Source organism: Microbacterium oxydans (genome assembly GCF_026559675.1).
GTDB lineage: Bacteria > Actinomycetota > Actinomycetes > Actinomycetales > Microbacteriaceae > Microbacterium > Microbacterium oxydans_D.
Window position 1 is genome coordinate 1,074,752 of sequence record NZ_CP092891.1, and the last position, 56,603, is coordinate 1,131,354.

51 protein-coding genes and 1 riboswitch (2 of these 52 running past the window's edge) are annotated in these 56,603 nt (G+C 70.9%); of the genes, 23 read left to right on the forward strand and 28 right to left on the reverse strand.

Annotated features, from left to right (window positions below; genetic code table 11):
* The 4 genes from MME74_RS05130 to nagB all read left to right on the forward strand — a co-directional run.
* On the forward strand, positions 1-3,064 hold the 3' portion of the coding sequence (locus MME74_RS05130; RefSeq protein ID WP_267417643.1) for a family 20 glycosylhydrolase. It extends 233 nt beyond the left edge of the window; the window shows 3,064 of its 3,297 coding nt (coding positions 234-3,297); its start codon lies beyond the left edge, outside the window; the stop codon is at positions 3,062-3,064.
* Between the two features lie 79 nt (positions 3,065-3,143).
* Positions 3,144-4,331: an ROK family transcriptional regulator gene (locus MME74_RS05135; RefSeq protein WP_267417644.1), complete on the forward strand. Its 1,188-nt coding sequence runs from the start codon at positions 3,144-3,146 to the stop codon at positions 4,329-4,331.
* 46 nt (positions 4,332-4,377) lie between these two features.
* The gene (locus tag MME74_RS05140) at positions 4,378-5,343 is read left to right on the forward strand and encodes an ROK family protein (RefSeq protein ID WP_267417645.1); all 966 of its coding nucleotides are present in this window, start codon (positions 4,378-4,380) and stop codon (positions 5,341-5,343) included.
* Positions 5,336-6,115 (forward strand): glucosamine-6-phosphate deaminase, encoded by a 780-nt coding sequence (nagB, locus tag MME74_RS05145; RefSeq protein ID WP_267417646.1) that lies wholly within the window; start codon positions 5,336-5,338, stop codon positions 6,113-6,115. Before MME74_RS05140 ends, nagB begins: the two co-directional genes overlap by 8 nt.
* Positions 6,116-6,131: 16 nt before the next feature.
* On the opposite strand, the gene MME74_RS05150 is transcribed toward nagB, so the two are convergent.
* The 6 genes from MME74_RS05150 to MME74_RS05175 all read right to left on the reverse strand — a co-directional run bounded on the left by MME74_RS05150 (position 6,132) and on the right by MME74_RS05175 (position 13,816).
* Entirely contained in the window at positions 6,132-6,539 is a 408-nt protein-coding gene (locus MME74_RS05150; RefSeq protein ID WP_267417647.1) for an NUDIX hydrolase, read from the reverse strand.
* Positions 6,532-7,896, reverse strand: coding sequence for an FAD-binding oxidoreductase (locus MME74_RS05155; protein ID WP_267417648.1), 1,365 nt, complete (start codon positions 7,894-7,896; stop codon positions 6,532-6,534). The genes MME74_RS05150 and MME74_RS05155 overlap by 8 nt, the downstream gene beginning before the upstream one ends.
* 38 nt (positions 7,897-7,934) lie before the next feature.
* Positions 7,935-8,306, reverse strand: a complete 372-nt coding sequence (locus tag MME74_RS05160) for a YrdB family protein (RefSeq protein WP_267417649.1) — start codon at positions 8,304-8,306, stop codon at positions 7,935-7,937.
* A 9-nt stretch (positions 8,307-8,315) separates the two neighbouring features.
* Positions 8,316-10,439 (reverse strand): sigma-70 family RNA polymerase sigma factor, encoded by a 2,124-nt coding sequence (locus tag MME74_RS05165; protein WP_267417650.1) that lies wholly within the window; start codon positions 10,437-10,439, stop codon positions 8,316-8,318.
* A gap of 696 nt (positions 10,440-11,135) precedes the next feature.
* A complete protein-coding gene (nagA, locus tag MME74_RS05170; protein ID WP_267417651.1) occupies positions 11,136-12,308 on the reverse strand; it encodes an N-acetylglucosamine-6-phosphate deacetylase in 1,173 nt (390 codons plus the stop codon).
* Complete coding sequence (locus MME74_RS05175) at positions 12,305-13,816, reverse strand: family 20 glycosylhydrolase (protein WP_267417652.1); 1,512 nt, start codon at positions 13,814-13,816, stop codon at positions 12,305-12,307. Before MME74_RS05175 ends, nagA begins: the two co-directional genes overlap by 4 nt.
* A gap of 169 nt (positions 13,817-13,985) precedes the next feature.
* On the opposite strand from MME74_RS05175, the gene MME74_RS05180 reads away from it, so the two are divergent.
* From MME74_RS05180 to MME74_RS05190, 3 genes are all read left to right on the forward strand, one after another.
* Positions 13,986-14,630, forward strand: coding sequence for a hypothetical protein (locus MME74_RS05180; RefSeq protein WP_267417653.1), 645 nt, complete (start codon positions 13,986-13,988; stop codon positions 14,628-14,630).
* 36 nt (positions 14,631-14,666) lie between these two features.
* Positions 14,667-14,751, forward strand: a riboswitch (ZMP/ZTP riboswitch).
* Between the two features lie 39 nt (positions 14,752-14,790).
* Positions 14,791-16,065: a serine hydroxymethyltransferase gene (gene glyA / locus MME74_RS05185; protein ID WP_267417654.1), complete on the forward strand. Its 1,275-nt coding sequence runs from the start codon at positions 14,791-14,793 to the stop codon at positions 16,063-16,065.
* 125 nt (positions 16,066-16,190) lie between these two features.
* The gene (locus MME74_RS05190) at positions 16,191-17,069 is read left to right on the forward strand and encodes a bifunctional methylenetetrahydrofolate dehydrogenase/methenyltetrahydrofolate cyclohydrolase (protein ID WP_267417655.1); all 879 of its coding nucleotides are present in this window, start codon (positions 16,191-16,193) and stop codon (positions 17,067-17,069) included.
* A gap of 169 nt (positions 17,070-17,238) precedes the next feature.
* Here MME74_RS05190 and MME74_RS05195 read toward each other — a convergent pair whose 3' ends face one another.
* A complete protein-coding gene (locus MME74_RS05195) occupies positions 17,239-17,796 on the reverse strand; it encodes a hypothetical protein (RefSeq protein ID WP_267417656.1) in 558 nt (185 codons plus the stop codon).
* A 128-nt stretch (positions 17,797-17,924) separates the two neighbouring features.
* Between MME74_RS05195 and MME74_RS05200 the strand changes: the two genes are divergently transcribed.
* From MME74_RS05200 to MME74_RS05225, 6 genes are all read left to right on the forward strand, one after another.
* Entirely contained in the window at positions 17,925-18,689 is a 765-nt protein-coding gene (locus tag MME74_RS05200) for a helix-turn-helix domain-containing protein (protein WP_267417657.1), read from the forward strand.
* 84 nt (positions 18,690-18,773) lie between these two features.
* The gene (locus MME74_RS05205; RefSeq protein WP_267417658.1) at positions 18,774-19,763 is read left to right on the forward strand and encodes an ABC transporter substrate-binding protein; all 990 of its coding nucleotides are present in this window, start codon (positions 18,774-18,776) and stop codon (positions 19,761-19,763) included.
* A complete protein-coding gene (locus MME74_RS05210; RefSeq protein WP_267417659.1) occupies positions 19,760-20,800 on the forward strand; it encodes a FecCD family ABC transporter permease in 1,041 nt (346 codons plus the stop codon). Before MME74_RS05205 ends, MME74_RS05210 begins: the two co-directional genes overlap by 4 nt.
* Positions 20,797-21,822 (forward strand): FecCD family ABC transporter permease, encoded by a 1,026-nt coding sequence (locus MME74_RS05215; RefSeq protein WP_267417660.1) that lies wholly within the window; start codon positions 20,797-20,799, stop codon positions 21,820-21,822. The genes MME74_RS05210 and MME74_RS05215 overlap by 4 nt, the downstream gene beginning before the upstream one ends.
* The gene (locus MME74_RS05220) at positions 21,822-22,643 is read left to right on the forward strand and encodes a siderophore-interacting protein (RefSeq protein WP_267417661.1); all 822 of its coding nucleotides are present in this window, start codon (positions 21,822-21,824) and stop codon (positions 22,641-22,643) included. Before MME74_RS05215 ends, MME74_RS05220 begins: the two co-directional genes overlap by 1 nt.
* Positions 22,640-23,428: an ABC transporter ATP-binding protein gene (locus tag MME74_RS05225; protein ID WP_267417662.1), complete on the forward strand. Its 789-nt coding sequence runs from the start codon at positions 22,640-22,642 to the stop codon at positions 23,426-23,428. Before MME74_RS05220 ends, MME74_RS05225 begins: the two co-directional genes overlap by 4 nt.
* Positions 23,429-23,445: 17 nt before the next feature.
* Here the strand turns inward: MME74_RS05225 and MME74_RS05230 are convergent, their stop codons facing one another.
* The 8 genes from MME74_RS05230 to MME74_RS05265 all read right to left on the reverse strand — a co-directional run bounded on the left by MME74_RS05230 (position 23,446) and on the right by MME74_RS05265 (position 32,002).
* On the reverse strand, positions 23,446-24,534 hold the full coding sequence (locus tag MME74_RS05230) for an N-formylglutamate amidohydrolase (RefSeq protein WP_267417664.1): 1,089 nt from the start codon (positions 24,532-24,534) through the stop codon (positions 23,446-23,448).
* 31 nt (positions 24,535-24,565) lie between these two features.
* Positions 24,566-25,288, reverse strand: coding sequence for a DUF6882 domain-containing protein (locus tag MME74_RS05235; RefSeq protein ID WP_267417665.1), 723 nt, complete (start codon positions 25,286-25,288; stop codon positions 24,566-24,568).
* Between the two features lie 128 nt (positions 25,289-25,416).
* Positions 25,417-26,217, reverse strand: a complete 801-nt coding sequence (locus tag MME74_RS05240) for an HpcH/HpaI aldolase family protein (RefSeq protein ID WP_267417666.1) — start codon at positions 26,215-26,217, stop codon at positions 25,417-25,419.
* Positions 26,202-26,987 carry a fumarylacetoacetate hydrolase family protein gene (locus MME74_RS05245; RefSeq protein WP_267417668.1) on the reverse strand — a complete coding sequence of 262 codons (786 nt, stop codon included), beginning with the start codon at positions 26,985-26,987 and terminating at the stop codon, positions 26,202-26,204. The genes MME74_RS05240 and MME74_RS05245 overlap by 16 nt, the downstream gene beginning before the upstream one ends.
* A 70-nt stretch (positions 26,988-27,057) precedes the next feature.
* Complete coding sequence (gene hpaD / locus MME74_RS05250) at positions 27,058-28,194, reverse strand: 3,4-dihydroxyphenylacetate 2,3-dioxygenase (protein ID WP_267417669.1); 1,137 nt, start codon at positions 28,192-28,194, stop codon at positions 27,058-27,060.
* A gap of 102 nt (positions 28,195-28,296) precedes the next feature.
* Positions 28,297-29,793, reverse strand: coding sequence for a 5-carboxymethyl-2-hydroxymuconate semialdehyde dehydrogenase (gene hpaE, locus MME74_RS05255; protein WP_267417670.1), 1,497 nt, complete (start codon positions 29,791-29,793; stop codon positions 28,297-28,299).
* Positions 29,790-30,488: a GntR family transcriptional regulator gene (locus MME74_RS05260; protein ID WP_267417671.1), complete on the reverse strand. Its 699-nt coding sequence runs from the start codon at positions 30,486-30,488 to the stop codon at positions 29,790-29,792. Before MME74_RS05260 ends, hpaE begins: the two co-directional genes overlap by 4 nt.
* A complete protein-coding gene (locus MME74_RS05265; protein ID WP_267417672.1) occupies positions 30,485-32,002 on the reverse strand; it encodes a fumarylacetoacetate hydrolase family protein in 1,518 nt (505 codons plus the stop codon). The genes MME74_RS05260 and MME74_RS05265 overlap by 4 nt, the downstream gene beginning before the upstream one ends.
* 153 nt (positions 32,003-32,155) lie before the next feature.
* Here MME74_RS05265 and MME74_RS05270 point away from each other — a divergent pair, with 153 nt between their 5' ends.
* On the forward strand, positions 32,156-33,535 hold the full coding sequence (locus tag MME74_RS05270) for an MFS transporter (RefSeq protein ID WP_267417673.1): 1,380 nt from the start codon (positions 32,156-32,158) through the stop codon (positions 33,533-33,535).
* Between the two features lie 133 nt (positions 33,536-33,668).
* Here MME74_RS05270 and MME74_RS05275 read toward each other — a convergent pair whose 3' ends face one another.
* A complete protein-coding gene (locus tag MME74_RS05275; protein WP_267417674.1) occupies positions 33,669-34,379 on the reverse strand; it encodes an IclR family transcriptional regulator in 711 nt (236 codons plus the stop codon).
* Positions 34,380-34,526: 147 nt separating this feature from the next.
* Between MME74_RS05275 and MME74_RS05280 the strand changes: the two genes are divergently transcribed.
* The 6 genes from MME74_RS05280 (at position 34,527) to MME74_RS05305 (ending at position 40,846) form a co-directional block, all read left to right on the forward strand.
* Positions 34,527-36,398 (forward strand): FAD-dependent monooxygenase, encoded by a 1,872-nt coding sequence (locus MME74_RS05280; RefSeq protein WP_267417675.1) that lies wholly within the window; start codon positions 34,527-34,529, stop codon positions 36,396-36,398.
* Between the two features lie 83 nt (positions 36,399-36,481).
* Entirely contained in the window at positions 36,482-37,456 is a 975-nt protein-coding gene (locus MME74_RS05285; RefSeq protein ID WP_267417676.1) for an ABC transporter ATP-binding protein, read from the forward strand.
* 1 nt (position 37,457) lies between these two features.
* A complete protein-coding gene (locus MME74_RS05290) occupies positions 37,458-38,213 on the forward strand; it encodes an ABC transporter permease (protein ID WP_267417677.1) in 756 nt (251 codons plus the stop codon).
* A gap of 28 nt (positions 38,214-38,241) precedes the next feature.
* Positions 38,242-39,462, forward strand: coding sequence for a sensor histidine kinase (locus MME74_RS05295; protein WP_267417678.1), 1,221 nt, complete (start codon positions 38,242-38,244; stop codon positions 39,460-39,462).
* Positions 39,459-40,088: a response regulator transcription factor gene (locus MME74_RS05300; RefSeq protein WP_267417679.1), complete on the forward strand. Its 630-nt coding sequence runs from the start codon at positions 39,459-39,461 to the stop codon at positions 40,086-40,088. The genes MME74_RS05295 and MME74_RS05300 overlap by 4 nt, the downstream gene beginning before the upstream one ends.
* A 380-nt stretch (positions 40,089-40,468) precedes the next feature.
* The gene (locus MME74_RS05305; RefSeq protein WP_267417680.1) at positions 40,469-40,846 is read left to right on the forward strand and encodes a VOC family protein; all 378 of its coding nucleotides are present in this window, start codon (positions 40,469-40,471) and stop codon (positions 40,844-40,846) included.
* A 167-nt stretch (positions 40,847-41,013) separates the two neighbouring features.
* On the opposite strand, the gene MME74_RS05310 is transcribed toward MME74_RS05305, so the two are convergent.
* The 3 genes from MME74_RS05310 to MME74_RS05320 all read right to left on the reverse strand — a co-directional run bounded on the left by MME74_RS05310 (position 41,014) and on the right by MME74_RS05320 (position 45,171).
* Complete coding sequence (locus tag MME74_RS05310) at positions 41,014-41,451, reverse strand: VOC family protein (protein ID WP_267417681.1); 438 nt, start codon at positions 41,449-41,451, stop codon at positions 41,014-41,016.
* A 21-nt stretch (positions 41,452-41,472) separates the two neighbouring features.
* Entirely contained in the window at positions 41,473-42,762 is a 1,290-nt protein-coding gene (locus tag MME74_RS05315; RefSeq protein WP_267417682.1) for an HNH endonuclease signature motif containing protein, read from the reverse strand.
* Between the two features lie 759 nt (positions 42,763-43,521).
* Positions 43,522-45,171: a thiamine pyrophosphate-binding protein gene (locus MME74_RS05320; RefSeq protein WP_267417683.1), complete on the reverse strand. Its 1,650-nt coding sequence runs from the start codon at positions 45,169-45,171 to the stop codon at positions 43,522-43,524.
* 162 nt (positions 45,172-45,333) lie between these two features.
* Between MME74_RS05320 and MME74_RS05325 the strand changes: the two genes are divergently transcribed.
* A complete protein-coding gene (locus MME74_RS05325) occupies positions 45,334-45,843 on the forward strand; it encodes a phosphoribosyltransferase (protein WP_267417684.1) in 510 nt (169 codons plus the stop codon).
* A 12-nt stretch (positions 45,844-45,855) separates the two neighbouring features.
* Here MME74_RS05325 and MME74_RS05330 read toward each other — a convergent pair whose 3' ends face one another.
* From MME74_RS05330 to MME74_RS05365, 8 genes are all read right to left on the reverse strand, one after another.
* Positions 45,856-47,379 (reverse strand): ATP-dependent DNA ligase, encoded by a 1,524-nt coding sequence (locus MME74_RS05330; RefSeq protein ID WP_267417685.1) that lies wholly within the window; start codon positions 47,377-47,379, stop codon positions 45,856-45,858.
* A 150-nt stretch (positions 47,380-47,529) separates the two neighbouring features.
* Entirely contained in the window at positions 47,530-48,300 is a 771-nt protein-coding gene (locus MME74_RS05335; RefSeq protein WP_267417686.1) for an enoyl-CoA hydratase/isomerase family protein, read from the reverse strand.
* Positions 48,301-48,313: 13 nt separating this feature from the next.
* On the reverse strand, positions 48,314-49,477 hold the full coding sequence (gene paaE, locus MME74_RS05340) for a 1,2-phenylacetyl-CoA epoxidase subunit PaaE (RefSeq protein ID WP_267417687.1): 1,164 nt from the start codon (positions 49,475-49,477) through the stop codon (positions 48,314-48,316).
* A 1-nt stretch (position 49,478) separates the two neighbouring features.
* Positions 49,479-49,979 (reverse strand): 1,2-phenylacetyl-CoA epoxidase subunit PaaD, encoded by a 501-nt coding sequence (gene paaD / locus MME74_RS05345; RefSeq protein ID WP_267417688.1) that lies wholly within the window; start codon positions 49,977-49,979, stop codon positions 49,479-49,481.
* Positions 49,973-50,809, reverse strand: coding sequence for a 1,2-phenylacetyl-CoA epoxidase subunit PaaC (paaC, locus tag MME74_RS05350; RefSeq protein WP_267417689.1), 837 nt, complete (start codon positions 50,807-50,809; stop codon positions 49,973-49,975). Before paaC ends, paaD begins: the two co-directional genes overlap by 7 nt.
* On the reverse strand, positions 50,806-51,111 hold the full coding sequence (gene paaB, locus MME74_RS05355; RefSeq protein WP_029262355.1) for a 1,2-phenylacetyl-CoA epoxidase subunit PaaB: 306 nt from the start codon (positions 51,109-51,111) through the stop codon (positions 50,806-50,808). The genes paaC and paaB overlap by 4 nt, the downstream gene beginning before the upstream one ends.
* Positions 51,111-52,106: a 1,2-phenylacetyl-CoA epoxidase subunit PaaA gene (gene paaA / locus MME74_RS05360; protein WP_267417690.1), complete on the reverse strand. Its 996-nt coding sequence runs from the start codon at positions 52,104-52,106 to the stop codon at positions 51,111-51,113. Before paaA ends, paaB begins: the two co-directional genes overlap by 1 nt.
* An 85-nt stretch (positions 52,107-52,191) precedes the next feature.
* Complete coding sequence (locus MME74_RS05365) at positions 52,192-52,611, reverse strand: pilus assembly protein CpaE (protein WP_267417691.1); 420 nt, start codon at positions 52,609-52,611, stop codon at positions 52,192-52,194.
* Between the two features lie 93 nt (positions 52,612-52,704).
* Here MME74_RS05365 and MME74_RS05370 point away from each other — a divergent pair, with 93 nt between their 5' ends.
* Positions 52,705-54,828, forward strand: a complete 2,124-nt coding sequence (locus MME74_RS05370) for a RecQ family ATP-dependent DNA helicase (RefSeq protein ID WP_267417692.1) — start codon at positions 52,705-52,707, stop codon at positions 54,826-54,828.
* Positions 54,829-54,835: 7 nt separating this feature from the next.
* On the opposite strand, the gene MME74_RS05375 is transcribed toward MME74_RS05370, so the two are convergent.
* A complete protein-coding gene (locus MME74_RS05375; RefSeq protein ID WP_267417693.1) occupies positions 54,836-55,702 on the reverse strand; it encodes an IclR family transcriptional regulator in 867 nt (288 codons plus the stop codon).
* Between the two features lie 71 nt (positions 55,703-55,773).
* On the opposite strand from MME74_RS05375, the gene dhaK reads away from it, so the two are divergent.
* A protein-coding gene (gene dhaK / locus MME74_RS05380) for a dihydroxyacetone kinase subunit DhaK (protein ID WP_267417694.1) crosses the window boundary here: on the forward strand, positions 55,774-56,603 show its 5' portion. The gene runs 163 nt beyond the window's last position; 830 of the gene's 993 nt are visible here — the first part of the coding sequence; its start codon is at positions 55,774-55,776; the stop codon falls past the right edge of the window.

The following is a 56,603-nucleotide window of genomic DNA, read 5'->3' on the forward strand; positions in this document are numbered from 1 at the left end:
CGCGCACAGCGACTTGGCCGTCCTGACCGGAGCCGCCCACGACGCCAAGATCCGGCAGGGCGTCACGACCGAGGTGCTCGGGCAGGACGGTCTCGGCTATGCGCCGCTCGACGACGCCACGGCCGCCGTCATCCCCGCCCAGATCGCCGGCTGGAACGGGCTGCCGCCCGTCGCACCGTGGCGGACCATGGACGACCTGCTCGCGGCGATCGACGAGGCGGCGGTCACGAACGCCGCCGTCCTGGTCCCGCAGGGGAACCTCCGGATGATCGTCGTCGGACACGAGAACCGTCCCGCGACGTCGGACGAGATCGCCGCGATGGCCGAGATGCTCGGGGCCGCGCTGGACGCGGGCGCCTTCGGGATGTCGAGCGGCCTCACCTACACGCCGGGGATGTATGCCGACGTCGCCGAGCTGGAGGCCCTGTGCCGTGTCGTCGCCGAGCGCGGCGGCTACTGGGCTCCGCACACCCGCAGCTACGGCGGGGGAGCGCTCGACGCCTACCGGGAGGCGCTGGACATCGGCCGCCGCACCGGCTGCCCCGTGCACCTCACCCACGCGACCATGAACTTCACCCCGAACCGGGGGCGCGCGGATGAGCTCCTCGCGCTGATCGACGAGGCGATCGCCGACGGCGTCGACGTCACGCTGGACACGTACCCGTATCTGCCGGGTGCGACCACGCTCGCCGCCCTGCTCCCGAGCCGGCTGGCCGCGACGGGCGACCTGCTGCGGACGCTCTCCGCGCTCGACGCCGACGGCCGCGAGGCCGTGCGCGTGGAGCTCGAGGAGATCGGCTGCGACGGCTTCCACGGGGAGAGGGCCGACTGGACCCAGATCCAGATCTCCGGCACCGCGAATCCCGCCCTCGCGGACCTCGTCGGCCGCACGGTCGCGGAGATCGCCGCGGACACGGGTCGCCGGGCCGTCGACGTCGTGCTCGACACGGTGATCGCGGACGGCGGGGCCACCGGCATCCTCATGCACATCGGCGACGAGGACAACGTGCGCGCCATCATGCGCCACCCCCAGCACGCGGGCGGAAGCGACGGGATCCTGATCGGCGCCCGTCCGCACCCGCGGGGTCGCGGCACGTTCCCGCGCTACCTGGGTCACTACGTGCGCGAACTCGGCATCCTCACCCTGGAGGAGGCCGTGCGCCATCTGGCCGGCACGCCCGCGCGGCGTCTGGGACTCGACCGTGGTGACGCGCCGCGCGGCATCATCCGTGCGGGAGCCGTCGCCGACCTGGTGCTGTTCGACCCGGATCTGATCGCCGCCGGAGCGACGTTCGACGATCCTCTCGCCACCCCGCAGGGCATCGTCGAGGTGCTGGTGAGCGGTGTCGCCGTGCTCACCGACGGCGAGCCGACCGGCGCCACGCCCGGGCGGGCTCTGCGGATGCCGCCTCCGGCGCACCGGTCGACCGTGCCGCGCATCGAGGCCCGCATCGACCCCCTGGCACCCGGGTTCCGCTGGTCCGGAGCGACTCCGGTCCTCGTCTCCTCCGAAACCGCCACCTTCGACAACGCCGCCTCCGCGCTCGCCGCCTCCGTGGCACGGCTCAGCGGGGGAGCGCACGACGACGCACTGCCGCCCATCCGCCTGCTGATCGACGAGGGGCTCGGAGCGGACGCCGCATCGGCAGGGCGCATCGGAGCCGAGGCCTTCCGGGTGAGCGTCACCGAGGCCGGCGTCGAGATCAGAGGGGCGAGCCCCGCGGGCGTCTACCGCGGAGCCACCACGCTGCGACAGCTCCGCGATCCGGATGCGGCCACGGCGCTGATCCCCGCCGGAGTCTGGGAGGGAGCGCCTGCGTACGCCTGGCGGGGGACGATGCTCGACGTCGCCCGGCACTTCCGACCCGTCGACGAGGTCCGACGCCTCATCGACCTGCTCGTCGATCATCACCTCAACGTCCTGCACCTGCACCTCACGGACGATCAGGGGTGGCGCTTCGAGGTGCCCGGGTACCCGCGCCTCACCGAGGTCGGCGCCCGTCGCGCGTCGACGCAGCTCGGACACGGCCCGCTCGCGACCGTCGAGCCCGGCGTGCATGAGGGGTTCTACTCCACGGCGGATCTGCGGGAGCTCGTGGCCTATGCCGCCGAGCGCTTCGTGACGCTCGTCCCGGAGGTCGAGCTGCCCGGCCACGTGCAGGCGGCGCTGGCGGCGTATCCCGAGCTCGGGAACGTCGACGTCGGCGAACCGGTCGCCTCGGCGTGGGAGCGCTTCGGCGTCAACCGTCGCACGCTCGCGCCGACCGAGGCCTCGCTGGCTTTCGGGCGTGCCGCGATCGATGCCCTGTGCGACGTGTTCGACGCGGAGTGGATCGGCATCGGCGGTGACGAGGTGCCCGTGACGGAATGGGCGGAGAGCGCCGCCGCGGCCGAGCGGATGCGCGAGCTGGGTCTCGCCGACGCGCACGACGTGCAGCCCTGGTTCACGGCGCACTTCGTGGCCCACGTCCGTGCCAGGGGCAGGACCGCCCTGGCCTGGGACGAGGTGCTCGAGGGCGACGTGCCGGAGGGAGTGCGGATCCTCGCCTGGCGGGGACCCGTGGCGATGCGCGATGCCCTGCGCCGCGGCATCCCGGTGGTCGCATGCCCCGACCTCGAGGTGTACCTCGACTACCCGCAGTCGGCGTCCGCGGAGGAGCCGATCCGGGTGGGGCCGCCGCTGACGATCGAGCGTGCCTACACGCTGCGGGTCGAAGACGGCGCGGTCGGCGGCCAGGCGAACATCTGGAGCGAGCATCTGCCCACCCGCGATCGCATCGACTTCGCCGTGTTCCCGCGCCTCGCGGCGATCGCGGAACGGCTCTGGGAGGGCGGGGAACCGGCCCCCTACGCCGACTTCGGGCGGCGCCTGCCGACCCATCTGCGCCGTCTCCGCGCTGCGGGGGTGCGGTATCGTCCCCTGGACGGCCCCACCCCGGATCAGCGTCGCCCCGGCGTGCCGGGCAAACCGCTCACGATCGAGGCGCGGGAGGACATCGTCGCGGGGCTGGTCGCCCGCCTCGTGGAGCGCTCGCAGACCGCCCCCGCCGAGTATCGAAAGTAATGTAACGTTTCGGTAACCCTCCCCGCGCGTCCGCGGGGAGAGGTTGCGTAAATTTTGTTCGTAAGGTCTACTAACAAACATGTCCGTTTCGGATGAACAGCGTCCAGCGCCGCCGTCAGAGTACGCCGGCGCGAGCACGCACGCCTTCGGCCCCGGGCGCCACCTGCGCTCGCGCACGAAAGTGCTCCCCGAGCACGCGCGCGGGCACAACCGCGCCCTGGTCCTGCAGACGCTGTACCACGCCGGCGCGATGAGCCGTGCCGACCTCTCCCGCGAGACGGGACTGACCAGGGTCACCATCTCCGACCTGGTCGCGGAGTTCATCGCCGACGGCATCGTCATCGAGATGGGCGTCCGCGAGGCCGTAGGGCCGGGCAAGCCGCCGATCCTCATCGACATCGACCGCTTCGGCCACCAGATCCTCGGGCTCGACCTCTCCGGACCGAACGCGTTCGCCGGCGCCGTGCTCAGCCTCGACGGGGACGTGATCGAGCGGCGTGAGGTCGCGCGTCCGGACTCGGCCGACGGAGAGGCCGCCTACACCGCCCTCCGCGACCTCGCGCAGACGCTCGTCGCCGCCTCCACCCAGCCGCTCCTCGGTGTCGGCATCGGCACTCCCGGTGTCGTGCGCCCGGACGGCGTCGTGCTCAGCTCGCCGAACCTCGGCTGGACGAACTTCCCGCTCGAGGCGAAGCTCGGCGTCGACCTCGATCTGCCCGTCCTCGCCCGCAACGACGCCAACGCGGCCGTGCTCGCCGAGTACACGTTCGGCGACGCGAAGGCCGACTTCATGCTGATCAAGATCGGCAAGGGCGTCGGCGCCGGTCTCATCACCGGCAGCCAGCCGCTGCTGGGCAGCCGCTTCGCGGCAGGGGAGATCGGACACGTCGTCGTCGGCACCGACGGCGGCCCTCGCTGCGCCTGCGGCAAGGACGGCTGCCTCGAAGCCTGGCTCAGCGTCACCCGTCTTCGCGCGGCGCTCGCCGCCGACCCCGACGCGCGCGACGAGATCCTCCGCGATGCGGGCACGCGCATGGCGATCGCCATCGCCCCGATCGTCGCGGCACTCGACCTCTCGGAGGTCGTCCTCTCCGGACCCGCCGACCTGCTCGACGGCATCCTGATCGAGGCCGCCATCGAGACCCTGCACGCGCGGACGCTCGAGGGCGTCTTCGAAGACGTCACCGTGCGCCTGACCCACCAGGACGACATCGTCCTGCGCGGAGCCGCGGTGATGGTGCTCTCCGGGCAGCTGGGAGTGTCGTGATCTCCTCCTTCACGGCCGCCGGCACCATCGCTCGGAGCGGCATCCGATGAGCGGCGTGCGCACGGCCGACCCGACGGGTCGGCAGATTCGAGTGGGCCTGGACGTCGGCGGCACCAAGATCGACGCGGTCGCCGTCGACCCCTCGGGGGAGATCATCGGTCGCCTTCGCCGTCCCACCGGCTGGGGCGAGGACGCGGTCGTCGAGAGCATCGTCACGTCGGTCACCGCCCTCGCCGACGAGGTCGGCTTCCGGATCTCCGACATCGGCTCCGTCGGCATCGGCATCCCCGGACTCGTCGACGCCGACTCCGGGCGCGTGGATCACGCGGTCAACCTCGGCGTGGAGTCCCTGGACCTCGCCGGTCGGGCGGAGCAGGCTCTCGGCGTGCCGTTCCGCGTCGAGAACGACGTCAAGGCCGCGGCGCTCGGCGCCGCCGTGCTGAGCGGCGTCGCCGGATCGATGGCGTATCTCAACCTCGGCACCGGCGTCGCCGCCGGCATCGTGATCGACGGACGCATCTGGCGCGGCTCCCGCGGCACCGCGGGCGAGGTCGGGCATCTCTCCGTCGACCCGCGCGGCCGCCTGTGCGGCTGCGGGCAGCACGGCTGCGTCGAGACCTTCTGCGGCGGCGGCGCCCTCGCGAAGGCCTGGGGACGCCCCGGCGCGCTGCCCATCCGGGACATCTTCGACGCCGCCGAGGCGGACGACCCGCTGGGGGTCGCGCTCCGCGACGATCTGTTCCACGGCGCGGCCGCCGCGGTGCGCGTGCTCGTGCTGTCGGCCGACGTCGAGACCGTCGTCATCGGGGGAGGGCTCACGGCCCTCGGCGACCGCCTCGAGAACGGCATCCGGGCGGCCCTGCACGCCGGGGCGGAGGCGTCGCCGTTCATGCGGTCGCTGCGCCTGGATGAGAGAATCGAACTGTTGCCCGCGGGGTCCCCCGCTGCGGCTTTCGGCGCCGCACTGGTCGGCGCATCCATCACCGAGAAGGAGATCGTTCCGCATGGCTGAGGTCGTCATCGTCGAGAATGCCGAGGCCGCCGGTGCGCTGGTCGCCACCGAGATCGTCGAGCTGATCGAACGTCGCGCGGACGCGGTCCTCGGCCTCGCCACCGGATCGACTCCGCTTCCCGTGTACCAGGCGCTCCGCTCGCAGCTCGCCGGTCGGGATGTGTCGCAGGTGCGCGGCTTCGCCCTGGACGAGTACGTCGGCATCGACCCGGCGCACCCGGAGAGCTACCGCTCCGTCATCACGCGCGAGGTCGTCGAGCCGCTCGGACTCGACCCGCGCCGCATCCACGTCCCCAACGGCGCCCAGGCCACGATCCAGCACGCCGGCGACGACTACGAGGCGGCCATCGATGCCGCCGGCGGCGTCGACCTGCAGATCCTCGGCATCGGCACCGACGGGCACATCGGCTTCAACGAGCCCGGTTCCTCCTTCGCCTCACGGACGCGCGTGAAGACGCTCACGGAGCAGACCCGCGAGGACAACGCCCGCTTCTTCGACTCCATCGACGACGTGCCGATGCACTGCATCACGCAGGGACTCGGCACGATCCTCAAGGCGCGCCACCTCGTGCTGCTCGCGTTCGGTGAGGGCAAGGCGGCGGCGGTCGCCGGGGCTGTCGAGGGGCCGCTCACCGCGCTCCTGCCGGGGTCCGCGATCCAGCTGCACCCGCATGCGACGATCGTTGTCGACGAGGCCGCGGCATCGCGTCTCGCTCTCGCCGACTACTACCGCTACACGTTCGCCAACAAGCCCTCCTGGCAGGGCATCTGACGCACCCGCGGCGGGCTCAGCCCGCCGGCGTCGGCCAGGCGAGGGGGAGCAGGTGCTCCACGCTCAGCGGGGCGAGGGGGAGCGTCGCCAGGTCGGCGGGGGTGATCCACCGCAGCTCGGCGAGCTCTGCCTGAACGGTGACGGACCCCGGATCGACGGAGGTCGCGAAGGCCTCGGCGACGACCCGGTGCCCCGGCTCGTTTGCGGCCGCGGAGATGAACGTCCCGAGCGGACGGAGGTCGGCCTCGTCGAGCAGCAGTCCGAGCTCCTCGTGCAGCTCCCGGATCAGCGTCTCGGCGGCCGACTCGCCGGCTTCGGGCTTGCCGCCCGGCTGCATGAACCGGGTCGTGCCCTGCTTGCGCACGACCAGGACCCGTCCTTCGTCGTCGACGATCACGGCCGCGCTCACATGGATGTCAGGCATCGGGGCTGAACACCTTTCCGGGGTTGAGGATGCCGAGGGGATCGAACACCGCGGCGATCTGACGCTGGAGCTGCCACTGGTCGTCGCCCAGCTCGTCGGCGAGCCAGCGGCGCTTCAGGACGCCGATGCCGTGCTCTCCGGTCAGCGTGCCGCCGAGACGGATCGCGGCGCGGAAGAGCTCGTCGGCCGCCGCCCAGACGTGCGGCGGCGTCTCCGTCCCCTCGAAAACGAAGTTCGGGTGCAGATTGCCGTCGCCGGCATGCGCCACGGTGGGGATCGGGATTCCGTACTCGCGCTCGATCCGGGCGATCTCGTCGAACATCGCCGGCATCGCGCTGCGCGGCACGGAGACGTCCTCGATCAGCGTCGTGCCCAACGAGGCCATGGCGGGGTGCATCGAGCGCCGGATGGCGAGCAGACGCTCACCCTCCTCGCGGTCGTGGGAGACCACGGTCACGCCGTCGTGGGCCTGCAGGATCGCGGCGATCGCGTCGGCCTCGGACCGGGCTGCGGGGCCGTCGGTCTGAATGGTCAGCTGCGCGGCGCCGGGTGTCGGCGCGGGAAGGTCGAGCAGGGCGTGCACGGCCGCGAGGCTCGCAGCATCCATGAGCTCCATGATCGCGGGCTGCACCCCGGCAGCGGTCACCGCGGCGGACGCGGCGGCGGCGGCGCGGACTCCGGGGAACGTCGCGGTCACCGTGCAGGTCTCGCCCGGCACGAGTCTGCGCAGTTTGAGAGTCGCGCCGACCACGACGCCGAGCGTGCCCTCCGAGCCGACCACGAGCGCGGTCAGGTCGAGGCCCGTGACGCCCTTGACGCTGCGGTGTCCGAGGTGGAGGAGTCGGCCGTCGGCGAGCACGAGGTCGACGCCGAGCACCGCGTCGCGCACGACACCGTACTTCGCGCAGAGCAGGCCGCCCGCTCCGGTCGCGATGTTGCCGCCCACCGTGGAGATGTCGCGGCTGGCCGGGTCCGGCGGCCACCACAGGCCGTGGTCGGCGAGCTCCGTGTTGAGGTCGGCGTTCAGGATGCCGGGCTCGACGACCGCGAGAAGGTCATCCGGGCGGATCTCGTGGATCGCGGTCATGCGTCGCAGGGACAGCACGATCTCCCCGGTGCCCGCGTTGGCCGCACCCGCGAGGCCCGTGCCGGCGCCGCGGACCACCACGGGCGTGCGTGTGGCCGTCGCGATCCGCATCACCTGCTGGACGTGCTCGACCCGCTCGGCGTGCACGACGGCGAGCGGACGACCCGTGGCGGCGTGGCCGGAGCGGTCGGCTCTCGCCTCTTCGAGCGACGCCGCGTCGGTGGCGACGAGAGCACCGAGCGACTCCCGGAGGAGGGACAGGACGCTCACGACGGGCGGCTCATGGCAGGCGGCTCACGCGCGAGGTCTCAGGACAGGGCGCGTCGGCCGCTGAGGACGCCCGTGACGACCGCCACGAGGGCGAAGGCCGTGCCGATGAGGGCCTGCCCCATCGACCACCAGGCGATCGTGACGCCGACATAGATCAGCAGCTCCACGGCGGCGCCGAGGAACGGGTGCACGCGCAGCACCGGGCGCGGGGACAGGAACAGCGCCCAGATCAGCAGCACGAGGACGGGGGCGCCGATCCCGATGATGATGTTCCACGGAAGGTCCCAGCTGGCGAAGCCCCACAGCGCGAGAGACGCCACCGCGACGATCAGGACGATGACGCGGACGATGTCGAGCGCGGTGATGATCGGGCGGTCGACGCCGGGGACGGGTGCGGGATCCGAGGACATGGATCCAGTCTATTCGGCGGCCGGAGCGTCCTCGTCCGAGACGGCGGCGTCGGCGGGCACTGCGGCAGCGGGCGCCGCGAGAGCTGCGGCAGCCTCGGCGGCGGGCTCAGCCTCCGCCGGAGCGGGTGCCGGAGCGGGTGGCGCGGGCTCGGCGGGAGCGGGTGCTTCCGGTGCCGGTGCGTCGGGAGCGGGCACGACGGCTTCGACCGGTGCCGCGGGTGCAGCCTCGGGCTCCGGCGTCGACGTGACTGTGGCGTCGGCGTCGGCGTCGGCTTCGGGTGCCGGGGCGTCGGCCGGAGCATCTCCGAGAAGCGGACGGTCGGGTCCGAGGGCCAGCAGCGACGTGCTGGTCGACGGACCGGCTTCGCCGTTCAGCAGATAGCGGAACGTGACCGTCGTCCAGCGTGCGAGGACGTACTGCGTGAGGTTCGGACGGAGGTCGATCGTCCCTGCTCCGGTCGCGTCGAGGACGATGCGGTCTCCGCCGCCTCCGCGGCCGTCGAGCAGCGCCTCCACCGTCGTCCCCGGAGCGCCGGTGATCGGAACGCTGTAGTGGACGGCCAGTTCGTCGTCGAAGGCGATCGTCGCGAGCGACCACGCCGGGCCCTCCGTCGGGTTCGCCGGGTCGACGGGGTCGACGGGATCGACGGGGTCCACGGGGTCGACGGGGTCCACGGGATCGACGGGGTCCACGGGATCGACGGGGTCCACGGGATCGACCGGGTCCACCGGATCGACGGGGTCGACCGGGTCGACGGGGTCGACCGGATCGACGGGGTCGACCGGGTCGACGGGGTCGACCGGGTCGACGGGAATCACGGGAGTGGTGGGAGCCTTCGGCGGCGCGACGACCGGCCCGGTCTGCTCGACGGGCGGCTCCGTGGTCGTGTCCTCCACCGGGGCGACGGGTGCCTCGTCGGGCTCGGTGATCGGCACCTCGACGGCGTCGGACTCGTCGAGCTTCATCGACTCGTCCGGCTCGACGTCTGCGGCGATCGAGGACGCATCCTTGTCGCCGGCGCTGGGAAGGGACGTCGCGGGATCGGCTCCCGCGAGTCCGGGGATGATGGCGGCGGCGGCGACGACACCGGCCACGACGAGCGCGGCCGAGCCTGCACCGACGAGCGCACCGAGACCGGTGAACACTCCTCCGGTCGAACCTGCACCGGCGCCGCCGGTGGTCCCTCCAGCCGCGCCTCCTCCGCTTCCGGATCCCGCTCCGCCGCCGGACGCGGCGATCCCGGTGGTGGCGTGGCCGGCGAGGTCACCGCCGAACACGGCTCCGGGGATGCTCGAGGGCATGGCGGCCAGGGCGACGATCGGCGTTCCCGCGCCCTGCAGCGTCGCGAGGTAGCCGGACGCGCCGGTGACGCCGAGCACGAGCGGCAGCAGCACGAGGGCGAGGCGCTTGGAGACGTCCTTCGCTTCGGCGGCGACGATCATGCAGCGGGCGCAGTCGTCGAGGTGCAGCTCGAGGCGCTTGTGGTCGCGGGTGCTGAGGTTGCCGCGTGAGTAGGCGCCGAGGTGCTCGATCGTCCACTGGCACTCGGAGCCTTCGGCCGCGCTGCGGAGGTGTGCCTGGATCCATGCCTCGCGAAGACCCTCGCGAGCGCGGAAGGCCAGCTGGGACACGGCGCCGGACTTCATGCCGAGGAGGTGGCCGACCTCCTGAGGCTTCATCTGCTCGATCTCGGTGTACCAGAGCACCTCCTGCCAGCGGGAGGGGAGGCTGCGGAACGCCTGGGCGGTCAGGCTGCGGTCGAGCGCTTCGTTCGCCGCCTGATCGGTGGTCTCGGGGTCGGGGACCGTGTCGAGCTCGTCGATCGCGCTCTCCCGGCGTGCGCGTCCCCAGCCGGCTGCGGTGTTGCGGATGCTGGTGAAGAGATAGGCGCGGAAGGAGCCGTTCGGGCCGCCGCCCTTGATGATCGCCTGGTAGATGCGCGTGTACGCCTCCTGCACCAGGTCGTCGGGATCGATGGACGAGGTGATGGACCGCGCGACGGCGATGCCGGAGGGGTAGTGGCGTCGCCAGAGTTCGCCGAACGCTCCCGTGTCGCCCGAGCGGGCACGCAGGATCAGGTCGGCATCACCGATCGGTTCGTCGTGGGTCGTGTTCTCTTCGTGCACAATCATCCATCTGTCGCGGGGCGCTGGTGCGTCTCTACGAGGTGAGACGCGCGAGAGCGCCTCTCATCACGCGACTTCTCCATTCTCTCGCGAATCTCCCAGGGAAGCCACCCTTCCTGCGAACTCCGAGGCGATGCCGAGGCGATGCACGGCGGGCGCACGGCCCCGACCGGCGGAGCCCCGCAGAAGTTTTCTCGGAAGTCGCGTAATGAATCGACCGGGGTGCCGTCTCATCCCATAGAGACAGCCGTACGGATCCCTCCGGGGGGCGGGATCCAGGTGCCGACGCGAGGGGTATTCGCGCCGGTCGGGCGGGTCGGGAGCCTCGGGGGAGGAGTGCCCGGCCGCCCGTCTCAGGAGGGGGAAGGGGGCCGTCGCTCTGGGGAACGGCGGCCTCCCCCGCACCTGCGGATCGGGGGTGCGGAAATCTCTCCGAAGAATTTCTGAGAAGTCGCGTAATGAATCGGTGAGTGCTTCGTCTCATCCATAGAGACAGCCGTACGAACTCCTCCGGGGGGCGGAGTTCAGGCGCTGGTGCGGGGGCAATCGCACCGGTGGGGCGGGTCGGGAACCTCGGGGGAGGAGTGCCCGACCGCCCCTCTCACGAGGGGGACGAGGCCGCCGATCTGGGGAACGGCGGCCTCCCGCCCCGACACGAAGGACCGGAGAGCGCAGAGCTGCGCGTCGCGCGGTGCGCTGTTCCTAAGCGAGCAGCCGGGGCCCTGACCACACTCGCGCGACGTGCAGTTCCGCATCCAGGAGCACCGCATCCCCGAGCATGCCGGGCTGCAAGGCGCCCAGCGCCTCGTCACGTCCGATCGCCCGCGCCGGCGTCTCGGTGAGCGCGCGGACAGCCTCCGCGAGCACGACTCCCGCCGCGACCGCGCGCTGCAGCGCCACGTCCTGCGTGAGCGTCGATCCGGCGATCGAGCCGGTGTTATCGGCTCGGGCGATGCCGTTCTCGACCGTCACGCTCACGGCGCCGAGGTCGTAGTGGCCGTCCGCGCTTCCGGCGGCGGCCATCGCATCCGTGATCAGCGCCACCCGGCCCGGGGCGGAGTCGAACACGAGCTTCACGACGTGCGGGTCCAGGTGCACGTCGTCGGCGATCGCCTCCAGCACGACCCGGTGGTCGGCCGCAGCCGCGAGCACGGGGCCGGGAGCACGGTGGTGGATGCCGGGCATGGCGTTGAACGCATGGGTCAGGATCGAGGCACCCGCTTCGAACGCGGCGACCGCCATCGAGGCATCGGCGTCGGTGTGACCCACCGCGGCCGCCGACCCCGCGGCGACGATCTGCCGGATCGCGTCGAGCCCGCCGGGGAGCTCGGGGGCGATCGTCACCTGGCGGATCGTGCCGCGCCCGGCCTCCAGTAGCGCCGCGACATCGGCGGCCACCGGGTGACGCAGCAGCGACGGCTCGTGCGCGCCGTGGTGCCCGGGGTCGAGGAACGGCCCCTCGAGGTGCGAGCCGAGGATGTCAGCATCCGTCTCCGTCAGATCGGCGATCGTCGCGACGCTGAGCGCGAGTGCGTCCAACGGCGCGGTCACGAGCGACACCACGGCGCGGGTCGTCCCGTGCGCGCGGTGCAGATCGCGAGCGGTGCGGATCGCCTCCACGCCGTCGTCGAACGAGGCTCCGGCGCCGCCGTGGCCGTGGATGTCGACGAAACCCGGTGTGAGCAGAGCGCCGGGGCCGGCGACCGACGCGGCATCGACGACCTCGTCGGCGGGCGTCCAGTCGGAGCCCGTGCCGCGGCCGACGACGAGGCCGTCCTCGATGCGGACCCAGCCGTCCTCGGTGATCTCGCCGCGATCGACGATCCGGGCGGAGTGGAGGACCAGTGAACCGGTCGCGGAGGAGTGGGTGCTCAACGTTCGCTCCAGGGGATCTCGTCTGCGGGGTGGAAGTCGACCCCCTCAGCCTTCCACAGGGGCGCGAGCGAGCCGACGCGCACGCGGAACGACTCCCAGACGCGCTCCGGGCCCTCCTGCGGCGACCAGGCCACCTCGGCCTGAGCGGCTGCGCGCGGGAAGACCAGCTGCTCGACGTCGTCGAGGGTCCGGGTCGTCTCGGACCACAGCGGTGCCTCGACACCGAGGATCGCGGCATCCGGCACGTCGAGGACAGCGGTCGGCTCCCACTCGTAGGCGGAGCGCACGTCGATGATGGCGGCCCAGGTCAGCCCGAGGGGGAAGTCCTCCGTGTACTTCATGTCGAGGTACGTGACGTTCGCGGCGGACATGATCAGCGCGCCTCCGCGCTCGACGAAGTGGGCGGCTTCCTCGGCGTGCGTGCCCTCGGGGGTGGTCTTGCCCCAGTACTGCCCGACCGTGCCCTCGGCGATGCCCGCGGCGGAGCCCATCTCGTGCCACGCCACCGGCGTCTTGCCCGCCTCGACGACGATCGCGGTCGCACGCTCGGCGAACAGGTCGAAGTCGGCCTGCGGAGTGCCGAGCGACTCGTCGCCGCCGATGTGGATGTACGGGCCGGGGGTCATCTCGGCCAGCTCCCGCACGACGTCGCGCACGAAGTCGTAGGTGCGCTCCTCGTGGATGCGGACGCTGGAGTGACCCACGCCCCAGCCCAGGTAGGTCTCGCCGGCGACGGGCAGCGGCTGCCCCAACCGGGTGGAGTCCGCGATGAGGTTGTCGTTGAGGACCGGGGCCTCGACCAGCTCGGGGTAGGCGACGCCGATGGCGTGGGTGTGGCCGGGCAGATCGATCTCGGGGATCACGATCATGTGCCGCGAGGCCGCGTAGGAGACGATCTCCCGGTAGTCGTCCTTCGTGTAGAAGCCGCCGGGGTCGCCGTTCGCCGAGGTGGCCGCCGCGCGCTCTGTCAGCAGCGGCCAGGAGTCGATGTGCACGCGCCACCCCTGGTCGTCGCTCAGGTGCAGATGCAGGTGGTTGAGCTTGAGCGCGCTCGTGCTGTCGATGAACTTCTTCACGTCGTCGACACCGAAGAAGTGCCGCGCCACGTCGAGCATGACGCCGCGCCGCGGGAAGCGCGGGGAGTCCGCGACATCGGCGCCGAGCAGGCCCCAGCCGGAGTCGTCCTGCCGCAGCAGCTGCAGCAGCGTCTGCACGCCGTAGAACAGCCCGGCCTCGTCCGCGCCGACGACGACCGCGCGGTCGCCGATCTCGAGCGTGTAGCCCTCCGACGCCGAGGACTCCGGATCGACCAGCAGCTCGATCTCCGCCGGTGCGACATCGACGCGGGTGAGGCGGAGTCCGGTGCGGCGCTCGACGGCGTCGATCAGCTGGGCGGTGGCGGGCGAGGAGCCGAGCACGCGCGTCGTCGCGGTGACCGGCATCCGTCCTTCTCGTGCGACGGCGGACACGGGCGCGGGGACGAGGGGAAGAGGATGAGGAAGGACCATGAACAAAACCTACCGGTCGGCGTCGCCCAGCGGAATGGCCGATGTCGAATCGATTCTGCGATTCGCGGACGGGTCGCCAGGTGTAACGGTCGGGTCCCGATTTCCTTCCGCCACGATCCGCGACGGATAGCGTGATCACCGCCATGCGGTCGAGCCGGGAGGAGCGGTCATGGAGACACCCGGGGGAGCGGTCGGGGCGACAGCGGAGACGCCTGAGGAGCGGTGCGAGCGTGTCGCCGAGGAACGAGACGTCTGGCGCCGTCGTGCCCGCATCGGCTTCGTCTTCCTCGGCATCTGCGCGATCCTCGGGACCTTCATGCGCTGCCGTCTGGCCACCCTGCCCGGGAACCGGAGCGTGGCGGTGGCCACGCCGCTGGAGTGTCGCGTCAGCGCGGACGGCACGCAGCTGTTCGCGACCATCCGGCTCGCGGCGCTGCAGCCCTCGTACGTGAACAAGGTCATCGTGGACGACGATGTGGACCGTGAGCTGGCGGGCCAGGACGTGGGGTCGGCGCTGATCCTGGGCGATCTCCGAGATCTCGACGAGCTCGCGGACACGGATGTGCGGGAGCTCCTGGCCGGCGGCGAGCAGGCAGACCCGGCGCCGTTCGCTTTCGGAGACCCCGGGGAGGAAGACGGTGTGCTCGTCGTCGCGATCGATCTGCCCGACGGTGCCTCCCAGGGGCGGGCCGAGGGGATCAGGTTGCGCGGGAGCTCTGGAGAGCTCGCGAATGAACAGCAGATCCCCCTCGGGATCCGCTTCGGGCCCACGCAGTGCGAGCTGGCGGTCTCCCGGCCGTTCGAAGGGTATTGAGAAGTCGGCGTACGCCCCCACTCGCATCCGCTATGCTCATACCGTCGCGACTGGCGTCTGGGTGGACTACCACCGGGGAGCGACTGACCACGGAATTCGACCGCGCGCCTGGGCCGATAGGAACACCCCTTCGAATCCGTCGTCAAAGGAGCACGTCATCATGACCGACCGTTACTTCAACGCCCCGCTCTCCGAGGTCGACCCGGAGATCGCCCAGGTCCTCGATCGCGAGCTGAAGCGTCAGCAGACGTTCCTCGAGATGATCGCCTCGGAGAACTTCGTGCCGGTCTCGGTGCTGCAGTCGCAGGGTTCCGTGCTCACCAACAAGTACGCCGAGGGCTACCCCGGCCGCCGCTACTACGGCGGCTGCGAAGAGGTCGATGTCGCGGAATCCCTCGCGATCGAGCGGGCGAAGAGCCTCTTCGGCGCCGAGTTCGCGAACGTGCAGCCGCACTCCGGCGCCTCGGCGAACGCGGCGGTCCTGCACGCGATCGCGCGCCCCGGTGACACGCTCCTCGGCCTCTCCCTCGACCAGGGCGGCCACCTCACGCACGGCATGAAGATCAACTTCTCCGGCCGCCTGTACGACATCGTCGCCTACGGCGTCGACCCGGAGACCTCGACGATCGACATGGCCGAGGTCCGTCGCCTCGCGATCGAGCACAAGCCGAAGGTCATCATCGCCGGCTGGTCGGCCTACCCGCGCACGATGGACTTCGCGGCGTTCCGCGAGATCGCCGACGAGGTCGGCGCGCTGCTCTGGGTCGACATGGCGCACTTCGCCGGTCTGGTCGCCGCGGGTCTGCACCCGAACCCGGTGCCCCACGCGCACGTCGTCTCCTCGACCGTGCACAAGACGATCGGCGGCCCGCGCTCGGGCTTCATCCTCACCAACGACGCCGAGCTCGCCAAGAAGATCAACACCGCGGTCTTCCCCGGGCAGCAGGGCGGCCCGCTCATGCACGTGATCGCCGCGAAGGCGACCGCGTTCAAGCTCGCCGGCACGCCGGAGTTCAAGGAGCGTCAGGAGCGTGTGCTGCGTGGCGCGAAGCTCATCGCCGAGCGTCTCTCGCAGCAGGACGTGAAGGATGCCGGCATCGCCGTGCGCTCGGGCGGCACCGACGTGCATCTGGTGCTGGTCGACCTGCGCGACGCCGAGATCGACGGCAAGCAGGCGGAGGACCTCCTCCACGACATCCACATCACGGTGAACCGCAACGCCGTCCCGAACGACCCGCGTCCGCCGATGGTGACCTCGGGTCTGCGCATCGGCACACCCGCACTCGCGACCCGTGGCTTCGGCGACGTCGAGTTCACCGAGGTGGCCGACATCATCGCGCTCGCGCTGCTCCCGGGTGCGGACGTGGAGGCACTGCGCACGCGTGTCGACGCGCTCGCCGCCGCGTTCCCGCTCTACCCCGACCTGCAGCAGTAAGTCCGCAGCAACTCTCCTCTCGCGAGTGCACGGGATACTGCCGAGCGCACGGCTTGTCGACGTGAACAAGCCGTGCGCTCGGCGGGAAGCCGTGCACTCGGCGGTGACGACGTAAGGAAGAAACCATGACCGCGAAGATCCTGGATGGGAAGGCGGCCTCCGCCGCCATCCGCGCCGAACTGACCGAGCGCGTCGCCGCGCTGAAGGCGAAGGGGATCACCCCGGGTATCGCGACGGTGCTGGTGGGTGCGGATCCGGCCTCGCAGCTCTATGTCGGGATGAAGCACCGTCAGTCCGAGGCGATCGGGATGAACTCGATCCAGCGCGAGCTGTCGGCCGACGCGACCCAGGCCGACGTGGAAGCGCTGATCGACGAGCTCAACGCCGACCCCGCATGCCACGGCTATATCGTGCAGCTGCCGCTGCCGAAGCACCTGGACACGGATGCGATCCTCGAGCGGATCGACCCGGCGAAGGACGCCGACGGACTGCACCCGACCAACCTCGGGCGGCTCGTGCTCAACGTGAACAGCCCGATCCACACGCCGCTGCCGTGCACGCCGCGCGGCGTGATCGAGCTGCTGCTGCGCAACGACTACGACCTCAAGGGCAAGCACGTCGTGGTGGTCGGGCGCGGGGTCACGATCGGCCGTTCGATCGGACTGCTGCTCACGCGTCGCGATTTGAACGCCACCGTCACGCTCACGCACACGGGCACCGTCGACATGCCGCGGTACCTGCGCGAGGCCGATGTGATCGTCGCCGCTGCCGGCGTCAAGCACCTGATCCGTGCGGAGGACGTCAAGCCCGGTGCGGCCGTGCTCGACGTGGGCGTCACGCGCGAGAGCGACCCGGAGACCGGCAAGAACCTGGTGTTCGGCGACGTCGCGCCCGATGTCGCGGACGTCGCGGGCTACATCTCCCCGAACCCCGGTGGCGTCGGCCCGATGACGGTCGCTCTGCTCATGACGAACGTGGTCGAGGCGGCCGAGAGGTCGGTCTGATCGTCCGCACGTGCTCTGTACGGAAAAGGCGCCCATCCGTGGAGGAGGGGCGCCTTTTCCGGTTCTCGGAGGCTCCGGTTCTCGGAGGCTCCGGTTCTCGGAGGCTCCGGTTCTCGGAGGCGCCGGCGTCGCGGATCAGAGGGCGTCGCGGATCGGAGCTCGCCGCGGATCAGAGCTCGTCGAGCATCCGGCGCTGCTCGGGCGTCAGGCCGTCGCTGAGCTCGTCGCGGGCCGCGCTGGTCTCGGGGGATTCCGGTGCCGCGGCGGGGGGAGTCGCGGCGGTCTTCGTGCCGCCGCCCTTCACGCGCGCCTGCACGGAATCGTAGATCTCGCCGGCCTTGGCGCGGAGCCGGTCGTCGATCTGGTCGTAGATCATCCAGCCGAACAGCAGCGCCAGCGGCGGCAGCACGAACGCCCAGAAGCCCGAGGCGCGCACGCCGCTCAGCCAGACGGTCAGCACCCAGATGATGAGCTCGACGAGATACACGAGCACGTACTGCACGACCTTCTCGCCGGTCTTGGTGCGATCGGCGGCGGACTTCGCGGCAGACCTGCGGAACGCGCCGGCGAGCAGCGGCTTCACGAAGAGAGCGGCGAGGGTCAGGATGACCGACGCCCACAGCGCGTTCCACCCGACGGAGACACCGGGCAGCAGCAGGCCGATCAGGAGCAGCACGGCGACGTTGAACACGTAGAGCGCGGCGAACCGGACGATTCCGTTCTTCATGCGAACAGAATCCCACATCGTCGCGCGGAGGGCACCCCTCGGGTGCACCGGCCACGGACGGGCGGGGGTGTGCGGTCGTACACTGATCTCCGGCACCTGTTCCTTCCCCCTCCGCGTCTGGAGCCGTCATGACGATCGACCCGGATCCGCTGCTGGACTCGATCGACATCCTGACCACGGCCGACGGGGCGCAGTGGCCGGCGCACGTGCACGACGATCACGAACTGCTCTCCGCGATCACCCACTCCGTGACCGTGGTCACTCCGGATGCCGTGTACATCGCGCCACGGGGGACCAGCATCTGGATTCCGGCCGGTGTGGTGCACGAGGTGACCGCGGTGCCCGGCAATAGCATGCGGTGCACCTGGTTCGAGCCGGATGCCGGCGCCATGCTCACGAGTCGTGTGGTGGTGACCACGGTGCCTCCGCTGCTCGATCGGGTGCTCGCCGAGCTGGTGCGCTACACCGACCCTCCCCGCCGGGCGCGGGCGGAGGCGTTCGCCCTCGACCTGCTCGCGGACTCGCGGGAGACGGATGTCGGGCTGCCCACCCCGGCGAGCCACTGGCTGCGTGCGGTGACGGATGCGCTCATCGCCGACCCGGCTGATCGTCGCACGGTCGACGCCTGGGCGGCCCAGGCGTCGGTGAGCGTGCGCACCTTCATGCGTCAGTTCACGGCGGAGACCGGGATGACGTTCTCGCGCTGGCGGGGGGAGCTGCGGCTGCAACTGGCGATGTCGATGCTCGCGAACGGGGCCGAGGTGGGACGCACGGCGCGGACGGTCGGCTTCGAATCGCTCGCCGCGTTCTCGGCCGCGTTCCGACGACGTGCGGGGGTCTCGCCACGGACGTTCGCCCGGACCCACGGTTTGATGACCGATTCCCGCGCATAGTCGACCGATCGACGCAACTCTCTCCCTGAACCGGGCAAGCGGGCGCGCCATAATTAGGTAACCCTTGCCTTAATTGGAGATCCCGTGCGCCCATCACCGCGCCTGCGAGCCGCGCTCGCAGCAGCCGTCATCGTCCCCCTCTTCGCCGTCACCGCCTGCGCCTCGGCCGCAGGGCCCTCCGGAAGCGACTCCGCGGCCGGAGACACCGTCGTCGTCGACACCGTCTACGGCGAGGTGACGGTTCCCGCAGAGCCCGAACGCGTCGCCGCGATCTCGTACGACACGCCCTGGCAGGTCATGTCGTTCGACGTTCCCGTCGTCGCGACCATCGACTACACCCAGTGGATCGACAGCTACACCGAGGAGCAGCAGGCCTACGTCGCCGACGCCGCGAAGGTCGGCAGCTACGGCGAGATCAACTTCGAGGCGCTCGCCGGTGCCGCCCCCGACATCATCGTCGGCGACGCCTACGAGGTGGACGAGGCGACCTTCACGCGACTGAGCGAGATCGCGCCGACGGTCATCGTCGGCGGCGACGAGCGCGGTGACTGGCAGTCGCTCACCGAAGACCTCGCGACCGCCCTCGGCGTGCACGGCACCTGGGCGAAGGCGAAGGAGTCCTACGTGGCCCGACGCGACGAGGTGAAGGAGCAGTACGCCGACGTCATCTCCGCCAACACCTGGGCGAACTTCTCGCTCGGCGACGAGGCCGGACAGTTCTCCATCCAGTTGCCGACCGGCTCGACCGGCAACCTGATCGTCAACGAGATGGGCCTCACCTATGGCGAGGGCATCCCCCTGGAGGACGAGGGCGGTTTCGGCTACGCCTCGTTCTCGCTGGAGCAGATCGGCACCATCCTGGACGGCGTGACCGTCGGTCTCACGTTCGAGAACCCGGACGGCACCATGATGCCCGCTATCCAGGACGTCATCGACAGCAGCCTCTTCCAGCAGCTGGAGATCGCGAAGACCGGTCAGGTGTACGGCCTGTCGACGAGCGTCACCGATTACCGCAGCGCCGAGGCCTGGATCGACGAGCTCACCACCAAGGTGCTCGAACCGCTGTCGAAGTGACGGCTCTCGCCACGGACGGACGGCGGCGCGCCCGTCGTCCGTCCGACGCGATCGTGCTGCCGATCGTGCTGCTGCTCCTGATCATCGCGATCGGGGTCAGCATCGCGGTCGGCCCGCGCACCCTGTCCTTCGACGAGCTCCTGGCCGCACTCTCCGCGCCGACCGGCACGGAGGCGGACCTCATCGTGCGCGACGTGCGGCTGCCGCGCACGTTCATCGGGATCGCCGCCGGCAGCGCGCTCGCGGTCGCCGGCGTGATCATGCAGACCCTCACCCGCAACCCGCTCGCCGAGCCGGGGCTGCTCGGCGTCAACGCCGGCGCCTCCCTGGCGGTCGCCGTCGCGATCGTCGTCCTCGGCGTCGGGGACTTCGGATCCACGATGTGGTTCGCGTTCGCCGGTGCCGCGATCGCCAGCGCCCTGGTGGCGCTCATCGGAGGAGTCGGTCGCGGTGCCTCGATCGGCCGCCTCGCGCTCACCGGCGTCGCGGTCGCCGCCGTACTGTCCGCCGCGACCTCCGCGCTCAGCCTGATCGATCCCGCGTCGTATCAGCAGATGCGGCTGTGGGGAGCGGGTGCGCTCGGTGGCCGATCGCTCGAGGCCGCCACGCTCACGCTCGCGGTGGTCGGCATCGGGCTCCTCCTCGTCGTCGTGATCGCCCCGGGTATCGGACTCCTCGCGCTGGGGGAGGACACCGCGCGTGCCCTCGGCGGTCGGGTCGGCGCCGTGCGGACGGGCGGCTTCATCGCGATCGCCGTGCTCTGCGGCGCGGCGACCGCGGCGGCAGGGCCGATCGCTTTCGTGGGGCTGCTCGTACCGCACGCACTGCGGGCGGTCTTCGGGCCGGACACCCGTCGTCTGCTGATCTACAGCGTGCTCGCAGGTCCTCTCCTGCTGCTGTTCGCCGATGCGCTGGGAGGCGTCCTGATCGCCCCGCGCTCGATCCCGGTGGGCGTGATGACGGCGTTCCTCGGCGCACCGGTGCTGGTCGCCCTCGTGCTCTCGCGGCGTGTGCAGGCCGAGGGAGCACCCTCATGATCGCTGCCGCCTCGGTCGTCGCCGCGCCGGCGGCCACGCGTCGCCGCCGCACGATCATCTGGGTGTGCTCCGCCGTCGTGCTGCTGGCGCTGGGGGTGGCGGGGCTCACGCTCGGCGACGCCCCCGTGTCGGTGTCGGATGCCGTCAGCGCTCTGCTCGGCGGAGGGGAGAGCGGCACGCGATTGATCGTGGTCGGCTGGCGGCTCCCGCGGGTCGCACTGGGAGCGGTGATCGGCGCGATGCTCGCCCTTTCCGGAGCACTGTTCCAGGTGGTCACGCGCAACCCGCTCGGCAGCCCCGACATCCTCGGATTCTCGGCTGGCGCCTACACCGGCGCGCTGATCGTGATCGTCGGCGGTTCGGTGGGCACCGTCGCCCTCACGGTCGGCGCGATCGGCGGCGGCATCCTCTCCGCAGCTCTCGTCTTCGCCCTCGTGGCCTGGCGCGGCGCGAGCGGCACGCGCCTCATCATCGTGGGCATCGCGCTCACCGCCATGCTCGGCGCCGTGAACACGATGATCGAGCTCGCCGCCGACGACGTGGTCTCGCGCAGCGCCGCCATGTGGGGCGCCGGGTCGCTCAACGGCATCGACGGAAGATGGATGCCGGTGATGATCGTCACCCTTCTGCTCGGAGCGTTCGCGATCGCGGGGCTCCGGCCGGCGCTCGCGCTGTACGAGCTGGGCGAGGATCGTGCCGCGTCCCTCGGCGTCCGGCCCGTGCGCCTGCGCCTGTCGGCGATGATCGTGGGCGTGGTGCTGCTCGCCGTCACGATCGCGGCCGCAGGGCCCCTCGCCTTCATCGCGCTCGCCGCCCCGCAGATCGCCCGGCGGCTGTGGCGCAGCGGCCCCATGCCGTTCGCGGCATCCGCCATGACCGGAGCGGTGCTCCTCGTCTCGAGCGACCTGATCGCGATGCGGCTGTTCGCTCCCACCATGCTCCCCACCGGCCTCGTCACGATCGGGGTCGGCGGACTCTATCTCGCCTGGATGCTGTCCGGCGCGAATCGAAGGAGGCGCTGATGCGCACCGATGTCCCCCTGTTCCGCGCCGAGGTGGCCGCCCGCACCGTCGTCACCCCGAACATGCTGCGGATCACGCTGCACGGCGCCCGCACGGACCGCGGGGAGCGGTTCGTGTCGAGCGGACGGCCGGACGAGTTCTTCGGGCTGTGGCTCACCGCCGTCGACGGTCAGGAGGCCAAGCGCTACTACTCCGTACGAGCGTGGCGGCCCGAGTCCGACGAGCTCGACATCGACTTCGTCGTGCATGCACACGGGCCGGCGACGCAGTGGGCGCGGCGGGCCCTTCCTGGGGATCGCGTAGCCTTCGATGCTCCGCGCGGGCATTTCCAGCCGCCGCAGGGGACCGAGCGCGTGCTCCTCGTCGGTGACGCCACGGCCCTGCCGGCCATCGGTCGCATCCTCGAGGAGCGGAGCCCCGCCGATCCTCCCGTCTGCGTGATCGTGTCGGTCGATGACGTCGGAGACCGGCAGGACCTCCCGATCGGGGAGGACGACGCGCTGCACTGGGTGGACGGCGACGAGATGCTCGCTCGGACGGTGTCCGAGACGGCGACCGGAGCGGACGCGACCTATCTCTGGTTCTCGGGGGAGGCGACGGTCATGCGCGACGTCCGCCGGCACCTGCGTCACACGCTCGGCTGGCCGACCTCGCGGTACATGACGATGGGGTACTGGCGCCGCGATGAAGAGCGCTGGGCCGCCGAGTTCACCCGCCGTCCCGATCTCGATGAGCAGATCGCCGCCATCTGGGAGAACGGCGAGGACGACGAGACCCAGCGCGATCGGATCGACGAACTGCTGACGAGGAACGGACTGTGACCGACACCACCTTCGACATCCGCGGACTCACCGCCGGATACCCGCACGGGCGGCCGATCTCGGTCGATCTCGACCTGACGATCGACCGGGGGTCCTTCGTCGCGATCATCGGACCGAACGCCTGCGGCAAGTCGACCCTGCTGCGCACGATCGCCCGACTGCTCCCGGTGCTCGCCGGATCGGTGCTGCTCGACGGCCGTGACATCCGTGCCCGCGGAGCGAAGGAGCTGGCGCGGGAGCTCGGCCTGCTCAGCCAGTCCGCCGAGGCTCCGGATGGCATGCGGGTGGCCGACCTCATCGCCCGCGGACGCTACCCGCACCGTCGGGCCTTCTCGAGCTGGAGCGCGGCGGATGAGCAGGCCGTGGCCACGGCGATGGAGCGCACCGCCGTGCAGGAGCTGTCGGAGCGGCCTGTCGACGAGCTTTCCGGGGGACAGCGCCAGCGCGTCTGGCTGGCGATGGCGCTCGCGCAGGAGACCGACGTGTTGCTGCTGGACGAGCCGACGACCTTCCTCGACATCACGCACCAGCTCGACATGCTCGACCTGTTCCGCGCGATCAACCGGGACCACGGGACGACCGTCGTCGCCGTGCTGCACGACCTCAACCAGGCGGCCCGGTACGCCGATCGCATCGTCGCGATGCGCGACGGCGCGATCGTCCGCACGGGACCGCCGGAGGACGTGCTCACGCCCGAGGTGATGATGCGGGTGTTCGATCTGGACTGCACGGTGATCCCCGACCCGGAGACGGGGACCCCGATGGTCGTGCCTCGGCGTCGCTGAGCAGCCGAGCAGCGGGCTCAGAGCGCGCGGTACAGATCCCAGGAACGCTGACACGCCTCGGCGACCGCGCGCACGTGCGCCGGGTCTTCGTGGATCCAGTCCGTTCCCGGCCGGTGCAGCTCGTCGACGGCCGCCGGGCCGAGCAGGTATTCGCGCAGGAACTCCGCCTGCACGGCGTCGAGCTCGAGGGCGGCGTCGGCCGCCCGATCGGCCAGCTCGCGGAAGTGGGCCCCGGCGGCACGGATCTCCTGGCTGCCCAGATACGGGGTGTTCAGGGCGACGTCGTCGGGCTGCTCGACGCGGAACCCGGCACGGTGGGCCTCCGCGAGTGCGCGCAGGCGCTCCGGATCCATCGTGGGCGGATCTTCGGGGGTGCGCTCGTCGCCGCGGGGGTCGCCGCGGTTGGAGAGGGCGACGACCGCCGGCAGTCGATCCTGCGGGGCGCGGGCGACGTCCACCGCCCCGTCGCGCGTCGTCGTCGTGTTCATGGTGTCGTGGAAGGACAGCCGCGTGAAGCGTCCGCCCGTGCGGAGCTTGTCGGCGAGGAAGCGCTCGGTCAGCTCGTCCCTGGTGCGTTCGTAGACCCCGAGCCCGCGCTCGCCGACCTCCACGAAGGTGCTCACGAGGCGCGCGAGCTCGGCGTCGTCCTGCGGAACCTCGAGGATCGGGAAGAACGAGAACGTCACGGGACGGATCGCGTCGACGCCGGAGAGATCGACCTTCTGCCAGGGCCCGGCGGCGCGGGTGCGCTGGATCGCCGTCGTCAGGTCGGTGGCGATGTCGGCCGGACGTGCGCGGTTCGGATCGCGCACCAGACGCGGATGCGGGTTGATCACCGCGACGATGCGACGATCGTGCCGCGCCCATTCCCGCACGATCGCGGCGGTGGCGACGTCGGTGAAGTCGTACTGCAACCGCCGTGTCAGCGCGGGGGAGAGGAACGGCACGAGCTCCTCCGGGATGCGCGCGCCGGCGTGCGGGCAGCTCACCAGCACGTCGGCTTCCGCGATCGCCTCGTCGAGCGTCCGATGCTCGCTGTCGGCGAAGGCGATGATCTCCTGCGGGGTGAACGTGTGTCCGGCGGGGATGAGGTCGAGGTCGCTCATGCGCTCATGCTAACGACCGCCCTCGACGCGGTCAGCCCTGAGCGTGCAACGAGCTCTCGATGCCGCTGATGCGCGCCTGCTCGTCGAAGCGGAACGTCGCCGTGCCGCTCGCGTCCGACACCGTCGCGCCGGAGAACGCCTCATCGGTCCAGGTGAGGGTCCAACCGGCGAGCCGTGCGAGGTCCCAGACCGCGGTGCGCGCGTCGGCGAGGCTCGTGGCGGAGAGCACGCGGGGCAGGGCGATGACGGCGTCGGCCACGGTGAGCGGCGCGAGCGGAGCGTCGAGCAGGAAGACGGCACGCGTGCCGCTGCCGACGGGAGCGGAGTAGTACGGGGAGCGTCCGGTCAGCTCGACCGCGACGCCGCCGACGGTGTGCGCGGCCTGCGCGATCCAGTCGTCGTCACCGGCGGCGTCCGTCGGGAACGGCACCTCGGAGGTGGTGAGGTCGGCGATCCCGTGCTCGGTGCCGTAGGCGTGCAGCTGTGCCGCGACGCCCTGGGGGTCGCCGCTCGGGTGCGCCCAGGCCCAGAGCAGCGAACGCGGCCCCGGCGCGATCGTCGCGATCAGGTGCGCGCGGGTGACGAGCCGGCGCGAGGGGTCGTCGTTCGCCGTGAAGGTCAGGGTGCCCGCGGTCATGTCGGCGTCCCACCGGTGCTCGCCGAGGGCATCGGCGGCGGCGGAGAGGGCGTCCTGTCGCAGGGCGACGAAGAGGGCGGCACGATCGGCGAGGGGCTGGAGCGCGGCGAAGGTCATGCCGACAGTCTCGCCGGGAATGCTATGAATCCGCTAGTTCGCCGTCGGGACCGGGTGCGGCCCCGACGGGACGGTGCGACGGCCACCACGACAGCGCTACGACCTCGCCACGACCTCGCCACGACGGGTCAGTAGCTGGCGCGCGCGGTCCCGTCGGCGGCGATGAAGCGTCCGGCCAGGGCCTCGGAGGCGCGGGCCAGCAGAGCCACATCCGCGCCGACGGCCACGAAGTCGGCTCCGGCGGCGAGATAGGCATCGGCGGCCGTGGGGTCGAACGCGTTCACACCCACCGCCTTGCCCGCAGCCCTGACCGCCGCGAACACGGTCTCGACCGCGGCCGTGACCTCGGGGTGCGTCTGCTGCCCGAGGAGCCCCATCGAGGCGGACAGGTCGGACGGTCCGACGAACACCGCATCGACGCCGTCGACCGCGGCGATCTCGGACGCGACCTCGACGCCCGCCGCGGTCTCGATCTGCACCGTGAGCGAGGTGTGCTGCGCGGATTCCTGCAGGTAGCCGTCGACGCGGTTCCAGCGGGCGCTGCGGGCCAGAGCGCTGCCGACTCCGCGCACGCCCTCCGGCGGGTAGCGGGTGGCGGCGACGGCTGCGCGGGCCTCGTCGGCGGAGGACACCATCGGGACGATCAGGTTCTGCGCGCCCAGGTCGAGCACCTGCTTGATCGCGACGGCGTCGTTGGCGGGCACCCGCACGAGCGGGGCGATCGGGTAGGCGGCGACCGCCTGGAGCTGCAGGAGCACGGACTCGAGCGTGTTCGCCGAGTGCTCCATGTCGATCAGCAGCCAGTCGAGCCCCGAGCCCGCGGCGACCTCGGCGAGGAGCGGGCTGCCCGAGCAGACCCACATCCCCACGAAGGGGCGATCGGCGTCCGCGAGCTGCTCGCGGAAGGAGGGGGCTAGACGAAGCGGCATGCGATTGTTCCCATCGGTCCGTAATCGCACAGCACCTCGTCGCCGCGCGACACCCACATCGGGCGTGTGAACGATCCTGCCAGGATGATCTCCCCGGCCTCGAGACGCGCGCCGTGCTGGTGGAACTTGTTCGCCAGCCACGCGACGCCGGTGGCGGGGTGGCCGAGCACACCCGCAGCGACGCCCGTCTCCTCGATCTCGCCGTTGCGGGAGAGCACGCCGGGCACCCAGCGCAGATCGATCTCATCCGGGCGCTTGCGCACGGTGCCGAGCACCATCGCCCCGTAGGCGGCGTTGTCGCTGATCGTGTCGACGATCGTGCGCCCCTCGAGCTCGATGTGCGAGTTCAGCACCTCCAGGGCCGGGACCGCGTAGTCGATCGCGGCGAGGGCGTCATCGAGCGTGCAGTCCGGCCCCTCGAGCGGGTGCTTCAGCACGAACGCCAGCTCGACCTCGATGCGCACGTTCGAGAAGTGGTCGGTCGGGATCTCGGCGCCGGACTCGTAGACGGTGTCGTCGAACATCACGCCGTAGTCGGGCTCCGTGATGCCGGTGGCCTGCTGCATCGCTTTCGACGTCAGCCCGATCTTGCGACCGACGAGCCTGCGCCCTGCGGCGATCTGCGCGTCACGCCACACGCCCTGGATGGCGTACGAGTCCTCGACCGTCGCCTCCGGGTACCGCGCCGTGATGCGCGGGATCACCCCGTGCGTCCGATCGGCCTCGGCGAGCTCCGCCGCGATCTGCGTGATGGTGTCGTGTGACAGCATCCGTTCCTCCTCTGTCTGACTGCCGGCCGGATCATGTCGCGATCGGACGGCCTCCGGCGCCTCGTACGACTTAGAGCTGATGCCCCAGCTTCTTCTCGCCCTCTTCCGCACGCGTGTACGAGAAGCCGTCGGCGCCGATGGTCACCGCCATCTCGCTGGAGTCGGTGCGGGCGACGACCGGCTGCGGGTTGCCGTCGAGGTCGAGCACCAGCGACGCATCCGTGTACCAGGAGGGCACGACCGGGTTGCCCCACCAGTCGCGGCGCTGATTGTCGTGCACGTCCCACGTGACGACCGGGTTGTCGGGGTCGCCCGTGTAGTAGTCCTGCGTGTACACCTCGACGCGGTGGCCATCGGGGTCGCGCAGGTAGAGGTAGAACGCGTTCGAGACGCCGTGACGGCCGGGGCCGCGCTCGATCGAGTCCGAGCGGCGCAGGGCCCCGAGCTTGTCGCAGATCGCGAGGATGTTGTGCTTCTCGTGCGTCGCGAAGCACACGTGGTGCATGCGGGGTCCGTCGCCGCCGGTCATGGCCGTGTCGTGCACGGTGGGCTTGCGGCGCATCCACGCGGCGTAGACCGTGCCCTCCTCGTCCTGGATGTCCTCCGTGACGCGGAAGCCGAGATCCTGCATGAACCCCACGGCGCGCGGCACATCCGGGGTGACCTGGTTGAAGTGGTCGAGCCGCACCAGCTCACCGGGGATGTGCAGGTCGTAGCGCCACGACATCCGCTCGACGTGCTCGGTGGCGTGGAAGAACTCGTACGGGAAGCCGAGCGGGTCGACGACGCGGACCGAGTCGCCGATGCCCTTCACGAAGCCGTCGGGGTTCCGGCGCACGTCGCAGCCGAGCTCGGTGTAGAACTCGACGGCACGATCGAGGTCCTCGGGCGTCCGGACCCGGTACGAGAACGCGGCCACGGCCGCGATCGGGCCCTTGCGCAGCACGAGGTTGTGGTGGATGAACTCCTCGGTGGAGCGCAGGTAGATCGCCTCGTCGTCCTCCGCGGTCACGTACAGCCCGAGGATGTCGACGTAGAACTGGCGCGAGGCGGCGAGGTCGGTGACCACGAGCTCCATATACGCGCAGCGGAGGATGTCCGGCGGCGAGCTCTGCGGCGTCGCGACGGGGTTGTCCGAGCTGATCGGCGCCTCCTGGGATACGTAGAAGCCCGAGGAGGTCAGGGTCATGTCTTCGCGGTGTGTCATGTCAGCGTCCTTGCTTTCGTGGGCCGTTTCGTCTCGCGTCGCTCGCTCGGCCATCGATCGTTGAGCGAGGGGCGAAGCGACGAGACGAAATGGGACAGTGGGTCAGTTCTTGCCGAAGGTCGGGTTGTGGGCGCCGCCGAGCGTGATGTGCACGCTCTGCTGGTCGGTGTAGAAGTCGATCGAGCGGTAGCCGCCCTCATGACCGAGGCCCGAGGCCTTCACGCCGCCGAACGGGGTGCGCAGGTCGCGCACGTTGTTGCTGTTCAGCCACACCATGCCCGCCTCGACCGACTGCGCGAAGTTGTGCGCGCGGGTGAGGTCGTTGGTCCAGATGTAGGCCGCGAGTCCGTACTTGGTGTTGTTCGCGAGCGACAGCGCCTCCTCGTCGGAGTCGAACGGTGTGATCGCCACGACCGGGCCGAAGATCTCCTCCTGGAAGATGCGCGCGTCGGGGGAGACGTCGGCGAACACGGTCGGCGCGACGAAGTTGCCCTCCTCGAAGCCCTCGGGGCGACCGCCGCCGGCGACGAGGCGGCCCTCGCCCTTGCCGATCTCCACGTAGCTCATGACCTTGTCGTAGTGCTCGGGGTGCACGAGCGCGCCGACCTCGGTCGCCGGGTCGTGCGGGTAGCCGACCTTGACCCGCTTCGCCTGCGCACCGTAGCGCTCGACGAACTCCTCGTAGATCGAGCGCTCGACGAGGATGCGCGAACCGGCGGTGCAGCGCTCGCCGTTGAGGGAGAAGACGCCGAAGATCGTCGCGTCGACCGCGGCCTCCAGGTCGGCATCCGCGAAGACGACGGCGGGGGACTTGCCGCCGAGTTCCATCGACAGGCCCTTGAGGAACGGTGCGGCGTTGCCGAAGATGATCTGTCCGGTGCGGCTCTCGCCCGTGAAGGAGATGAGCGGCACGTCGGGGTGCTTCACGAGCGCGTCGCCCGCGTCCTCTCCGAGGCCGTTGACGAGGTTGAAGACGCCCTTCGGCAGCCCCGCCTCCTCGAAGATGCCCGCCCACAGCGAGGCGGAGAGCGGCGTGAACTCGGCTGGCTTGAGCACGACCGTGTTGCCGGTCGCGAGCGCAGGACCGAGCTTCCACGACTCGAGCATGAAGGGGGTGTTCCACGGGGTGATGAGGCCGGCGACGCCGATCGGCTTGCGGTTGACGTAGTTCATCTGGCGGCCGGGCACCTTGAAGGCGTCGTCGGACTGCGCCACGATCAGGTCGGCGAAGAAGCGGAAGTTCTCGGCGGCGCGGCGGGCCTGGCCCAGCGCCTGGGTGATGGGGAGGCCGGAGTCGTAGGACTCGAGCTCGGCCAGACGTGCATCGCGGGACTCGACGATGTCGGCGATCTTGTGCAGGACGCGCGAACGCTCGCGGGGGAGCATCCGCGGCCACGGGCCCTCGTCGAACGCGCGCTTCGCGGCGGCGACGGCGCGCTCGATGTCGGCCTTCTTGCCGGCGGCGGCCGTCGTGTACGTCTGGTTGGTGACCGGGTCGAGCACGTCGAACGTGTCGCCGTCGACGGAGTCGACGAACGCGCCGTCGATGTAGTGCTGGATGTGGTCGGGGAGGTCGGCGGGGATGCGCGAATCGGTCATGACATTTCTCCGGTCGTCTGTGCGGAAGTCGTCTGTGCGGAACGGGTGTGCAGCGCGTCGAGGAACGCGTCCATCGTGCGCCAGCGGTGGTTGCGGGCGGCGAGTTCGATCTCGAGCGGGTCGGCGCCCGCGCGGATGAGGTCGAGGATCTCGGCGTGCTCCTCCACCGAGTGCTGGGCGCGTCCGGGGATCGAGGCGAAGGTGGTGTCGCGGATGCCCGAGAGGCGGGACCAGCCGCGGTGCACGAGGTCGAGCAGGTGCGGGTTGGGGCACGGCTCGAACAGCACCGAGTGGAACTGGCGGTTGAGCTCGGTGAAGGCGCGGGCGTCGAGGTGGTCGAGCATCTGCGCCATCCGCTCGTTGATGCGGGCGGCCTCGTCGAGCGCGGCATCGTCCAGCAGGGGAGCGGAGAGCGCGGTCGCGGAGCCCTCGACGATGCCGAGCGTCTGCATGGTGTGCGCGTACTCGCTCTCGTCGACGAGGGTCACCCGCGCTCCGACGTTGCGCTCGAACGTCACCAGCCCTTCGGCCTCGAGGCGGCGGATCGCCTCGCGCACCGGGACGACGCTCATCTTCAGGTCTTCGGCGATCGAGCCGAGCACCAGACGGTACCCGGGGCTGAACATGTGCCCGGTGATGCGCGAGCGGAGCCACTCGTAGGCGACCTCGGACTTGCTGGCGGCCGTCGTGGTCATCGTGCACTCCGGTCGCCTGCGCTCCGGTCTGCCGCGCTCCGGTCCGAGGTGGCCTCCTCGTAGCGGGCTCGCCACTCGGCGTTCAGGGGGAACAGCCCGTCGACCGGGTGGCCGGCGGCGACCTGCTCGGCGATCCAGGCGTCCTCGATCTCCTGCGCGACCGCAGCGGCCGCGACCTCCGCGGCCAGCGCCGGCGGGATGACGATGACGCCGTCGCTGTCGCCGACGATGATATCGCCGGGCTGCACGGTCGCGCCGCCGCAGGAGATCGTGACGTCGACGTCCCACGGCACGTGCTTGCGGCCGAGTACCGAGGGGTGCGCGCCCTGCGAGAACACCGGCAGGCCGATCTCGGCGACGGCGTCGAAGTCGCGGACGCCGCCGTCGGTCACGACACCGGCCGCTCCGCGCACCTTCGCGCGCAGGGCGAGGATGTCGCCGAGCGTGCCGGTGGTGGCATCTCCGCGGGCCTCGATCACGATGATCTCGCCCTCTTCGACGGCGTCGAACGCGCGCTTCTGGGCGTTGTAGCCGCCGCCGTGCGCGGCGAAGAGGTCTTCGCGGAACGGGACGAAGCGCAGGGTCTTCGCGGTGCCGACGATCTTGCGGTCGGAGATGTTCACGGACACGCCGTCGATGAAGCAGGAGTGGTGTCCGCGCTTGCGGAGCTGGGCGGAGAGCCCAGCCGTCGGAGCCTCGAGGAGCTGGGCGCGCAGTTCAGGGGAGAGCGTGGGGCGTTTCGTCTCGTCGCTGCGCTCCTCGCCCGCGGGCAGGCCCGCCTCCTCGCGGGAGCCCCAGGCCTCGGTGCGCTGCAGGTCGTCGACCGCGGGGAGGGATCCGAGCTCGCCGTCGAACGGGGTCTCGCCCTGCGTCACGGTCGTGACGAGGCGCCCGGAGGTCGGGGCGCCGGGAGCATCAGGCGCATCCACCTCGACCTCGACGACATCGCCGGGGACGATGACGGAGGATCCTGCGGGTGTGCCGGTGAGGATCACGTCGCCGGGCTCGAGAGTGAAGTGCTGCGAGAGGTCGGCCACGAGCTGCGCGAGGGGGAAGATGAGGCCCGCCGTCGTATCGTCCTGGCGGAGCTCTCCGTTCACCCAGGCGCGTACGCGGAGGGCAGCGGGGTCGACGGTGCGGGCGTCGATCAGGTCGGGACCGAGCGGCGTGTAGCCGTCACCGCCCTTGGAGCGGACGTTCGAGCCCTTGTCGTTGGCGCGCAGGTCGTACAGCCCGAGGTCGTTCGAGGCGGTGACCGCGCCGACGTGCGACCAGGCTTCGTCGAGGGAGACCCGGCGCGCGGCCGTGCCGATCACGAGCGCGATCTCGCCCTCGAAGGCGAGCAGTTCGGTGCCGGCGGGGCGCTCGACGGTGCCGCCGGTCACGCCGACCGAGCTGGCCGGCTTGAAGAAGTACGAGGGGGATGCGGGGCGTCTGCCGCGCTGATCGGCGCGAGACGCATAGCTCAGGTGGATCGCGATGATCTTGCCGGGGCGGCTGATGGGATCCGTCACGGGGCGCCTCCTCGCGCTCGTCTGCGTTGTCGTGCGGGACGCCTTGTGCGTCGTATTCGAAATCATATATCATCGGTTCACCCCTCGGCAAGCACTTCGGATCCGCTCCGCTGCACGCCGTGACAATGCGGTCACAACCAAAGGAGACACCCCATGAGCGGGCAGTCACAGGATGGGTTCACACCCACCGGAACCATCGCGACGGCGGCCGATCGGCGCCGCGTCGTGTTCGCCACCGTCGTCGGCACCACCGTCGAGTGGTACGACTTCTTCATCTACGCCACGGCCGTCGGGCTCGTGTTCGGACAGCTGTTCTTCGAGCCGCTGGGGGCGAACAGCGCCCTGATCGCGTTCGCGACTGTCGGCGTCAGCTTCCTCTTCCGTCCCCTCGGCGCGTTCCTCGCCGGCCACTTCGGCGACAAGCTCGGACGCAAGACGGTCCTGATGTGGACGCTGATCCTCATGGGCGCCGCCACCGCCCTCATCGGACTCCTGCCCACGTACGAGACGATCGGCGTCATGGCGCCCATCCTGCTGGTGCTCCTGCGCATCGTCCAGGGCATCTCGGCCGGCGGTGAGTGGGGCGGCGCGGTGCTCATGGCCGTCGAGCACGCACCGCGCAAGAAGCGCGGCATCTTCGGCGCCTCCCCGCAGATCGGCGTGCCCCTCGGCCTGCTGCTCGCCTCGGGTGTCATGGCGCTGATGACCGCGATCGCCCCGGGGGAGCAGTTCGCGGCCTGGGGCTGGCGCGTGCCGTTCCTGCTCAGCGTGGTGCTGATCCTCGTCGGCTACTACGTGCGGCGCAAGGTCGAGGAGAGCCCCGTCTTCACCGAGCTCGCCGCGCGCAAGGAGAAGGCGCGCATGCCGATCGTGCAGCTGTTCCGCAAGCACGCGCTGCTGGTGATCATCGCGGCGCTCGTCTTCGCCGGCAACAACGCGGTCGGGTACATGACGACCGGCGGCTACATCCAGGGCTACGCCACGAACCCGGAGGGGCCGATCGGCCTCGAGCGCGGTCCGGTGCTGTGGGCCGTCGCCGGGTCGGCGGTCAGCTGGCTGCTCACGACGCTGCTGGCCGGCTGGGTCTCCGATCGGATCGGGCGGCGCTCGACCTACATCATCGGCTGGGTGCTGCAGCTCGTCGGCGTGTTCACGCTGTTCCCGCTCGTCAACACGGGCGAGATCGGACTGCTGTTCGCCGGGCTCGCGATCCTCACGATCGGTCTCGGCTTCACCTACGGTCCGCAGGCCGCGCTCTACACCGAGCTGTTCCCCGCGAGCATCCGCTTCTCCGGCGTCTCGATCTCGTACGCGATCGGCGCGATCGCCGGTGGCGCGTTCGCACCCCTGATCGCGACCGCCATCGTGCAGGCGACCGGGTCGACGAACGGCGTGACCTGGTACCTCGCGGGCATGACGGTCCTCGGGCTCATCGCCACGCTCCTGCTCCGCGACCGCTCCGGCATCCCGCTCGGACCGGACCACGAGGACGAGCAGTCGGTCAGCCCCATCCGCGGACTCGCGAAGGTCTGATCCGCAGGGCGGTCGTCTCTCGCGACCGCCGGACACGAACGCACGCCCGCTCTCCGGTGGGCGTGCGTTCGTGTCTGTGTGTGTCGGGTCCGTGCGCGTTCGTGCCTGCGCCCGTTCGCCCGTGCGGCGCGGATCAGCCGTCGAGGGCCTCGCGGATGACGGAGGCGGAGCGCTGCAGCCGTACGGCGATCTCGGCGTCGTCGAGGTCGGTGGCCACATGCACCACGGCGATCGCGGCCGGGCGCTGCCCCCGGAGTGCGAGGGGCACCGACACCGACTGCACCGTGGGGATGACCTCGTCGTGGCTCGTCGCGAAGCCGCGGGTTCGGGCCGTCTCCACATCGGCGGCCAGGGAGGCGGGTGCGTCGTCGGGCCAGTCGGTGCTCGGCAGCTGGGACAGGATCGCCTTCCCCGGAGCCCCCACGGTCACGGGATGCCGTGCGCCGGGCCGCTGCGCGACGCTCGCGACCGCGTGGCGGGGCTCGACGCTCGCCAGGGTGATGCACTCGGCGCCGTCGAGCACGGCGAGGAAGCAGGTCATGCCGAGCTCGTTGGCGATCGCGGTGAGCTCGGGGAGGGCCTCGGCCTGCAGGTCGTGCGCGACCCCGGCCGCGAGGGCCGCCATCCGGGCGCCGAGACTCACCGCGCCCGAGGCGTCGCGGGTGACGAGCCCGTGGTCTTCGAGCGTGCGCAGCAGGCGATACGCGATCGAGCGGTGCACGCCGAGACGGGTCGCGATCTCGTCGATCGTCAGCGGGCCGTGCGCGTCGGCGAGCACCTCCAGGATGCGGATGCCCCGGCTGAGGGTCTGCGAGGCCGGGGAGGTGGTCTGGCTCTCGGGCATGCGGGCGCTCCCTTGCGATCGCGGAGGACGCGGTTTAGGCTGTGTTCAATAGTAGAACTCTGCGTTCCAATATAGAACACGGAGTTCGCCCGCGCAAGACCCGATGCGCAGGACCCCGACGAAGAAGTCCGGAAGGAATCGACGACGATGCAGTTCCACCACCACGGCTACGTCTCCGCTGACCCGCGCGTGCAGGACGCCGCCGGCATCGGAGCGGCCCGCCCGGCCGATCTCCCCGACGAGATCGACGTGCTGATCGTCGGCTCCGGGCCCGCGGGGATGCTGCTCGCCGCGCAGATGGCGCAGTACCCCGGCATCTCCACGCGCATCATCGAGAAGCGCGACGGGCGCCTTCCGCTCGGCCAGGCGGACGGCATCCAGCCGCGCAGCGTCGAGACGTTCCAGGCGTTCGGGTTCGCCGAGCGGATCATCGCCGAGGCGTACAACATCGGCTGGATGAACTTCTGGGGCCCGAACCCCGAGAAGCGCGAGGAGATCATCCGCACCTCGCGGACCGCGGACTACGCCTACGACATCTGCGAGTTCCCGCACCTGATCGTGAACCAGGCGCGTGTGCTCGACTACTTCGCGGAGGCGGCCGCGAACGGCCCCGGGCGCATCGTCCCCGACTACGGGGTGGAGTTCACCGGACTCACGGTCCATGACGAGGGGGAGTACCCCGTCGAGGTGGGCATCCGCTACGTCGCCGGGGAGCGTGCCGGGGAGGAGCGCACGATCCGCGCCAAGTTCGTCGCCGGATGCGACGGTGCCCGCAGCGGGGTGCGCCAGGCGATCGGCCGCACGCACGTCGGCGCCTCCGCCGCGCACGCCTGGGGCGTCATGGACGTGCTCGTGAACACCGACTTCCCGGACTGGCGCACCAAGTGCGCGATCAACTCCGAGGCGGGGAACATCCTGCACATCCCCCGCGAGGGCGGGTACCTCTCCCGTATGTACATCGACCTGGGCGAGGTCGCCGACGACGATGACCACCGCGTGCGTCAGACGCCCATCGGGGAGATCATCCGGCGCGCCAACGAGATCCTCCACCCGTACACGCTCGACGTGCGCGAGGTCGCCTGGCACAGCGTGTACGAGGTCGGCCACCGCGTGACCGACGGCTTCGACGACGTCGTCGACGGCTCCGGGCGCACGCCTCGGGTGTTCCTCACCGGCGACGCCTGCCACACGCACAGCGCCAAGGCCGGGCAGGGCATGAATGTGTCGATGCAGGACGGCTTCAACCTCGGATGGAAGCTCGGCTCGGTGCTCACCGGCCGCGCTCCCGAGTCGCTCCTGGCCACCTATGGTGCCGAGCGACGGCCCGTGGCCCAGCAGCTCATCGACTTCGACCGCGAGTGGTCGAGCCTGATGGCGCGCAAGCCGGAGGAGATCTCCGACCCCAACGAGCTGGCGACCTACTACCTCGCCACGGCGGAGTTCCCGTCCGGCTTCATGACGCAGTACACCTCGTCGATGATCACCGGAACCGACGCCCATCAGGCGCTCGCCGCGGGCTACCCGCTGGGCAAGCGGTTCAAATCGGCCGAGGTCGTGCGCGTCGGGGACGGCAACGTCGTGCACCTCGGACACCACGCCAAGGCGGACGGCCGCTGGCGCGTCTATGCGTTCGGCGACCGGACGGGTGCGGCGCTCGCTGCGTGGGCCGAGAGCGCCGAGCCGCTGTTCGCCCGCTTCACCCCGGCGGATGCCGACGCCGACGCGGTGTTCGACGTGAAGGCCGTGTACCAGCAGCCGTTCGAGGAGGTGGAGGTGACCTCCGCCCCCGCGCTCTTCCAGCCGAAGACCGGTCCGCTCGGGCTCACCGACTGGGAGAAGGTCTACGCGGCCGGACCCAGCAAGTGGACCGAGACCGACATCTTCGCGGCGCGCGAGCTGTCCCGTGACGGCGTGGTGGTCGTCGTGCGACCCGACCAGTACGTGGCGGCCGTCCTGCCCCTCGACGACACGACCGGGCTCGCCGAGTTCTTCGACGGGGCGCTGCTCCCCGCGCGCTGAACCGTGTCGGCATGACACGTGTCATGCCGAGGAGATGACACCGCCCTCCGGTTTGTTCGCGCCCGCGCGGCGAGGCTGGAGGCATGAACAACTCCTCCGTGGACGGGTCGGCGACGCGGGTCACCGCGCGACCGGCATCCGAAGTCCTGATCGACGGGCCGGTGGTGCTCGAGCTGAACGGCGTCACGCGTCACTTCGGCTCGGGCGACCGCCGCGTGCAGGCCGTCGGCGGGGTCGACCTGTCGATCCGGCGCGGCGAGGTCGTCGCGCTGCTGGGCCCCAACGGTGCCGGCAAGACGACCACGCTCGACATGCTCCTCGGACTCACCGAGCCGAGCAGCGGCACCGTGCGGGTGCTCGGGGTCACTCCCGACCGCGCCACGTCGAGCGGCGCGATCGGTGCGGTGCTGCAGACCGGGGGGTTGCTCGGCGACCTGACGGTGGGCGAGACCGTGCGGCTGATCGCCTCGCTCTATGGCGCGGAGGCGCTGGGCAGGGTGGACGAGGTCATGGCGCGCGCCGACCTGAGCCCGCTCGCCCGTCGCCGGGTGTCGAAGTGCTCCGGAGGGGAGCAGCAACGGGTGAAGTTCGCTCTCGCGATGGTCTCCGACCCGGACATCCTGGTGCTCGACGAGCCGACCGCCGGGATGGACGTCACGGCCCGGCGTCACTTCTGGGACGTGATGCGCGCCGATGCAGATGCCGGCCGCACGATCATCTTCGCCACGCACTACCTGGAGGAGGCGGAGCAGTTCGCCCGCCGGACCGTGGTGATGCATCGGGGAGCGGTCGTCGCGGATGCCCCGACCGCGCTGCTGCGGGCCAGCCTGGGCGAGCGCACGGTATCGGCGACGGTCGACGGGACGGCCACGGCACTCGTCGAGACCCTGCGCGCGGCCGACGGGGTGACGGCGGTGCGACTGGACGGCGATCGTGTGAGCCTGCGCGCCACCGACTCCGACGCCGCGGCCCGCATCCTGCTCGACCACGGCGCGCACGACCTCGAGATCGCCGCCCCCACCCTCGAAACCGCCTTCACGGCTCTGACGGAGAACTGACATGCTCGTCTCACCCACCATGCTGCGCATCGAAGGCGTCCGCCAGCTGCGCAACCCGTACACGCTCGCGTTCACCCTGGCGATGCCGGTCGCGATGTACCTGCTGTTCGGTGCCGGAATGGGCTACGGCTCGCTCTCCGCCGGTCACGGCAACGTCTCCTTCTACGTCATGACCTCGATGGCCGCGTACGGCACGGCGGTCGCGATGAGCTCGCTGACCTCGCTCGCCGCGACGGAGGCGAAGCAGGGCTGGGGCCGCCAGCTCGCGATGACCCCGCTCACCACGGCCGGTTACGCGCTGACCAAGCTGCTCACGGCCGTCGCGTTCGCGGCGCTGGCCCTGGTGGCGGTGTTCGCCGCGGGCATGATGACCGGCGCGCAGGCCGAAGACGCCTGGCGCTGGGTCGCCACGGCGGGCATCATCCTCGGGATCGGCCTGATGTACGGGCTGTTCGGGCTCGGGGTGGGGCTGTTCTTCAGCTCGGACTCCGCTGCTGCTCTCGCCTCGATCTCGATGACGTTCTTCGCGTTCTTCGGCAACGTCTTCATGCCGCTCGACGGGGTCATGCTCGACATCGCCCGCTTCACGCCCCTTTACGGCTTCGTGGCTCTGAGTCGTTGGCCGCTGACGGACGGGGTGCTGACGACGGGGCAGACCGATCCGCTCTGGATGCTCTTCCTCAACGTCGTCGTGTGGCTCGCCCTGTTCGTCCTGCTGGTCATGATGGGCATGAAGCGCTCCCGGGCGCGGCAGTAGCGCCCGGCGGCGACAGTAGGTTGGACGGATGACGCAGCACTCGAAGCGCGAGGCGCCGGCAGAAGCCGGGGCCTCGCGCGACGCCTCCCGCGATGCCGCGCGGTTCGCCGCCGCCGGTGCGCCTCCCGCGGCCTGGTCGGCTCCGGGTGCGCGGCGTTCCCGCGCCGTCGGCAAGGACCCGTGGGCGCGGTTCGGATGGCTGATGGCCGTGATCTGGCTGGTCTTCCTGGTCTATCCGGTGATCGCGCTGCTGCACTCCGAAGCGCCGCTCGTCTGGGTGGTCGTCGGCTGGGCTGCGCTGGTCGCCTTCGCCGTGCTGTACGTCACGGGCTTCATCCACGGCATGCGCGGCGGAGGCGGACTCGGGCGGCCACCGTCCGTGCGGCAGTGGATCACGTTCGGCGCACTGATCGTGTGCATGGTGATCTCCATCCCGGCGGCGAGCGGCTCGGCGCTGAGCTTCCTGCCGTTCATCATGGCGTTCGCGTCCTACGGTCTGACGCGACTGTGGCACTGGATCACGACGGTCGCGGCCGTCGTGATCACGGCACTGTGCGTGTTCCTGCTGCCGGGTGGGACCAGCTACTTCTCCGTCCTCGCGATCGTGGTGATGCTGGGCGTGGTCAACACCGTGTCGACGTGGCTCATCCTGCGTTCCGCCGAGGCGGAGCAGCTCGGGCTGGAGCTGGCGACGAGCGAGGGGCGCGAGGCGGTGGCGCGCGACGTGCACGACCTGATCGGGCATTCGCTCACGGTGGTCGGGCTGAAGGCGCAGCTGGTACGGAGGCTCATCGACTCTGACCCCGAGCGGGCGAAGGCCGAGCTCGCCGACATCGAGCAGCTGACGGCCGAGGCGATCGCCGGCGTGCGGTCGACCGTGGCGGGAGCGCGCGCGACCACCCTCGTCGAGCAGCTCGCCTCGTCCCGGGACTCGCTGCGGGCGGCGGACATCGAGATGACGGTCACGGGCGAGTCGAGTGCGCTGTCACCCGTGCAGGCGATCACCGCGAGCTGGATTCTCCGTGAGGCGACGACCAACACCCTCCGGCATTCGCGGGCGCGCACGGTGAAGGTGCTGCTCGCGCCGGGGCGACTGCTGATCGAGGACGACGGCGTGGGCATCGGCGGGGTGGAGGGCAACGGCATCCGCGGTATGCGCGAGCGGGCGGCGACGGCGGGCGCCGGATTCACGGTCGGCGCGGCGGGCGAGGCGTCGGATGCCGGCACGCGGGTGGAGGTGACGTGGTGACGGCGTCGGACGACAGCCCCCGGATCCGACTGCTGATCGCGGACGATCAGGCTCTGGTGCGCGGTGCCCTCGGCGCGCTGCTCGACCTGGAGCCCGACCTGACGGTGGTCGGGATGGCCTCGGACGGCGCCGAGGCGGTGCGGCTCGCCGCGGAGCTGCGACCGGACGTGTGCCTCATGGACATCCAGATGCCGGGCATGGACGGGGTGGAGGCGACGCGCCGCATCCGGGAGGCGAGTGCGGAGACGCGGGTGCTCGTCGTGACGACCTTCGCGCGGCCCGGCTATCTGCGCTCCGCGCTGGACTCCGGCGCCAGCGGGTTCATCGTGAAGGACACCCCTGCCGAGCAGCTGGCCGAGGCCGTGCGACGTGTGCACTCGGGGCTGCGGGTGCTCGATCCCGTGCTCGCCGCGGACAGTCTCTTCGACGGGGCGAATCCGTTGAGCGATCGGGAGCGGCAGGTGCTGCGTCTCGCGGCGGACGGGCGTTCGGCCGCGGCGATCGCCGCCGAGGTGTTCCTCTCGGCGGGGACGGTGCGCAACCACCTCTCAGCCGCGATCGGGAAGACCGGTGCGGCGAATCGGGCGCAAGCCGTGCGGATCGCGCTCGACAAGGGGTGGATCTGACGCTCCTGGCATGCGTGGCCGGTTGATCTGGGAAGGGGCGGAGCGACGGTCGCGTTACGGGTGGCCCACCGATCTGCGGCGCGGCGCGGCGGGTGCTCGATGCGATGCGATGCGATGCTCGGTTCGGTTCGGTTCGGTTCGGTCCGGTTTGGTTCGGTTTGGTTCGGTTCGGTTCGGCTCGTTTCGGCTCGGCTCGGCTCGGCTTGGCTCGGCTTGGCTCGGCTTGGCTCGGCTCGTCTCGGTTCGGTTCGGCCCGTCGTTCGGCCCGGTTCGGCTCGGCCCGTGGCTCGGCCCGGTTCGGTTCGGCCCTGGTAGAAGGTCGGTGGCCGCGCGTACCGTGGACGCCGACGGGCGACGGCGCCCGACAAGAGGAGTGCGTGATGGATTGGAAGATCGAACTCATCTTCGTGCCGGTCACCGATGTGGACCGCTCGAAGGACTTCTACGAGAAGATCGGCTTCAACGCCGACTGGGACCAGACGCCGGTCGACGGGCTGCGCTTCGTGCAGATGACGCCTCCGGGGTCGGCTTGTTCGATCGCTTTCGGCACCGGGTTGGGCATCGACCTCGAGCCGGGGCGGCAGAACACGATCCAGGTCGTGGTGCCGGACGCAGACGAGGCCCTGGCGCATCTGAAGGGTCTCGGCGTGGAAGCTCGCGGCGTCCAAGACCTGGACTGGGGCAGATTCGTCTCGTTCGACGACCCCGACGGCAACTCGTGGACGCTGCAGCAGCTCCCTGACTACGGCGCATCCTAAGCTCGGGCTGCTCGGGCTGCTCGGGCTGCTCGGGCTGCTCGGGCGACTCGGGCGGCTCGGGCGGCTCGGGCGACTCGGGTGGCTCGGGCTGCTCGGGCGGCTCAGTGACGCGGTGACTCCGTGAGTGCGGGTCAGGTCAGGACTCGGCGCTGAAAGCGGTGTCGGTGTCAGTGTCGGTGTCCGGGCCCGTCAGTGCCAGCTGCGGTGTGTGAGTCGGCTGTGTCGGCGACGACCTCGATCTTGAAGCCCGAGGCGTTCTCGAGCCAGCCGGCGTAGTGCTGCTTCCCTCCGGCGTGCGGGTAACGCTCCGCGTACAGGGGGCGCCAGCCGTGCGCGGGGGCCTCGGCCATGAGGGCGTCGACGGCTGTGCGCTCGCCGCCGTGGAACGCGAGGTGGTTGAGGCCCGCGCGACGACGGTCGTGCACAGCATCGCTCAGGTTCGGTGAAGCCGTGAGGGTGAGGTAGGTGCCACCGACAGACCAGGTCTCCCCATCGGCCCATTCGCTGTCGAACGCGAACCCGAGCCGGTCGAGGATCCAGCGCCACTCCGCGCGCACCGCGTCGAGGTCGGCGATCCACAGTTCGACGTGATGGAGACCCGGCATCGTCCGAGTCTGCCATGCGCCTCATGTGCGCCGGATCATCGAGAGACTGCGCGAGCGGGCGGACCCGGTGGCGGTGATGGTCGTCGTCCTCGTACCTGTGCTGGTCATCGTCCTGGTGCTGGTCCGCATCCTGGTGCTGATGCTCGTCCTCGTCCTCGTCCTGGCGGTGGCGCCGGTGGAGGTGGAGGTGGAGGTGGAGGTGGAGGGAGAGCGGGGTGTGCGCCATTGCCGGAGGGGATCCCACCAGGCAGGGCCACGGACCTGTGGGGTGCCGTGTCGCATGCGGATCTCCCACCCCGACGTGTCGAGGGTGCGGTGGTGGTGCCAGCAGAGCGCGACGCCGTTGTCGGTGTGGGTGGGGCCACCATGGGAGTGCTCATGGACGTGGTGGATCTCGCACCAGGTCGCGGGGACATGGCATCCCGGGATGAGGCATTCTCTGTCGCGGAGGGTGATCGCCCGTCTCTGGTGGGTGGTGAAGATGCGGTCGGTGGTGGTGATCCCGATGATCCGCGCGCTCGGGTCGAACAGCACCCGCTGCACTCCTCCCGCGCACGCCGTGTGCGCGGCCACCCGCATGGAGACGGGGGTGTCGATCCCGTCGACGTGTGCCCACCCGCTCCCGGTCGCGTAGTCCTCCGCCGTGACGGACACGACCAGCGTCGGTGCCGCGCCGCCCAGGCGTGGCATGTCGTCGTGGCGGGCGGCGATCCCGAGGGCGGCGGCGAGGGCGTCGTGCTGCTTCTGCGCGTGCGTGCGGGTGTCCACCGTCTGCCCCGCGTCGCCGGAGGGCAGGACACCCTCGTCCATCCCGTGCTGCGCCTGCGGGCGGCGTTCCCCGTCGGCGACCCCGTCCTCGGCGTCCGTCTCTTGCGAGTCTGTTTCTTGCGGGTCCGCCTCCTCGGCGTCCGTCTCCTCCGGGTCCGTCTCTTCGGAGGGGCGGAACATCACCCCGGGCAGGGGTGGGCCGTCGACTCTGGGGTTCAGGTAGGCGTCGAAGATCCGTTGCAGCTGTCCCGCGACCTCGGGCAGCAGTCCTCCCCGGATCGGGATCACGCCGTCCTTGGCTCGTCCGAGGATGACTCCCCGCGCGCGCATCGCGATCTCCTCCGCCGGTTCGGCCCCGTCCGGGTCGAGATACTGCACGATCACCTGGGCCAGGACGCGAAGGTCCTCCGGCGTCGCCGACGGCGCGGTGTCATCCGCATCACCGCTCTCCGCACTGCTCTCGGCGCTGCCCTCCGCACCGACCTCCACCTCCGCCGCCGGGATCCCGCGCGCAAAAGCGGCGAGTTCCGTATACGCTCGCAAACGGTCCTCTGTCCCCACCCGGTGCCCGGCCTGTTCCACGGGTCCGGTCGCGGCGAGGAGCCCTGCCACTCCGATCACCCCGTCTTGCAGGGCGGTCCGGAGCGCGGGCCATCGGGCCGGCAGCCAGCCACCGGACGACAGATCCATCTCCCGGGCGTACGGCTTTCGCGGCCTTCACCACCCGCCCCGCACCCACCGCGTCGGTCCGCAGCACCCGCTGCAGGAGTTCACCCACCGTCCGGCAGCCGAACTGTCCGCAGAACGCGGTATCGCCCGACCCCGCCGGCCGTGGATCCGTGGAGGCGATCGTCTCCACGATCACGGCGTCGACCCGTCGCTGCGCCTCGCCCGCCACCCGCAACAGGTGCATCTTCTCGGCGTCAGGCAACTCCGTGATCGCCTCCGAGCGCAGCACCTCATCCAGGTCGGCCACGACCTGTTCGAGGAGCTCCACCGCGGTGTTCATGTCCCCAGTCAACTCGGGGCCACCGACATTCGTAGCGCTGATAACGCCTGATCAAGGCAGTATTCCAGAACACTTTTCCGTATCCCCGCGGCCCTCCACAGAAGCCCCGAATCTACGGCTTCTCCACACGCCCGCGGAACACGCCCGCGGAACACGCGCGCGGAGCACGCCTGCAGAGGACGCCGGCAGAGGACGCCTGCAGAGGACGCCTGCAGAGGACGCCTGCAGAGCACGACCGCCCGACCGCACGACCGCACGACCGCACGAGCTCACGAGTTCACGAGTTCACGAGTTCACGAGTTCACGCGGATGATCTCCTGCTGGTACGGCGCGATGACGTCGCCCGAGATGCGAAGGTCCAAGAGCAGGAACCGTCGCGACGCGGCGTCCTCCCGTGCCCAGGAGGCCAGGCGTTCGAGGTCGGCCAGCGTGCGCACGACGACGCCCTCGGCGCCCACGGCGGCTCCGAACGCGGCGAAGTCCACCTCGGGGATACGCATCGGTCCCTCGGCCAGGCCTTTGAGGCCGTACAGGTTCACCTCGGCGCCGTACGCCGCGTCGTTCCAGACCACGGCCATTCCCCGGCCGCCGGCCGCGCGGACGGCGGACTCGAGATCCGCGATCGCCATCAGCCCTCCACCGTCGCCCGAGGTGAGCACCACGGTCGACTCGCGCCGGGCGAGGGCGGCTCCCACGACGCTGGGCCATCCCTGCCCGATCGACTGGAACGCGGTGCCGACCATCATCATGCGATCGGGAGCGGCGACCGGCCAGTACATGTTCGCCCATCCGATGAAGTGTCCGCCGTCGGATACCACGACGCGGTCCTCGGGAAGGAGTTCCGCGATGCGGCGGGCTGCGGACCGCGGGTCGAGGCGTCCGTCGGGCGCCAGGTCGTCGCCGGCGTCGTACGTGCGGGCCGACGCGATGTCGACGCTCTCCCGCCAGGGGTTCGCCGGCTCGGCGGCCCCGATCCTCGTCACCAGGGCTTCCGCTGCGAGACGGGCGTCGGCGCGCACGAAGCCGCCGACGTGGGCGTGCGTCGCCGCGGGAGCGATGTCGATCTGGAAGACCCGCGTGCCGGGCGCGAACAGCTCGCCGAACCGCATCGTGAACTGGTTCAGTGCGGCCCCGAACACGACGGCGACATCGGCCGTCCGGACGAGCTCCATCGCCCCGTCGGCACCGAAGCCGCCCGTCACGCCGAGGTCGTACCGTGCATCCGGGAACACACCGCGCCCGAGTGCCGACGAGGCGGTGAGGGCACCGGTCGCCGCTGCCAGCTCGCCCAGTGCGGCGCTCGCGCCGGAGAGCCATGCGCCGCGCCCGGCCAGCAGGAACGGGCGCTCGGCGCCGGCCAGCGCGGCGGCGATCTCGTCGAGCATGCCCTCGGCGAACTCCCCGCGCGGCGCGAGCGGCGCCGGGAGTCGCGGCGACGGAGCCTCCGGCACGTCTCCCGCCTCGAGCGCGGCGACGTCGTAGGGGATGGCGAGCACGACCGGCAGGCGATAGGTGAGGGCGTGCTCGATCGCGATCACCGTGGTCGCGGCGGCATCCGCGCGGCCGACCGTATACGTGCGAGCCCCCACCGCCGAGGCGAGAGCGATCTGATCGACGTCCCACGGTCGCGGACCCGACGTGGGCTCGTCGCCCACCACCAGCACCAGCGGCACACGCGCCTGCACGGCCTCGGCCAGCGCGGTCAGGGTGTTCGTGAAACCGGCGCCGTACGTCGAGGTGCCCGCGGCGATGCGTCCGGATGCGCGGAAGTGCGCGTCCGCGGCGACCACGGCACCCTGCTCGTGGCGGACGGCCGTGAACACCGCGTCCGTCTGGGTCTCGATCGCGTCGAGGAAGTAGGCGTTGCCGTTGCCCATCACGCCGAAGACGGCATCGATGTGCTGGGCGAGGGTGAGGGCGACGTGCGCGGAGACGGTGGGCATGCGAAGGCCTTTCGAGACAGGGACGGAGGAACTGCGGATCCGTATGTGTCTCGCCTCCGCGTCATCGCGAAGTGCTTCGTGCCTCTTTTTCAGGCACCGGCCGGGCCGGACCCGCTCAGTCTATTGGCGGGAGGCGCGGCCGGCGTGCGCGAGAATGGACGGATGACGGATGCAGCGATCGAGCGCGAGACACTCACCTGGGACGGCTTCGGAGCGGCCACGCGCGATCTGGCGCGGAGCATCGTCGCCAGCGGCTTCGAGCCGGAGGTGGTCGTGGCGATCGCCCGCGGCGGACTGCTCCCGGCCGGCGCGATCGCGTACGGCCTCGGCGCCAAGAACTGCGGCGCCATCAACGTGGAGTTCTACACCGGCATCGGCACCGTGCTCGACGCGCCGGAGGTCCTGCCTCCCGAGCTCGACATGGCCTACCTCGACGGTCGCCGGGTGCTGCTCGTGGACGACGTGGCCGACTCGGGGCGCACCCTCGCGCTGGCCGTGCAGCTGCTGCAGGACAAGGGCGCCGACGTGCGCTCCGTCACGATCTACACCAAGCCGTCGACGATCATCCAGCCTGACTTCGCCTGGAAGGACACGGATCTCTGGATCAACTTCCCGTGGTCGTCCCAGGGCACCGTGCGCGAAGAGGACGAGGGGCTCGCCCCGTCGGCCTGACCCGCGCGAGCGTCAACCCCGCAGAAGCGAACGCAGCGTCTGGATCGTGTCGGCCTCGGCGGGTGACTTGTCGGATCGATAGCCCTTCACCCGGGCGAAGCGCAGCGCGATGCCGCCCGGATAGCGTGGGGAGCGCTGCACGCCGTCGATCGCGATCTCCACGACGACCTCGGGGCGCAGGAACACCGTGGAGGCCGTGCGGTGCGACTCGTACGTGGGGAACTGCTCGGTCTGCCAGCGCAGCAGCTCGTCGGTGAGGCCCTTGAAGGTCTTGCCGACCATCACGAAGCCCTCGCGGTCGCCGAACTCTCCCGCGGGATCGCGCGCGCCCAGGTGCAGGTTCGACAGCCAGCCGCGTCGTCGGCCGGAGCCCCATTCCGCGCCGAGGACGACCAGGTCGAAGGTGAGGACGGGCTTGACCTTGATCCACGACTTGCCCCGACGGCCGGCGGCGTAGGGGGCGTCGATCGCCTTGACCACGACGCCCTCGTGGCCGGCTGCGAGAGCGTCGCGTGACAGCTGCTCGGCGGCGTCCGCGTCGTCCGTGACGAGGCCGGGCATCCGCCATTCCCCGGCCACGCGATCGAGCTCGGCCAGCCGGACGGAGAGCGGCTCGTCGATCAGGTCGCGTCCGTCGATGTGCAGCAGGTCGAAGAACCAGGGGCGCAGCACGAGCTCCCGCGAGACCTCGGCGCCGAACCGCGACATGGTCTCCTGGAACGGGCGTGGGACGCCGTCCTCATCCAGCGACAGCGTCTCGCCGTCGAGGATGAGGTCGTCGACCGGGAGCGAGCGCACGATCTCGACGATCTCGGGCACCCGATGCGTGATGTCGGCCAGGCTCCGCGTGTAGACGCCCACCTCGTCGCCGTGACGGTGCACCTGGATGCGGGCGCCGTCGAGCTTGTACTCGACCGAGGCCCGCCCGGTGGCCTCCAGCGCGGCGGAGGGGGTCGCCGCCGTGGCCGCCAGCATCGGCAGGACGGGACGGCCCACCTGCAGGCCGATCGCGTCGAGGTCGCCCTCGGCTCCGGTGAGCGCGACGCGGGCAGTCTCACCCAGATCCCCGGACAGCATCGCCGCGCGCCGGACGGCGGCGGGCGGCCGATCGGCGGCGCGGGCGATCGCGTCGAGGAGCACTCCCGACAGGGCGCCGGTGCGGAGCTCGCCGAGCATCGCCCGGACGAGGAAGTCCCATTCGGCCGCCGTCGCGCGGGAGGCGAGGTCGACGAGGATGCCGGTGCGGGCCGCCGCCGAACCGGAACCGGACGTCGTGGCGAGGGCATCGAGCGAGGCGTCGACATCGCCCACCGTCAGAGCGGCATCGTCGGCGTGCGCGATCTCGATCGTCGTGAGTCCGCGCCATCCGACGCCCAGTCGGCCCTGGCGAGGGGAGGCGAGCAGGAGCCCCACGAGCGAAGCCAGCTCATCGGGCTCCGACCGCGCCAGCAGCCGCGCCAGCGCATCGACTTTCGCGAGTCGAGATGACGTGGCGGAGACCTCTGCTGTCGTGGCGACGACCTCGGAGAGCATCATCTCCGTATTGTCGCATCGGCCACCGACACCGGACAGGGCAGGCGTGTGTCACCCCGGATCAGGCCGCGCCCCCGTTACACGGCCGGGGCGCAAGCCGTGGTGCAAGCGCCGGGCACGGTGCGATCGACGGCTCCGGCCGCGGCATCGGCGTCAGCGCCCGTGGAACTCCGGCCGGCGCTTCTCCTGGAACGCCGCGAAGCCCTCGCGGTAGTCGTCGGTGTCGCAGAGCGCGGCCTGGGCGGCGTTCTCGATGCCGACCGCGTCCCACAGCGTCAGCCGCTCGTCGCGGATCCGGGCGATGAGCTCCTTGCTCGCGAGGAACGCCGCCGTGGCACCGCGCGCGGCCGCGGCTGCGGCATCCGTCGTCGCCTGCACGACGTCGTCATCGGGGAAGACGCGGGAGAAGAGGCCGGATGCCACGGCTTCGGCGCCGCTCATCAGCCGCCCCGTGTAGATCAGGTCGAGCGTCTTGTGGGCGCCGAGCCGTTCGAGGAAGAGCGCATGGCCGCCGGAGTCGAGCGTCGCGCCGAGTGCGGCGAAGGGCGAGCCGATCTTCGCCGATTCCGCGACGTAGACGACATCCGTGGCGATCAGCAGTCCGAGTCCGACCCCGAGGCAGGCACCGTGCGCGACGGCGAACGTCGGTGCGGGGAAGCGCGCCATGCGCTGCAGCAGCGGCGTCACGAGGTCGCCAAGGTAGCCGAGCACATCGTCATCCCGCGGATCCACACCCGAGATGTCCCGCCCCGCGCAGAACGCGCGCCCCTCTCCTCGCAGCACCAGTGCGCGCACGCCCGCGGCTTCTGCGGCGTCGTACGCGGATGCAAGCTCCCCCAGAGCCTGCTCGTCCAGGGCGTTCCGCTTCGCCGGCGCATCCAGCACGACCGTGGCGACGTCGTCGGCGATGGTGAGGTCGATCATGGGAGCCTCCGGGTCAGACGTCGTAGTCCACGACCACGCGGTCGCTGGTCGGATGGGACTGGCAGGTGAGCACGAAGCCGCGTTCGAGTTCGTCCGGCTCCAGGGCGTAGTTCTCCGTCATGGTCACGCTGCCCTCGATGACGCGGGCCCGGCAGGTGCCGCAGACACCGCCCGCGCACGCGAACGGGGCGTCGGGGCGCACGCGCAGCGCCGCGTTGAGCACGGACTCGTGTGCGTCGACCGGGCTCTCCACGGTCGAGGAGACGCCGTCGAGCGTGACCTCGATGCGCACGGTCTTCTCGCCCGCGCGCACCTGCACCGGACGGGCGGCGCGGACCGGTTCGTCCCCGGTCGTGAACAGCTCGAAGCGGATGTGCGAGCGGTCGACGCCGAGGTCGGCCAGCACGTCGCGGCAGAGATCGACCAGGGCGAGCGGTCCGCACAGGAACCACTCGTCGACGGTCGACGGCGGGATGAGCGACCCGAGGATCGTGCGGAGCTTCTCCTCGTCGATCCGCCCGGACAGCACGGGCGCCGCCCGCTGCTCGCGCGACAGCACATGATGCAGCACGAGCCTCGTCGGGTAGCGGTCCTTGAGGTCGGCGAGGTCTTCCAGGAACATCACGTCGAGTGTCGCGCGGTTCGTGTACAGGAGCGTGAAGCGTGAGGTGTCCGACCGGGTCAGCACCGTGTGCGCGAGCGCCATCAGCGGCGTGATGCCGGAGCCGGCGGCGATCCCGACCACGTGCCGGTCGTCGAGGTCGGGAAGCGCGGAGGTGAAGGTGCCCTGCGGGCTCATCACGTCGATCTCGAATCCGGGGCGCAGACCGGTCTGCGCCCACGTCGAGAACAGCCCGCCCTCGTCGCGCTTCACGGCGACGCTCAACCGCGTGTCCTGGCCGTCGTCGCGATGCTCCGGAGCCCGGCACAGCGAGTACGAGCGCCGCACCTCGACCCCGTCGAGCGTGGTGCGCAGGGCCACGTACTGGCCGGGGAGGTGGTCGTACTCGTCGGCGAGGGCGGCCGGCACGGTGAACGTCACCTCGACCGAGTCGTCGGTGAGCGGACGCACGTCCTCGACGGTGAGGGTGTGGAAGCGCGCGCGCTTGCGGGGCGCGGAGCGGCTGGGCGTCGTCGCGCGGGGAGAGGGTGCCGGCGCGGAGGTGAAGAGCGACATGTCAGTGCACCTTGAAGTGATCGAAGGGCTCGAGGCAGGCGCGGCACTCGAACAGTGCCTTGCACGAAGTCGAGCCGAAGCGGGAGACCTCGCGGGTGTCGAGCGAGCCGCACCGCGGGCAGCGCACGCTCAGCGACAGCCGGATCGGGCCGGTCGACACGGCGGCCCGGCCGGAGGGCGGCGCGATCCCGTACTCCGCGAGCTTGGTCTTGCCCGCGTCCGTCATCCAGTCCGTCGTCCAGGCGGGGGAGAGCACCAGCCGCACCTCGACCTCGTCGTAGCCGGCGGCCGTGAGCGCGAGGATCACGTCGTCGCGGATCGTGTCCGTCGCGGGGCAGCCGCTGTACGTCGGGGTGATGTCGACATGGACGTGCGAGCCCTCGACCTCGACGGCGCGCAGCACACCGAGGTCTTCGATCGTGAGCACGGGGACCTCGGGGTCGGGCACGGCGGCGGCGATCCGCCAGGCCTCCTGCGTCGGGGTCGTCGCGGGCGTCACCATGATGCCCCCGGATGCCGCCGCGCGAGCACCTGCATCTCCGCGAGGATGTGACCGAGAGGCGTCGCGTGCGCCCCGTGCCTCCCGCCGGCGGACGATGCCGCGACCTCCGGGATCGCCAGCCCCGCCTCGGTGAAGACGGTCGTGACCACGCCTTCGAACCCGGCCCGGAGGGTCGATGGACGCACGGCGGCGTCGCCGAGCCGCTCGATCAGGTCGTCGTCGCGGAACAGCTCGTCGACGTACGGCCAGACGTCGCCGTTCGCGCGGATGATCCGGGCGCGGGACTCCTCCGTGCCGCCGGCGAGGCGCAGCATCCACTGCACCGCGTGATCGCGGTGGTAGTCGACCTCTTTGAGCGACTTCTCCGCGATCGCGGCGAACGTCTCGTCCGTGCTCGCGCGCAAGAGGGAGTACAGCTCGAACATGTAGATCGCGACGACGAACTGCCGGGCGATCGTCTGTGCGAAGTCGCCGTTGGGCTGCTGCACGATCCACACGCAGCGGAACTCGGGCTCGTCGCGGAAGAACGCGAGCTCGTCTTCGCTGCGCCCGTCGAACGATCCGGCGTAGTGGAGGAACGAGCGTGCATGGCCCAGGAGGTCGAGCGCGATGTTGCCCAGGGCGACGTCTTCCTCCAGCTCGGGGGCGTTGGCGATCCAGGCACCCAGCTGCTGGGAGAGGATGAGCGCGTCGTCGCCCAGCCGCAGCGCGTACTCGGCGACGTCGGCCGACACGGCGACCGCGCCGGTGCCCGAGAGCTCCTGGGAGAGGCGGAGCTCGTCGACCGAGACGTCGCCGTGGACGTCGATGTCCTCGTGCGCCGCGCTCACAGGTGCGGCACTCCCTCGGAGGCCGTGTAGTACACGGCGTGGCGGTAGTTCTTGCCCGCCGGGCTCTCGAAGTACGCGCCCTTGGCGTCGGGGTCGCTGGTCGTGATGGCCTCGGCCGGAGCGACCCAGATCGAGACGCCCTCGCCGCGACGGGTGTAGAGGTCGCGGGCGTTGCGGATGGCCATCTCGGCATCCGGTGCATGCAGTGAGCCGACGTGCACGTGGCTCAGGCCGCGGTTCGCCCGGACGAAGACCTCCCAGAGGGGCCAGGGTTCGCGCTCGTCGGCGCCCGGCGTCGCCATCAGGCCACCGCCCCGGCCGTCGTGTGCGCCGGAGGGGTGCCGAGACTCTGCTTGCGCGCGTACTCCGCCGCCGCCTCGCGCACCCACGCGCCCTCTTCGTGTGCCGTGCGACGACGCTCGAGCCGCTCCGCGTTGCAGGGACCGTTGCCCCGGAGCACCTCGAAGAACTCGTCCCAGTCGATCTCGCCGATCACGTACTGCCCGGTCTCCTCGTCGAGACGGAGGTCTGGGTCGGGGAGCGTGACGCCGAGGATCTCGGCCTGGGGGACGAGCATGCTGACGAAGCGCTGGCGCAGTTCGTCGTTCGAGAAGCGCTTGATCTTCCATTTCATGGACTGCGCGGAGTTGGGGGACTGGTCGTCGGGCGGACCGAACATCGCCAGGCTCGGCCAGTACCAGCGGTTCACGGCGTCCTGCGCCATCTCGCGCTGCTCCTCGGTGCCGCGCATGAGGGTGAGGAGGATCTCGAAGCCCTGGCGCTGGTGGAAGGACTCCTCCTTGCAGACGCGCACCATCGCACGGCCGTACGGTCCGTACGAGGCACGGCACAGCGGCACCTGGTTGCAGATCGCGGCACCGTCGACCAGCCAGCCGATCGCGCCCATGTCGGCCCAGGTCGGCGTGGGGTAGTTGAAGATCGACGAGTACTTGGCCTTGCCGCTGATGAGCTGATCCATCATCTCGTCGCGGGTGGTGCCGAGCGTCTGGGCTGCGGAGTAGAGGTAGAGGCCGTGGCCCGCCTCGTCCTGGACCTTCGCCATCAGGATCGCCTTGCGCTTCAGGCTCGGGGCCCGCGTGATCCAGTTGCCCTCCGGCTGCATGCCGATGATCTCGGAGTGCGCGTGCTGGGAGATCTGGCGGACGAGGGTCTTGCGATAGGCGTCCGGCATCCAGTCGCGGGGCTCGATGCGCTGCTCGTTCGCGATGAGCTCGTCGAAGAGACGCTCCTCATCGGAGATCTCGCCCACGAGGGACAGGTCTGCGGGACTGGTCATCGTCGACTCCTCGGCCTCCGGTCATCTTTACTGACCGATCGTTAGGTTATTCTCGCACACCGGGGCGACGTCCTCAAGGAGGAGGTCAAAGCGAGCGCGAGATCAGCTCCAGGAGCGCGCGGCCGTAGGCCTCCGCCGGGTCGGGATGCTCGAACGCGAGCGGCTCCCCGGCGATCCGGATCTCCACGCGGAAGGTGTCGTCGAGGCGCACCAACGAGTGGAAGGTGCCGCGCAGGAGGTCACGCAGCTGGTCCTCCCGTGGCAGCCAGACCGCATCCGCGAGGGTCACGGCGTCGAGCGCCCATTCCGTGGTGCCGTTGAACGCCAGATCGGTGCCGCTGGGTGTCTGACGCGCCTCGATCGTCATCCCGCTGACGGTGAAGACCTCGGCCTCCGCCTCGAGCTCCACCTCGTCGGGAAGGTCGAGCTGGAAGCGGTCGCCCTCGGTCGGATGCCAGGCGAGCCCGGCCTCTCGCAGGGCGACGGCCAGCTCACGCGTGATCATCCCCTCACGCTAGACGACGGGACGCGCCCGGAGGCCGGACGAACCTGTGGATGCCGGGCCCGAGGTGTCGGTGGGGTGGGGCAGAGTGGGGGCATGACCTCCGCCGCTCCCTCCGACACCCGCGAGGCCGCACGGGCCGCACTGCGAGAGCTCGTCGGCCGCCCGGACGCCGACTTCCACGACGGGCAGTACGAGGCGATCGAAGCGCTGGTCGAGGGGCGCCGCCGCGCCCTCGTGGTGCAGCGCACCGGCTGGGGGAAGTCCGCGGTGTACTTCGTCGCGACGCTGCTGCTGCGCCGGCAGGGTGCAGGGCCGACCGTGCTGGTGTCTCCGCTGCTGGCGCTCATGCGCGATCAGATCGCGGCCGCCGAGCGGGCCGGGGTGCGTGCGGTCGCGATCAACTCCACCAACGCGCACGAGTGGTCCGACGTGCTCGCGCAGCTCGATCGCGACGAGGTCGACGTGCTGCTCGTCTCGCCCGAGCGCCTCAACAACCCGGCCTTCCGCGAGGAGCAGCTGCCGGCGCTTGTGCGGCGCATCGGCATGCTCGTGGTCGACGAGGCGCACTGCATCAGCGACTGGGGGCACGACTTCCGTCCCGACTACCGCCGGTTGCGCGACCTTATCGCGCAGATGCCCGCCGACGTCCCCGTGCTCGCGACCACCGCGACCGCCAACAGCCGTGTCGTCGCCGATGTCGCCGAGCAGCTGGGCAGTCTGCAGGCCGGTGGCGAGGGCGGAGCGGAGCCGGTGCTGACGATCCGGGGCCCGCTGGCACGCACGTCCCTGCGGCTGGGGGTGCTGCGCCTGCGCGACTCGGCGAGCCGCCTCGCCTGGCTGCTGAGTCACCTCGACGACCTGCCCGGCTCGGGCATCATCTACACCCTGACCGTCGCGGCCGCCGTCGACACCGCTCGTCTACTGCGCGATCACGGGCACGAGGTGCGGGCGTACACCGGGCAGACCGACAGCGAGGAGCGCGCCGAGTCCGAGGGGATGCTCAAGCGCAACGAGGTCAAGGCGCTGGTCGCCACCAGCGCCCTGGGCATGGGGTTCGACAAGCCCGACCTCGGGTTCGTCCTGCACCTCGGCGCCCCTTCGTCGCCGGTGGCGTACTACCAGCAGGTGGGTCGAGCCGGTCGCGCGAGCGAGAGCGCCGACGTGCTGCTGCTGCCCGGCGTCGAGGACCGCGACATCTGGCACTACTTCGCGACTGCGTCGATGCCCGATCGCGAGCGCGCGGAGCGGGTGATCGGCGCGCTCGGCGATGCCCCGATCTCGACGCCCGCGCTCGAGGCGATGGTCGACATCCGTCGCACGCCGCTCGAACTGCTGCTCAAGGTGCTCGACGTCGACGGCGCCGTCCGGCGTGTGCAGGGCGGATGGATCGCGACCGGCGAACCGTGGACGTACGACGCCGAGCGCTACGAGCGCATCGCGGCGGAGCGGGTCGCCGAGCAGCAGCACATGATCGAGTACGAGCAGACCGACGGCTGTCGGATGGAGTTCCTGCAGCGTTCCCTGGACGACGACACGGCGGCGCCCTGCGGGAGATGCGACAACTGCGCGGGCACCTGGTTCCCGCGGGAGATCGGGCAGGCCGCGACGACCCAGGCTGCCGAGTCGCTCGATCGGGTGGGCGTTCCGATCGAAGCCCGACGTGCGTGGCCGACCGGGGCCGACCGGCTCAGCGTGCCCGTGAAGGGTCGCATCCCGGCCGATGAGCAGGCGGGCGAGGGCAGGGCGCTGGCGCGTCTCACGGACCTCGGCTGGGGAGGGGCGCTCCGCGAGCGCTTCGCGGCGGGCGCGGCCGATGCCCCCGTGACCCCGCAGCTGCTCGACGGCTGCGTGCGGGTGCTGGCGGGCTGGGGGTGGGAGGAACGACCGGTGGCCGTCGTCGCGATGCCGTCCCGGTCGCACCCGCTGCTCGTCGATTCGCTCGCCCGCGGGCTCGCCGACGTCGGGCGGCTGCCGTACCTCGGCGCGCTCGAGCCGATCGGTGGAGGGCCGACCGGTCAGCCGGGTGGGAACAGCGTCTTCCGCCTTGCCGGCGTGTGGGATCGTCTGGGTGCCCAGCACCTCGACGTGCCCGCGGGCCCCGTGCTCCTGGTGGACGACCTGGTCGACAGCCGGTGGACCATGACGGTCGCCGCGCGCGTGCTCCGTCAGGCCGGCGCGACCCAGGTCCTCCCGTTCGCCCTCGCCCTGCGCGGCTGACGCGGTCTCAGTCGTCGGCCGGCGCGAGGCGCGGCGGCCAGGCGGTGGCACCGAGTTCCCGGGAGATGTTCCTGGCAGTCTCCCGCAGTGCATTGAGGATCGCGTCCGAGGCGGGCGTCTGCGAGGTCGGCATCACGACGGCCACGGCGGCGACGATGTCGTTCGAGGCGTCGGCGACGGGGGCGGCGAGCGAGGATTCGCCCAGCACCGCCTCGTCGAACTCGCCGGCGGTGCCACGTTCGGCGATCGCGGGCAGCTCGAGCGTCAGCCGTGCGATGTCGGTCACGGTGTCGCCCGTGAGGCTGCGCAGCGGCTGCTCGAAGACGCTCCGCTGGAAGCCCTGGTCGTACGCGAGCAGCACCTTGCCCATGGCCGAGGCGTGCGCGGGGATCGCGACCCCCGTCTCCAGCATCTGCTGACTGTCGTCGGGCCGCAGGTTGTGATGGATCACGAGGACATCGGTGAAGTGCGGGGCGCCGAGTCGCACCGAGAGGTCGGTGCGGCGCGCGAGCTCCTGCGTCCAGCGCATCGCCCGTGCCCGCACGTCGAGTGTGTCGAGGTAGACGTTGCTGAGCCGGAGCAGCGTCGGGCCGAGCATGTAGCGCTGGCCGCCGCGCTCCTTGGCGACGAGCCCGTGCGAGCGCAGCGACTTCACGATCCCGTGCACGGTGGACGGCGGCAGGCCGAGCGCTGCGGCGAGGTCGGTGATGCCGAGGTGGCGTGCTCCCTGGAGCAGTTCGAGGATCTTCGCCGCGCGGTCGATCGCCTGGATCACGGGGGAGCCCTCCTTCCGGTGCGTCGTCGAGCCGGTGTGGTCGTGCCGGTCTTCCGGATTGATCTTGACAACCCGGCAGGCTCCGAGCATATTCGACATTAACGAATTGCTTTCGGATTTTTGCGGAAGAGACGCGCAACAGACCACAGAAGATCAAAGGAGATCGAACGATGAAGAAGCTCATCAACGCCCCCGAAGACGTTCTCGTCGAATCGCTGAGGGGCGTCGCTCTCGCTCATCCCGAGCTCTCCGTCGACCTGGAGAACCACGTCATCACCCGCGCCACACCGAAGGCGCAGGGCAAGGTCGCCGTCGTGTCCGGCGGCGGATCCGGTCACGAGCCGCTGCACGGCGGGTTCGTCGGCACCGGCATGCTCGACGCCGCCGTCGCGGGTGAGGTCTTCACCTCGCCGACGCCCGACCGCGTGCAGGTGGCCACGAAGGCCGTCGACCGCGGAGCCGGTGTCCTCCACATCGTCAAGAACTACACGGGCGACGTCCTGAACTTCGAGATGGCCGCCGAACTCGCCTCCATGGAGGGGATCGAGGTGGGCAGCGTGGTCGTCGACGACGACGTGGCCGTGCAGGACTCGCTGTACACGGCCGGTCGCCGCGGCGTGGGCCTCACCGTGCTGCTCGAGAAGATCGTCGGTGCCGCCGCGGAGGAGGGCCGCGATCTGGCCGCCGTCGTCGAGCTGGCGAAGAAGGTGAACGGGCAGGGCCGCTCGATGGGGATGGCGCTCACGAGCTGCACGGTGCCCGCCGCCGGCAAGCCGACGTTCGACCTCCCGGACGACCAGATGGAGATCGGCATCGGCATCCACGGAGAGCCGGGCCGTCACCGCGAACCGCTTGCTCCGGCATCCGACATCGCCCGGCAGCTCGTCGAGCCGATCCTCGCCGACATCGACGCGTCCGGACCGGCGATCGTGATGCTCAACGGGATGGGAGCCACGCCCCTGATCGAGCTGTACCTCATGTACGGCGAAGTCGCGGCGAT

Bases quoted from the DNA above. Each gene is read 5' to 3' on its own strand.
- MME74_RS05195 (WP_267417656.1), bottom strand. From the start codon at position 17,796: ATGAAGAACGGAATCGTCCGGTTCGCCGCGCTCTACGTGTTCAACGTC.
- MME74_RS05365 (WP_267417691.1), bottom strand. From the start codon at position 52,611: ATGATCACGCGTGAGCTGGCCGTCGCCCTGCGAGAGGCCGGGCTCGCC.
- MME74_RS05240 (WP_267417666.1), bottom strand. From the start codon at position 26,217: ATGCCGCTTCGTCTAGCCCCCTCCTTCCGCGAGCAGCTCGCGGACGCC.
- MME74_RS05215 (WP_267417660.1), top strand. From the start codon at position 20,797: ATGATCGCTGCCGCCTCGGTCGTCGCCGCGCCGGCGGCCACGCGTCGC.
- nagB (WP_267417646.1), top strand. From the start codon at position 5,336: ATGGCTGAGGTCGTCATCGTCGAGAATGCCGAGGCCGCCGGTGCGCTG.
- hpaE (WP_267417670.1), bottom strand. From the start codon at position 29,793: ATGACCGATTCGCGCATCCCCGCCGACCTCCCCGACCACATCCAGCAC.
- MME74_RS05295 (WP_267417678.1), top strand. From the start codon at position 38,242: ATGACGCAGCACTCGAAGCGCGAGGCGCCGGCAGAAGCCGGGGCCTCG.
- MME74_RS05135 (WP_267417644.1), top strand. From the start codon at position 3,144: ATGTCCGTTTCGGATGAACAGCGTCCAGCGCCGCCGTCAGAGTACGCC.
- MME74_RS05290 (WP_267417677.1), top strand. From the start codon at position 37,458: ATGCTCGTCTCACCCACCATGCTGCGCATCGAAGGCGTCCGCCAGCTG.
- paaD (WP_267417688.1), bottom strand. From the start codon at position 49,979: ATGGTGACGCCCGCGACGACCCCGACGCAGGAGGCCTGGCGGATCGCC.
- paaB (WP_029262355.1), bottom strand. From the start codon at position 51,111: ATGGCGACGCCGGGCGCCGACGAGCGCGAACCCTGGCCCCTCTGGGAG.
- MME74_RS05260 (WP_267417671.1), bottom strand. From the start codon at position 30,488: ATGACCACGACGGCCGCCAGCAAGTCCGAGGTCGCCTACGAGTGGCTC.
- MME74_RS05175 (WP_267417652.1), bottom strand. From the start codon at position 13,816: ATGGTCCTTCCTCATCCTCTTCCCCTCGTCCCCGCGCCCGTGTCCGCC.
- MME74_RS05200 (WP_267417657.1), top strand. From the start codon at position 17,925: ATGACGATCGACCCGGATCCGCTGCTGGACTCGATCGACATCCTGACC.
- MME74_RS05375 (WP_267417693.1), bottom strand. From the start codon at position 55,702: ATGTCGAATATGCTCGGAGCCTGCCGGGTTGTCAAGATCAATCCGGAA.
- MME74_RS05235 (WP_267417665.1), bottom strand. From the start codon at position 25,288: ATGACCTTCGCCGCGCTCCAGCCCCTCGCCGATCGTGCCGCCCTCTTC.
- MME74_RS05320 (WP_267417683.1), bottom strand. From the start codon at position 45,171: ATGCCCACCGTCTCCGCGCACGTCGCCCTCACCCTCGCCCAGCACATC.
- MME74_RS05245 (WP_267417668.1), bottom strand. From the start codon at position 26,987: ATGCTGTCACACGACACCATCACGCAGATCGCGGCGGAGCTCGCCGAG.
- MME74_RS05280 (WP_267417675.1), top strand. From the start codon at position 34,527: ATGCAGTTCCACCACCACGGCTACGTCTCCGCTGACCCGCGCGTGCAG.
- MME74_RS05180 (WP_267417653.1), top strand. From the start codon at position 13,986: ATGGAGACACCCGGGGGAGCGGTCGGGGCGACAGCGGAGACGCCTGAG.
- hpaD (WP_267417669.1), bottom strand. From the start codon at position 28,194: ATGACACACCGCGAAGACATGACCCTGACCTCCTCGGGCTTCTACGTA.
- MME74_RS05310 (WP_267417681.1), bottom strand. From the start codon at position 41,451: ATGCCGGGTCTCCATCACGTCGAACTGTGGATCGCCGACCTCGACGCG.
- glyA (WP_267417654.1), top strand. From the start codon at position 14,791: ATGACCGACCGTTACTTCAACGCCCCGCTCTCCGAGGTCGACCCGGAG.
- MME74_RS05370 (WP_267417692.1), top strand. From the start codon at position 52,705: ATGACCTCCGCCGCTCCCTCCGACACCCGCGAGGCCGCACGGGCCGCA.
- paaA (WP_267417690.1), bottom strand. From the start codon at position 52,106: ATGACCAGTCCCGCAGACCTGTCCCTCGTGGGCGAGATCTCCGATGAG.
- MME74_RS05220 (WP_267417661.1), top strand. From the start codon at position 21,822: ATGCGCACCGATGTCCCCCTGTTCCGCGCCGAGGTGGCCGCCCGCACC.
- MME74_RS05305 (WP_267417680.1), top strand. From the start codon at position 40,469: ATGGATTGGAAGATCGAACTCATCTTCGTGCCGGTCACCGATGTGGAC.
- MME74_RS05285 (WP_267417676.1), top strand. From the start codon at position 36,482: ATGAACAACTCCTCCGTGGACGGGTCGGCGACGCGGGTCACCGCGCGA.
- MME74_RS05140 (WP_267417645.1), top strand. From the start codon at position 4,378: ATGAGCGGCGTGCGCACGGCCGACCCGACGGGTCGGCAGATTCGAGTG.
- MME74_RS05335 (WP_267417686.1), bottom strand. From the start codon at position 48,300: ATGATCGACCTCACCATCGCCGACGACGTCGCCACGGTCGTGCTGGAT.
- MME74_RS05270 (WP_267417673.1), top strand. From the start codon at position 32,156: ATGAGCGGGCAGTCACAGGATGGGTTCACACCCACCGGAACCATCGCG.
- MME74_RS05160 (WP_267417649.1), bottom strand. From the start codon at position 8,306: ATGTCCTCGGATCCCGCACCCGTCCCCGGCGTCGACCGCCCGATCATC.
- paaE (WP_267417687.1), bottom strand. From the start codon at position 49,477: ATGTCGCTCTTCACCTCCGCGCCGGCACCCTCTCCCCGCGCGACGACG.
- MME74_RS05190 (WP_267417655.1), top strand. From the start codon at position 16,191: ATGACCGCGAAGATCCTGGATGGGAAGGCGGCCTCCGCCGCCATCCGC.
- MME74_RS05165 (WP_267417650.1), bottom strand. From the start codon at position 10,439: ATGATTGTGCACGAAGAGAACACGACCCACGACGAACCGATCGGTGAT.
- MME74_RS05275 (WP_267417674.1), bottom strand. From the start codon at position 34,379: ATGCCCGAGAGCCAGACCACCTCCCCGGCCTCGCAGACCCTCAGCCGG.
- MME74_RS05230 (WP_267417664.1), bottom strand. From the start codon at position 24,534: ATGAGCGACCTCGACCTCATCCCCGCCGGACACACGTTCACCCCGCAG.
- MME74_RS05150 (WP_267417647.1), bottom strand. From the start codon at position 6,539: ATGCCTGACATCCATGTGAGCGCGGCCGTGATCGTCGACGACGAAGGA.
- MME74_RS05330 (WP_267417685.1), bottom strand. From the start codon at position 47,379: ATGATGCTCTCCGAGGTCGTCGCCACGACAGCAGAGGTCTCCGCCACG.
- MME74_RS05325 (WP_267417684.1), top strand. From the start codon at position 45,334: ATGACGGATGCAGCGATCGAGCGCGAGACACTCACCTGGGACGGCTTC.